Here is a 57,355-nt window from a genome sequence, read left to right on the forward strand (position 1 = left end):
AACCGCGACGACCGCGGCGGCCGCCCCTTCGAGCGCCGTGACAACGACCGTCCGACCGGCGGCCACCGCGGCAGCGACCGTCCGTTCAACCGCGACCGTCGTGACGACCGTCCCTCCGGCGGCTTCCGCTCCGGTGGCGGCGACCGACCCTTCGGCCGCCGCGACGACCACCGCGGCACCGGCTCGACCGGCGGCTCCTTCGGCCGTCGCGACGACAAGCCCCGCTGGAAGCGCAACGGCTGACCTGCCGTGAACCGCTGAACGAACCTCAGGGCCCGCCCCCGCACTTCGGTGCAGGTGCGGGCCCTGAGTCGTACCCGCGTGCGACGGGATACGCTCAGCCGGTCGACGTGGGTGGGAAGTGCCGGCCAGGGGGCCCGGCGGAGGCTTCTCCCCCCCCGATGTCCGCACATCAGGTTGCCCCGGGGAGGGACCTCTCTTTGTCTCGTTTCGCACGCGCGCGGCACTCCCGCGCGCGTCTCGCCGTCCTCGCCACCGCCCTGCTCGCGTCGGGTGCCGTGCTGCCGCCCGTCGGGGCCGCGCAGGCGTCACCGATCGTGGGGATCGACCAGCTCGACATCGCGCCGAGCTGGCGGGCCGTACCCCGGCAGGAGACCGTCACCGCGGTCGGCGCCACGGGGTACGTCCACGAGACGGAGGGCGCCGGCGGACAGCTGGAGTGGACGGACTTCACCGACCCCGCGAAGAGCGTTCCGCTGGGGTACGACAAGGGGTTCCTGCCCTTCGCCGAGTCCGGCACCGGCGGCCGCTGGGCGTACGTGCAGCACGGCCCCGGCACCCACTACCTCCGCGACCTGGCGGCCGGCACCGAGCGGCCGTTCACCGTGCCGCGCGACGCGAGCTACCGGGGACTGCTCGGCGACACGCTGCTCTTCCAGCAGTACGCCTCCGCCGAGGACTCCTCCACGACCGTCGGCTACTACCTCGTGAGCGCCACCGATCCGGACGGGGCCCGCACGCCCGTCACCGGCTGGCCCGAGGACGCCGGGCTGCACCGCGCGCGGCTCGCGGCCGGTGACGACTCCGTGGCCGTGATCCGCTTCGGCCGGTCCGCCGACCCGTACGCCTACGACTTCTCCGACCTCGGCGTCGTCGACCTGAGCACCGGGAAGATGACCGTGATCGCGGCCCCCACCCCGGAAGGGAGCGTGCTCGTCGCGCCGGTGGCCGTGAGCCCCGACCGGATCGCCTGGACCGACAGGAACCGCACCGTCCACGTGCGGCAGCGCGCCGCGCTGACCGGCGCCGAGCAGACGGTCGTCCTGCCCGAGGGCCTGAGCACCGCCCGCATCGGCCTCGTCGGCGACTGGGTCCTCGCGCTCGGCGAGGCCTCCGGCACCGACGCCTCCCTGAAGCGGCGGCTCGTCGCGCTCCACCCCGACGGGCGCAGCCGGACCCTCCTCGAGAAGGCCGAGGCCGAGCTCACCCAGGTCGCGGGCGGCGGCGTGGCCGCCGTCGGCGGTACGTCGTCCTCCGACTGGTCCCTCTTCAAGGCCGTCCCGGCGAAGGACGGCGGCGCGCCCCTCCTGGAGAAGCTGCGCCGGCTGGAGCCGCTGCCGGCCGAGGTGCGTTCGCTCGCCCTCGGCGCGGGCCGGCTCTCCACCCTGGAGACGGGCGCCGCCCAGGGCAGCGGCTTCTACGGATGGACGCCGCTGCCGGTCGGGCCGGTGCACACCGGTCACCCGCAGTCGCTGTGGGCGGGCGCGGAGGCGAAGCAGCTGGAGAGCACCACGCCGCTGCACGACAGCGGGGACGGCCGTACGGTCTACCTGGCCCGTGAGGCCTCCCAGCCGCTGGAGGTCGTCTCCCGCACCTCCGACGGCCAGGTGCGCCGGGTGTACACCGGCGAGGCGAACGGCCGGATCACCGACGCCTTCGGTCGGCGCGCGGTCTTCCAGGGCGGCTCCCGGACGCTCGTCGTCGACCTCGACGCGCAGAGCGTCGTCCGCGAGACGCCGTCCGCGCCGGCGGCCCTCTGGGGCGACACCCTGTACGCGGGTTCGACCGCGGCGGGCGAGGTGACGCGGACCGACCTGGCCACCGGCAAGGACCTCGGCAAGGTCACCACCGGCGCGGCGTGCGTCCCGACGGAGCTCCAGGCGGCCGCGGGCCGCTGGCTGTACTGGGCGTGCGCGTCGGCCCAGCAGGGCGTGGTCGACCTCAGGACGAACACGAGGCTGCAGCTGTCCACGGGAGCGGCCGGCAGCGCCCTCCTGGGCGACGGCTACGTCGTCGACCGGGACGCCGGCGAGTACCTCCGGCTCACCGACCTGACCAAGGTCACCAGCGGCAAGCCCGCGGTGCGCAGGCTCGTCGACGCCGCTCCCGTGCGCGGCGCCCGCCGCGAGTCCTGGACCGTGGACCGCTTCGGCGGGGCCGTCGCCTACAAGGACGCCGCGAACCTCGTCCACGTCGTGTGGACCAATGTCCCCACCTCCGACCTCACCGCCGCCTCGGCGAAGGTGCCCGCGACCATGCGGCTGCAGGACGGCTGGAAGCCGTCCTGGGCGCTGTCCAAGCCCTCGTCGTACTGGCAGCTGACGCTGCGTGACCTGTCCGGGAACCCGTTCCGCGTCTACGGGGGCGGCGAGACCCGCAGCCGCATCGACGTGTCGTGGGACGGCAGGACGGCGGCGGGGAAGAACGTCGCGAACGGCCGGTACACCTGGCACCTCCAGGCGAACACGGCGGACGGGCAGGGCAGCGACCTGTCCCTGAACGGCACGGTCACGGTCTCCGGCGGGCAGCCGGCCTGGCGTGACATGGCCGGGAACGACGGCCAGGGCGACCTGCTCGCGATGGACACGGCGGGCCTGGTGTCGATGTACCGCGGCGACGGGTACGGCGGCCTCTCCGCGCGGATGACGGGCACGGGCACCAAGTTCCCCACCACGTCCCTCCTCGTGCCGTTCGGCGACGTGAACGCCGACGGCTGCGCGGACGTCCTCGCCCGCGTCGGCGACCAGCTGCGGGCCTACCGGCCGGGCTGCGGCAAGGTCGTCGCGGCCTCGTCGCCGTACACGCTCCTCGGCTCCGGCTGGGGCCAGTACGACATCCTGACGTCCCCGGGCGATGTGAACGGCGACGGGTTCACCGATCTGATCGCCCGCCAGACCTCCACCGGAGACATGTACCTGTACGCCGGGACGGCCGACCACCGGATGAAGCCCAGGGTCCGCTTCGGCACCAACTGGAAGCTGTACAAGAAGGTCGTCGGCGCCGGCGACCTCAACCGCGACGGCCGCGGCGACCTGCTCGGCATCGACGCCTCCGGTGTGCTCTGGCGCTACTACGCCACCGCCACCGGCGGCTACAGCCCCCGCGTCAAGGCCGGTACCGGCTGGGGCGTCTACACCTCCGTGGTGGGCGCGGGCGACCTCTCCGGCGACGGCTGCGCGGACCTCACCGCCCGCGACTCCTCGGGCCGGCTCTACTCCTACGACGGCACCTGCACCGGCGCCTACGGCCCCCGCATGCTCATCGGCACCGGCGGCTGGAACATCTACAAGTCCCTCTTCTGATCCCCTCACACCCCGCACGCCCCCGGTCCCCGGCCACCACGGCCGGGGACCCGCCCGCCCCGCCCGCGCCACGCACGGCGCGGCCGGTGTCGGATACCCGATCGGTTCCGGGGATCTCTCCGGCTATGCTGCACGGGTGTGCTTGTCCACGGGCCGTTAGCTCAATTGGCAGAGCAGTGGACTTTTAATCCATTGGTTGTGGGTTCGAGTCCCACACGGCCTACCGAAGGCGGGGCAGGGGAGACCCTCTGACCTGCTGTGGAGCGCCCCACCCGGTTGCGATCGGGTGGGGCGCTCCGTCGTTCGGGTGAGGGGCGGCTGCCCGCCGGCTTGATGTCGGTGCCGTACAGCAGCACGATCGTGGGGATCAGCAGCTCACCGCCCGCGACGCCCGTGGTCGCGGCGACCACGCCGATACCGAACCCGGCGGCCACTCCGGCCACCACCTGAACGCCGGTCGCCGCTCCCTCGATCGCCCTGTCGTGCCAGGAACGTAGCGCCCTGCCCCTGTCCGAGGGCAAGGCGAAGTCCGCATGTTCGTCCGCACCCACGGAACCACCAGTGGTCCCGGAGTGGAGCTCGGGAGGAAGCCGCTCCGACGACAACTGCTAGGAGCGATGTGCGAGCAGGGCGGCGGCGGCCTCGGCCCTGAGTGTCGTCAGGTACTGGTTCTTGTACTCGTGTCGACCGGTGACCTCCGGGCCGAACCAGTCCGGCGGCTCGAACCTGGTGGCCTGTTCGACATCCTCGAACTCCACCTCCACGACGCGCAGCCCCGTGAGCTCTCCGTGGTAGACGTCCGCCAGGGCGGTTCCACCTGCGATCGGAACCCGGTGGCGCGTCTTCTCGAGCCGCGCGCCCTCGGTGGCCGGCCACAGTGCGTCGAACTGCTCGGCCGTCAGCCGGGTCTCCCATTCCTGGCGCACCAGTCCTGACCCGCGCTTGGACGTGAGTGTGTACGCGTCGTCCTGGCGGCGGAGTCGGGTCTCGCGGCCGTCGTCGCCGACGGCGAGGTATCCCTGCTGGAGGGCGGTGGCGACGCCTGGGGGGATCGTGCTCGCCGGGGTGACGAGGAATTTGCGCTCGATCTCGGTTCCCATGGAGGGTTCCCTTACGCGTCGACGGGCAGGGGGTCGGCATCGGCCTGGGTGCGGGACCAGGTTCGTTCGGCCAGTGCGCAGACGAAGCCTGCGAGGGCGACGACCAGGCCGAGGGCGATCCAGCCGGGCGCGCCCCAGTCGACGCACATCGCGATGACGATGATGGGGGCCACTGCCTCGATCAGGCCGTGTCCGAAGCCGTGCACGCCCTGGTACTGGCCGAGGGACTCCTTCTGGGCCAGGGCGAAGGAGAGTTCGAAGGTGCCGGCGGCCTGCCAGACCTCGGCGAGCGCGTGCAGGACCACACCGGCGGTCAGGGCCGCGACCGCGAGCCACACGCCCTGGCCGGAGGCCGCGGCGATCAGCGCCCAGGCGACCAGGAACAGGGGGCCGGAGCGCGCGAGCAGTCGCGCCGCGGAGCGCGGGTCGACGATGGAACGGGTCGCGGGGATCTGGGTGAGCGCGACGAGCGTCGATTCGAAGAAGAGGACGGCGGCCGCCATCCACCGTGGCGCCGAGGTGTGCATGACGATCCACAGGGGCAGGCCGGTGACGAGGACGAAGTACTGCAGGGAGGCGACCGACGAGGCGGCCGTGAATCCCAGGTAGCGCACGTCGCGCAGGGCCACCCACCGGTGGCCCTTCTGCTCCGCGGTCTTCGTCTCGGGATCGCCCTTCGCGGCGGAGCGCGTCGGGGGTATGTGCGGAAGCCGGGTCAGGATGCCGGCGGCGATCAGGAAGGTGACCGTGTCGGTCAGGATCATGGCCACGTACGCCTCGCGGGTGTCGACGGCCAGGACGAAGGCCGCCCCGAGTGTGCCGACCGCGAGCCCGACGTTGGTCACCGCCCGCAGGTACGTGCGCAGTTGCGCGCCCTTGCCCTCCTCGGCCAGCACGCCGATCATCGCTCCGCGCGCGCTGCCCGTTCCGGCGCGGCCGACGGCGGCCGCGGCGGCCACGATCAGCAGCGGCCACAGGCTGTGCACGAAGAGGAGTCCGATGCTGGCCGCGGCCTCCAGCAGCATGGAACCGATGACCACCTCCCGCGAGCCGCGCCGGTCGGCCTGGTCGCCGATCAGTACGCCGGCGCCGAAGCCGAGCAGCGAGCCGACGGTGAGGCCGACACCCGCTTCGATCGGACTCAGTCCGGCGGATCGGATGAGGAAGATCGTTCCTGCGGAGAGGAACATCCCCATGCCGACGGTGTTGACGACGGTCGACAACGCCAGCAGCCGCTGACGAGGATCCTGTGGACCCCGCAGTGCGGTAAGGAGCTGATTCATGTCGCTTCTTCTCTCTTTCGAACTTCGGTGCGCACAGGGGGGTTTCACCGACGTCGCCGTGCCCGCGGAGGGACCGTTGCGTGGCCCCTCCGCGAGCACGGCGACGTGCTACAGCTGTCCTGTCCGTTCAGGAAGCCGACAGGAAGGCGTCCTCGAGCCGGACGAGGTGGGCCTGGGTCCACCGGGCCATACGGAGGGCCGTGGCGGCGTCGGACTCGCCGGGGCGGGCGCCGTCGAGGATCTGCGTGACGTAGTCGTCGACCGTGATCCCGCACTGGGGGGTCTTCTCCAGGCGGCGCACCAGCCACTTCTCGCGCCGGCACAGCTCGCCGGAGAGCACGAGCGCCGCGTCCGCGATGGTGGCGGCGGCGAGGGCGGCGGAGACGCGCGCCGTCTTGTCGTCACCGGCGTCCAGCTGGCCGGCGACGTCCGTGAGGCGGTTCTCCACGTCGGCCTTCAGGCGGCGGGCCCGGGCGCGCGGGTAGGAGGAGCCGGCGATGAGCTCCTTCATGCGGCCGAAGAACTCCTCGTTCTTCAGCGGCATGGCGACGTCGAGGCGGTAGACGAAGTCCTGGAGGAAATCGCCCATGCTGCAGAACTCGACCTCGGTGGCGAGGTACGGCTCGAGGGCCGTGGTGAGCGTGGACGTCGGCCACACCTTCAGGTCGACGCGCGCGTTGTCGTAGACGCCCATCCAGTTGTGCCAGCGCACGCCGCTCGAATCGGCGCCGGGCCAGGTCTCCATGGTCTCGTCGATCGGGAGGACGAGTTCCTTGTCGGAGAACGCGTAGAGGTCGATGTCGCTGAAGGCGTTGCCCCACCCGGCCGCGATCGAGCCCGTCATGCAGACGGCCTCGGCCTCGGCCAGCCCGGGAAAGTGCTTGAGGATGGCCTCGAAGGAAATGTCCGGCGGAGTGAGGACCTTCGGCTGTGCGGCGATGACCTGGACGGTGGGGTTGAACATGGGAAACGCCTTCCGAATAGCAGAGACTACGGTTTTCTGAAGGGGCTGATCGGAAGGATTTCCGAGAAAGTCCCTATTTCGCTTCGCGGCACTGTGCGTGAATATTGCGCGTGCTACGATCCGCTTTCATGAATACTTCGCACAAATCTCAGGCGCTGATTCCGTGGAGCGCGGAAACACGGAATGGAACTGCCCTTGTGTGTATTCCGTGGGCCGGCGCCGGGGCGACTCCGTTCCGCACCTGGGGCCCGGTCGTCGGTGACGCGGCCGCCGTGTACGGCGTCCGGCTCGCCGGCCGGGAGAGCCGCCAGACCGAGCCGCCCGGCACCGTGCTCGCGGACACCGTCGCCGAGCTCGTCCGGGAGGTGACCGCGCTGGACGTCCCGCGCGTCGCGCTCTTCGGTCATTGCTCCGGCGCTCTGCTGGCCTTCGAACTCGCCCACGCGCTGCGCAACTCCGGCTCGGCGCCCGAGGTCGTCCACCTGCTCGTCGCCTCGCAGCTTCCGCCCCGCGCCGCCGCGGACGCCGCCGCCGAGCCGGACGACGACCTCACCCGCTTCGTGCCCGAGGGCCTCCGGAGCGAACCCGAACTGCTCGAGCTGCTGCTGCCGATCCTCGCCGCGGACATGCGACTGGTCTCGGGTTACGGCCGCTCGGCGGCCGCGCCGCTCGATACGCGACTCACCGTCCTGTACGGCGCGGACGACGAGCAGCTCGACCGGGCCACGGTCGACGACTGGCGCCTCGAGACCACCGGTGCGACCGAGTTCCACGAGACGGCCGGCGCCGACCACCTCTTCGGCGGCCCCACGTGGCTGGAGCTCGCCGCCCGTGTCCGTGCCGCGCTGACCTGAGCGCCCGGCGACGGCGCCCCCCTCACGCATCGTCGAGGTACTCCGCGAGCTGCGTGACGGTCGGGTGGGAGAAGACCTGGACGAGCTGAAGGTCCGGCCAGCGGACCCGCAGGACGCGGACGACCTTCACCACCGTGCTCGACGATGCGCCCAGATCGAAGAAGCCCGTGTCGGGGTCGACCTCGTCCAGGCCGAGGGCCTCGGCCCAGACCGCGGCGATGACCTCGGCCGCGGGGCCGTCCAGTTCGAGGACGGCCTCCGGCTCGCTCGACGTCTCAGTCACCGAGCACCTCCCGCAGCGTCGTGCCGACCCGCTGGAGGTGGTCCAGGTCGCTCGGGTCGAGGAGGGAGACGATCATGCCCTCGACGCCGGCCGCGCGGTACTCCTCGATCCGCTCCTGCACCTGGGCCTCGGTCCCGCACAGCGCGAGGCCGCGGGCCGCGCTCGGCGCCACGCCCAGGAGCGTGCCCAACCGCTCCAGGGATTCCTGGAGTTCGGCCTCGGAGTCGGTGACGATCGCGGTGCCCAGCCACGTCCGGCTGATCTCGGAGCCGTCGCGGCCCGCGGCCTCGCACGCCCGCTCCAGCACCTCGATCTTGTGGCGCACGGTGGCGGGCCCGCCGAAGAAGTTGCAGGCGTCGCCGTGCCGGGCCACCAGCGGGATGAGCACCTTCTCGCCGCCGCCGCCGATGAGGATCGGCGGCCCGCCGGGGCTGATCGGGGCCGGCACGTTCAGGGGCTCGTCCACGCTGTGGTGCTTACCCGAGAACCGGGGCGCGTGCTCGGTGAACATCGCCCGGCAGATCTGCACCGCCTCGTCGAGCGCCGCCAGGCGCTCCCGGGGCGTGCGGAACTCCATGCCGTACGCGTGGGTCTCCTCGGTGTGCCAGCCCGCGCCGATGCCGAGGACCGCGCGTCCCCGGCTGATGACGTCGATGGTGGTGACCATCTTCGCCAGCAGCGCCGGGTTGCGGAAGCTGTTGCACGACACGAGGACGCCGAGGCGGGCGCTCGTGGTCACCGCGGCGAGCGCGGCGAGCGTCGTGTACGCCTCCAGGATCGGCTCGTCGGCCTCGCCGACGGAGGCGATCTGGTGGACGTGGTCCATCGTCCAGAGGCTGTCGAAGCCGGACGCCTCGGCGGCGTGCGCGATGTCGACGACCTGCTGGAAGAGCTTGTTGTCCATGACTCCCGGGAAGGAGTACCCGGCGTACTGGAAGCCGACCCGGGTCAGGGGACGGCGGCTCATCCGGAGACCGTCAGCTGGGCGAAGGCCTCGGCGTCGGCCGTGGACACGATCTCTACGAGACCGAGCTCGAGCAGGCGGTCGCTGACGGCGTGCACGGGCTGCCGGATCTCCGCGACCGGCAGGCCCTGCTTCTCGGCGACGGCGTCGACGAGTTCGGCCATGCTGCGCCGCCCGTCGATCAGCAGCCAGACCACGCGCGCGTCGGCGTCGAGTACGTAGCGGCCGATCACGGTCTCGAGCAGGACACCGCCCTCGGTCCGCTCGGCCAGGTCCACGACCTGGTCGGTCCGCCGGGCGGTCACGTCCAGTCGGCGGACGAGGGTGGTGGTGTCGTTGACGGTGCTCATGAGGTCTTCTCCATAGCCAGGGCCTGTTCGACGGACGTCGTGGTGGCGGCGAGCGTGGGGGCGATGAACGGCAGGTCGACCGGGAGGTCGAGGCCGAGACCCGCGTTCAGGCGGGCGCCGATCTCCACCGCGTACAGCGAGTCGCCCCCGAGGTCGTTCACGAAATGCGCGTCGGGTGCGATGTGCTGGACGCCGAGGACGTCGCGCCACACCTTCTCGACGTAGTCGGCGATGCTCGCCGTGGCGGCGCCGCTCGACGCTTGCGGCTCGACGGCGACGGGCGCCTGAGGGGCCTCGGGCCGGTCGAGCCAGAACCGGCGGCGGGTGAACGGGTACGTGGGCAGCGGAACCCGGCTGCGCGGCTCGTCGCCGTAGTAGACGGACCAGTCGACCGCCACTCCCGCCCGCCACGCCGCGGCCGTCACCTCCGTCAGGTCGAACGCTGGGCCGACCAGGACCTGGCCCACCCGCTCACGCACGGCCCCGGCGTCTGCGCCGTCGCTGTCGCAGGCGGCGAGGGCCGCCTCCAGCGTCGCGGGGTCGGCGCCCTCGGCGAGCCACTGCGCCGCCGGACGCGCCCACTCCGGTGCGTCCACCCGGGAGAAGGTCAGACCGAGACGGCGCAGGATCCGGGCCACGCCGAGCGCGGCGAGGACGCCGGCCCTGTGCGGGGCGAGGTGCGCGAGTCCGAGCTGCCCGGAGGAGCCGGTGTCTCCAGTGAGTTCCGCGAGCGCGGGGCCGAAGAGCGGTTCGTCGGCGAGCAGCCGCTCACCCATGGCGGCGAGCTCGCCGGGCGTCCCGTGGACGGCCAGCGACCACCGCGTGGTGGGCCGGCCGGGCTCGACGGGCGCCTTCAGTCGGGCGAGGGCCTCGGCCCCGTCGGCGGCGACGGCTGCCCAGCGCCGCGTGAAGCGGCCGCGGCCCACCGCGAGGGTGTGGGCGACGTCGGCCAGCTCGGCCGGGGCGAGCGGGGGCAGCGCCGCGAGCCGCTCGGCGAGCCGCTCGCGCATCCGCTCCAGCTCCTCGTCGGTACGGGCCGACAGCGCGAGGAGCTGACGCGGGCGGGCTGCGGCCGCGACCGGTTCGGCAGCCGCCGACTCGAGGACCACATGGGCGTTGGACCCGCCGAGCCCGAACGAGCTGACACCCGCGACGCGCGGTCCCTCGGCCTGCCACGGCCGGGTCTCGGCGGTGACGGTGAAGGGGGTCGACGCGAGGCCGATCTCGGGGTTCGGGCTGCGGAAGTGCAGGGTCCCGGGCACGGTGGCCCGCTCGACCGCCAGGGTCGCCTTGATCAGCCCGGCGATGCCCGCCGCAGCGTCCGTGTGCCCGATGTTGGGCTTGACGGAGCTCAAGGTGAGGGTTCCGGCCGGCCGGCCGGGGGTGGCGAAGACGCGCCGGAGCGCCTCGAACTCCACCGGGTCGCCGATGGCGGTCCCGGTGCCGTGGGCCTCGACGTAACCGACCTGGTCGGGGGTGATGTCCGCGCGGGCGAGCGCGCTGCGGACGACCGCTTCCTGGCCGCCGATGTTCGGCACCGTGAATCCGGCGCGCGACCCGCCGTCGTTGTTGACCGCCCAGCCCCGGATCACAGCCCTGCGGCGGTCCCGGTCGGCGCGGGCGTCGGCGTCGCGCCGGAGCACGACGATCCCCGCACCCGAGCCGGGCACGGTGCCCGACGCCTCGGCGTCGAACGCACGGCAGCGGCCGTCCGCCGCCAGGATCCCGCCTTCGGTGTACGTGTAGCCGTCGAAGTCGGGCATGAGCAGGCTCACGCCGCCGGCCAGCGCGATGTCGCAGTCACCGGCGGCCAGCGCCGAGCAGGCGAGGGCCACCGCGCTGAGGGCCGTGGCGCAGCCGGTCTGCACGGTGATGGCCGGCCCGGTGAAACCGAGCTTGAAGGCGAGCCGGGGCGCGAGGAAGTCCTTCTCGTTGCCCAGGGTGATCCGCACGTCGCCCGTGCGGCCCGCGAGGGCCTCCGTCGGGGCCACGAACTCGCGGAAGTAGTGGTTCTCACCGGACCCGACGAAGACGCCGACGACCGGTTCCCGATCCCCGGCGTAGCCGGCGTCCTCCAGCGCCTCGGCCGCGACCTCCAGCAGCACGCGCTGCTGCGGGTCCATGGTGACGGCCTCCGTGGGAGGCGTACGGAAGAAGTCGGCGTCGAACCACTCGACGTCGGCGACCTTGGCCGCCGCGCGCACGTAGCGGCCGTCGCCGTCGGGCGTCACGTCGGACCCGGACCCGGCCTCGTCCGGGCGGCCGACCGACTCGACGCCCTCGACGAGGTTGGTCCAGTAGCGCTCGACGTCGTCGGCTCCCGCGAACCGCGCCGCCATGCCGATCACCGCGATGGGTGGTGAGTGAACTGGCGTTCGCTGCATATGAGGACTCCTACAAGATCAGCGTGGTCGTACGGGAGAGACGGAAGGGACGCGAGGGGCGGGAGGTGGTCCGGCCGGCCTACGGTTCGGCGGTCACCGGCGGCACGGGCTCGGGGGCACGTCCGGCGCGGACCCGCTCCACGAAGTCGGCCAGACCCGGCGCTTCGAACAGCGCGCGCATGGGAAGGTCCGTGCCGAGTTCCTTGCGGGTGCGGCCGACGACCTTGATCACCATCAGCGAGTGCCCGCCGAGCGTGAAGAAGTCGTCCGCGGGTCCCACGTCCGCGACCCCGAGTTCCTCGGCCCAGATGGCGGCCACGGCCGCTTCGAGGGAGTCGCCGTGCGGCTGCCTGGCGGCCGTGTCCGTGGTCTTCGGCATGGTGCGGGCCTCGGCGAGCAGGGCCCGGCGGTCGATCTTGCCGTTGGGGGTCAGGGGCAGGCGGTCCAGGATCCGGAACTCGCCGGGGACCATGTGGCCGGGCAGCCGCGCGGTCAGGAAGGCCCGGAGCCCGTTCCCGTCCGGGCCGCCGGGGCGGACGGTCGCCCACGCGAGCAGCTGGGCGCCCACCGACTCGCCGGTGTCGGTCGTGACGCAGGCGTCGACGACGTCCGGGTGGCTCTTGAGCGTCGCGCCGATCTCGCCCAGTTCGACGCGGTAACCGCGGACCTTGACCTGCTCGTCGCGCCGTCCCACGTAGAAGAGCCGGCCGTCGGCGTCTTCCCGCGCGAGGTCGCCGCTGCGGTAGGACCGGCGGTGGTCGCCGGGGCCCCAGGGCACCGTGCGGAAGGCGCGGGCCGTCGTGTCGTCGTCGTCGAAGTACCCACGGGCCAGGCCCGGTCCCGAGACCCAGATCTCGCCGACCTCGCCGACCGGGGTCGGCGCGCCGTCCGTGTCCCGCAGCGAGACGGCCAGGTCGGGCAGGGGAACGCCGATGGGGCTGCCCGTCCCGTCGGCCGCGTCCGCGGCCGTGATCAGCCGGTGGGTGACATGGACGGTCGTTTCCGTGATCCCGTACATGTTCACCACACGGGGATGCGCGTCGCCCCGGCGCGCGAACCATCCGCCGAGCGTCGCGGGGTCGAGCCGTTCGCCGCCGAGCACGATCAGCCGCAGGCGGTCGAGCCGGGCCCGCTGCTGCTCGTCGGCGGTGGCCAGGGCCGCCAGTGCCGACGGCGTCTGGCTCAGGACCGTGACGCCCTCGCCGTCGATCAGGTGGAGCAGCTCGTCGGGTGCGCGGGCCTTGTCGTCGTCGACGACGACGAGGCGGCCGCCGAACAGCAGCGCCCCCCACATCTCCCAGACGGAGAAGTCGAACGCGTAGGAATGGAGCATCGTCCACACGTCGTCGGGGCCGAGGTCGTAGAGGCCCGCCGTCGCGGTCATCAACCGGGTGACGTTGCGGTGCGTGATCTCCACGCCCTTGGGGGCGCCGGTCGATCCCGACGTGAACATCACGTAGGCGAGGTCGTCCGGGGCGACCTCGACGCTCACCGCGGGGGTCTCCGGGTCCGGGGCGCCGCTGACGAGCACGACCGGTCCGGTGTGCCATTGCCGTGCGCGGCCGACGAGTTCCTCGTCGGTCAGAAGCGTCCGGGCACCGACCCGTTCGGTCAGGCCCGCGAGGCGTGCGTCCGGATAGCGCGGGTCGAGCGGCACGTACGCGGCGCCCGCCATGAGGATGCCGAGGACGGCCGGCACGATCTGGCGGCGTGCGACGAGCACCGGCACCAGGTCGCCCGGGCGTACACCGGCCGCCACCAGCCGCCCGGCTGTCCTTCCGGCCAGGTCGTGGAGCTCCGCGTACGACATCGACGTCCCGCCCGCGGTGAGCGCCGTGGCTCCGGGGGTCGTGACCGCCTGGGCGGCGAACCAGTCGTGCAGCGTCTCGGGGACGGGTGCAAGCGGCGGATGATCCATGGTCGATCGACCCCCGAACATGTGACGCTCTCTTCCGATCAATGGCCAGCAGATGTAGTGATGCGCGGCGTGTTCACACGGCGCGGGCGAACGCGTCCAGCAGCGACCCGAGCCGTGCGGCGAACTCCGCCACGCGGCCGGCCGGTACCCAGGGCGGGCACTCGATCCGTCCGGCCAGCCCGAGGTCACCCTGGTCCGTGAGCAGGACGGTCCACGGCCAGCGCGCCCCCAGCGGGTCCACGGACAGGGACCGCGCCGTGCACCCGGGAACGGACAGCGCGGCGACAGGATCCCGGTCCCAGGCGATGACCAGAGGTGCGACGGACCGCGCGTCGCGCAGGCCCAGTTCGGCCATCAGCGACGGGAAGGGCACCCGCTGCAGCGCGCGGGCCTCGGCGACGACCTCGCACCCGCGGCGCAGCATCTCCTTCGGGGACGGGGCGGCGTCGCCGTCTCCGGTCCCGTCCCCGCCGCCGTCCCCGGTGCCGGGGCCGAACGGAACGGTCGTGAGGAAGTACCCCGCCGCGCCCAGGTCGACGGTCTCGTCGCGGTCGGCCACGGCGAGGGCGAACCTGCCGTCCGTGTCCGCGAGTCGGCACAGCTCGTCGAGGACGGCGGCCAGGGTGACGGCGAACGCCGTGGTGCCGTTGCTGCGCGCGCAGTCGCGTACGCGGGACCACACGTGCGGACCCACCGCCAGCGCGTGGACCTGGCAGGAGTCCTGTACCGGACCGCTCTCACCGCCGCCGCGCGGCAACCAGGCCCGTACCCGGTCGGCCGCGGCCCGCAGGGCCTGCCTGCCGTCCGCGGAATCGAGGTGGTCGCGCTGCCGGTGGGCGTAGTCGGCGTAGCCGTGTTCCTCCGGGAGGAGGGACGCACGGCCGCTCAGCGCCGCCGCGAGTTCCTCGAGTACGACGCCGGCGCTCCAGGCGTCGACCACGAGGTGGTGCCAGACCATCAGGACGCGGACCGTGTCCGGTGCGGCGAGGACCGCGGCGCGGACGAGCGGCCCCCGGGCGAGGTCGAAGGCCGGGCGCTGCAGCTCGGCCACCAGACGCTGCCAGGCGTGGTCGACGGTCTCGCCGGGTGCCGCGGAGCGCACCGCGACGGACAGCGGTTCGCTGCCGGACACGAACCTCGCGGCGAGTTCGTCGACGCGCCCGCGGAAGACGGCATGCCGGTTGAGGACGGCCGCCAGTTCCGCGGCTGTCCGGTGCGGGTCGAGCGGGCCGGACAGCTCTACTGCCACGGACTCGTGGAAGGCGCCGGGAGAGGCCCCCATGAGCTCTGCCGCCCAGATTCCCGCCTGGCCCGGCGTCAGCGGTACGGCGTCCCATCCCGGGTCGCCGGCGTTCGCCCCAGGGTCGCCTGCGTTCGGTGTGTGCCCGGCGGGCAGGGCCGGGATCCGTGCCGCCAGGTCGGCCAGCGTCGGCGCCGCGAGGATGTCGGCGACCGTGACGGCCCGGCCGGTGGCCGCGCGCAGCGCGCCCGACAGCCGGGTCGCCTGCAGAGAGTCGCCGCCCAGCTCGGCGAACCCGAGGTCGAGCAACGAGGACGGGGCGTGCGGGAGCACGGCACGGCAGGCGTCCTCGACCGCGTGCTCGTGCGCGTTCGCGGCCGGTCGGGCCGGGCGGTCGTCGGCCTGCGGAAGCGCCGAGCGGTCGAGCTTGCCGTCACTGGTCATCGGTATCCGCTCCAGCGCGAAGAAGCGCCGGGGGACGGCCTGTGCGGGGAGTTCCTCGGCCAGGCGGGCTCTGATCCCGCTCCACGGATCGCCGTCGGCCGCAGTGGCCCCGGCCGCCTCGTCCGCGTCGTCCGCCTCGTCCGAGAGCACCACGAAGGCCGTCAGCACGGGCGGGCCGCCGGGGCTCGCGGGCCGGGCGAGCACGGCGACGTCCGCTATCGAGTCGAGCCGTCGGAGTGCGGCCTCCGTCTCCGCCGGTTCGATCCGGACGCCGTCGATCTTCAGCTGGTCGTCGATCCTGCCGAGGAAGGTCAGCGTCCCCTCGGAGTCGGCGAGCACGAGGTCGCCGGTCCGGTACATCAGGCCTTCGCCGTCGGCAGCCGGCACGAAGCGTTCGGCGGTCCGCTGCGGATCGTGCAGGTAACCGAGGGCCAGGCCGCGGCCGGCGACGCACAGCTCACCGGGCTGTCCCGGCGCGACGGTCGTGAGCCCCTCGTCGACCACGAAGCCGCGGTTGCCCTCGAACACGGCGCCGATCGGCGCCCGCCGCTGCCGGTCGGCACATCGGTCGGGGACCGTGTACAAGGTGGCGCACACGGTGGTCTCGGTGGGGCCGTAGCCGTTGATGACGGTCAGGCCGGGCAGGTGCGACCGCAGATCGACCAGCAGCCCGAGGGGAATCGGTTCGACACCGCTCAGCAGCCGCCGCAGCGGAGCGACGACGCCGCCGTTCACGATCCGGTTGCGCAGCGTCGGGAGGAACTGCGGTGGCAGGTACGCGGAGCCGATGCGCTGGTGTGCCAGGTGGTCGAGCGTCGCGTCGATGTCACGCCGGTACGCGTCCGGCACCGGCACGACGGTCCCACCGCTCAGCAGCGCACTCCACATCTCGTACACGGAGACGTCGAATCCGGGTGACGTCCACCAGCTGTACCGCGCCCCGGGGCCGAGCGGCGCCCGGCGCCGGAATGCCTCCAGCAGGTTGTGGACACCGCGCGCCGGCACCACCACGCCCTTGGGCCGGCCGGTCGATCCGGAGGTGTAGATGACGTAGGCCGGATCGTCCTCGCCGGTGGCGGGGTCATGCCGTTCCGGGGCCGGAGCCGCGGGGAGGTTCGGCACCTCCAGCAGTGACGCGGCCGCGAGCAGGGCGTCGTCGCCGGTCCGGAGCACGACCGAGGGCCGGGCGTCCGCCACGATCTGCTCGCGTCGCTTCGCGGGGCCCGACACGTCGAGCGGAAGGTACGCCGCGCCGACCGCCAGCGCGCCCAGCGCGCCGACGACGAAGTGCGGTCCGACCGGTACCTCGACGGCCACGAGATCGCCCGTGCGGACCCCGCGCGCCGCGAGCCGGTCCGCCACCGCGGCGGCGGCGGCGGCCAGGCGCCGGTAGTCGACGGCCCCGTCCGGACCGGCGAACGCCTCGACGTCGGGGTGGGCCCGGGCGACGCGGAGGAACGCCTGCCACAAGTTGCCGTGCGTCACGGAGAAACCCTCTCGTCCGTCGGCGCGGAGCATGCCTCCGCCACCAACTCGGCGGTCCGCTCGGGATGTTCCAGCCAGAAGAAGTGACCTGCGGGCAGCACCGTGCGGCGGGCTCCGGGGATCTCGGCGGTCAGCCGTTCGGCCGTCTCGACAGGGACGAGGCGGTCGGCGTCGCCGTGCACGACGTGCGTCGGCACCCCGATCCGGTGCAGTCGCCCGGCGGTGCTGTGCCGGCTGACGGCGCCGATCTGCAGGGCGGTCGTGCGCGGGTGCACCGGCATCGCCGAGGCGGCGTCGCGGTACTCCTCCCAGGCGCCCGGCCGTACGCGCTCCGGGTCCTTCACCCCGGCGCGGAAGACGTTGCGGAGCGTCGCCGACGTGTCGCCGTGGACGATGGCGGAGGCCAGCGCGTCCGGAACGGCGGGTGCTGTTCCGGCGCCGCCGGTGTGGGTGCAGCCGAGCAGCAGGCTCGCCACCCGGTCCGGGTGGCGAAGGGCCAGCTCCTGGGCGACGAGGCCGCCCATCGAAACTCCCACGACGTGCGCGCGCGGCCAGCCGAGGCGGGCGAGCAGGCCGGCTGCGTCGTCGGCGAGATCGGCCACGGTGAAGGGCTCCACCGCGGGCGTCGAGCGCCCGACGCCGCGATGGTCGTAGGCCACCACGTCGAACGACGCTTCGAGCAGCGACAGCAGTCGCTCACCCCAGTGGAGTGAGGTCGCGGCCGTGCCCTGCACGAGCAGCAACGGCGCTCCGGCGCCGCGCCGGCCGTAGGCGAGCCGGATTCCCGCGCGGTCGGTCGGCGGCGTCACCACGGTCTCGTCGATGTTGTTGTCCCGCTCGCGCGAGGTGCCCATGTTTCGCCCCCAATCTCCGTGTTGCCGGCCGGAGTTTCCGGTTTTCCCGGTTCTCCGGCTTCGCGAATTGCTTTGCGAGGTGAAGAAGCAAGGGATGCCGAACGTTATCTGGTCAATTCGTCCGGCGTCGCGGTCGATCCCCGTGTGATGCATCGCCATGAATTCCCCGCGATGCCGCTCACTCATTCCGTCGAACGGCGGTTTATTGCAGGGTCCTTGACGGGAAGTCGCTTCGGTTCGGGAAGCTAGCAGGCCCCATCATTCGAGGTCAACCGTGGTCAACGGCCTTGCCGTGCAGTGGGATTAACTCCACTCCGCATTCTGTTTAATACAGTTAACGACGCGGGTAGATGTCCGATTTCGATCCTCTTAAGCGAGACCTCCACGGGAACTGCTGGGAAACGACTTGCAATGACGGCGAGTCAATGTAGTACGGTCGATTGGTCTCGGCGTGGGGATGGGGGAGTGCGAACACCGTCAGCGTTCGGCGTGCTTTCCCTGAGCGTATTCGACGTTCTGACCAAGAGTCGGTCCGCATCCTCACTGACGGCCGAATCCGACGTCACCGCGGCAGCAATACGACCGTCGGCTGCGGAGTCGCCGGCGCTTCGGAGTGTCTCCACGGACCCCCGGACGATCTCTGACTGCCCCACTGGGAAGTGAACGAGCATGACCACTGGAAATCGGCGTGACCAACGGCCCGACTGGGTCCTGGATCCGAACATCCTGAAGGAGAGCGAGCAGAACATCCGGACTGCTCCGACCATCGACTTCGCGGAGCCTTTCTACCCCGGCAAGCTCATCGTGTTCGAGGGCGTGGACGGCAGCGGCAAGTCGACCAGTCTGCGCAACGCCGCCGATTACCTGGAAAACCGGGGGATCCCGGTCGAGGTCCTCGACCTGCTGTCGCCGAGCTGCCGTCAGCTCCCCTATTTCCGGACGTACGCGGACGACCCGACGACGGCGCTCCGAGGGGAGATCGACCAGGCGTCGCTCGGCATCGTCTGCCTCGGCGACCGCCTCATGAGGTTCCGGACGCACTACAACAAGCGTCTCCGGGAGGGCACGTGGCTGCTCTGCGACCGGTACGTCTTCACGCCCATCGCGGAGACGATGGCGCTGGGCACCCAGGATGACGACGTGGCCACCATGATCTCGCTGGCCGGCCGGTTCCCCCGTCCTGACCTGGGGTTCGGCCCCCGCGTGGAGCCGGACATCGCGATCGAGCGCATCCGGCAGCGCCCGAAGGACCAGGGCAAGGTCCTCGACCCCGGCTTCTACCGGCGGGCGATCTCCTCGTTCCACAGCCTGCTCGGCCACCACGGCTTCGTGGACCTCGACACCCGCCTCGGCGTCGACGCCGCGCTGGAGACCATGCGCGCCCACCTCGACCCGCTGGTCGACTCCTATCTCGCCGAGCGCGAGAAGGCTCTCGCCCCGCGCGACCTGTCCGCTTGACCAGAAGGATGTGACCCGGCATGGAATTCGGTACCTCGACCAGGACCCGGTTCGCCCCGCGCGAGCGCGACGCCGACCCTTTGGTGATCGAGACGCAGCGCAAGGCGGCTGAACTTCTCGACGACCACAAGGTCATGATTCCGGACTTTCCGCTGCAGGGAGTCCGCTATCTCGACTTCTACCGCACATTCGATCGGAATCCGGCAGTCCGGGCGGCGGCCCTCGACTGCCTGGAAGCCCGTTACGCCGACCACGACATCGACGCGATCGCCGGCGTCGGCGGCGGTGGATTCGGGCTCGGCGCCTGCCTGGCACACGCGCTGGGAATCCCCTTCCACCCGATCCGCAAGGCGAGCGACACCGTCTACGACGCCCTGTCGACCTCGGTCGGCATGGTGTACGCGGAGCGCCAGCTGACGCTCGCCTCGGACATCGTGACCGAGAACGAGAAGGTCGTCCTCGTCGACGACACCGTCGCCACCGGAGGGACGTCGCTGGGCGCCCTGGATCTGCTGCGGCGCGCCGGCGCGGACGTGGTCGAAGTCGCCACTCTCTTCGAGACGACGTCGAAGGACGGCAGGAACGCCCTCGCGCCCACACCGCTGTTCGCGATCCTCAGCCGGGCCCACTTCTAGCCGAAGCCAGGCCCGCTTCCTGCCGAAGCCGGGCCCACTTCCAGTCGCAAAGGAACGCAGACAGTGAATGCGAGCAGTGTCCCGGAGCCGGGGGCCGCGACCGCGGACGTCGCCATCATCATGGGGAGCACGTCCGACTGGCCGACGATGAAGCATGCGGCGGACAGCCTGGACTCCCTGGGCGTGCCCTACGTCGTGCGGATCGTCTCGGCCCACCGGACGCCGGACCGGTTGTTCTCCTTCGCCCGGGGCGCCCGCGCGGCCGGAATCAAGGTCATCATCGCCGGCACCTCCGGCGCCGCACACCTGCCGGGCATGGCGGCGTCCCTGACCGAGCTGCCGGTGATCGGCGTGCCGGTCGAGTCGAAGTCCCTCAAGGGGCTGGACTCCCTGCTGGCGATCGCGCAGATGCCGGGCGGCATCCCGGTGGGCACGACCGCCATCGGCGACGCCGGCGCGCGCAACGCCGGCCTGCTGGCGGCGCAGATCCTCGCGCTGTCGGACGACGACCTCGCCGTCCGCGTCCGCGAGGGCAGGGCCAAGCTGGCGGCCGACGTCCCCGAGACGATCTAGCCGCCGTTCCCGGCACCTCCGACGCACTCCCCTCCTGCCCGTGTCTCCGGCCCCACAGAATCGACGAAGCGCATGGAATTGCAGCTGTCCATCGGCGACACCGTTCGCCCAGATTTTTGCCTGCCCTCCACGGCGGTCGGGGTCGACCGCTACCTGATGCGGTCGTTCGACGGGCGAGAGGTCCGCTGGGACAGCTACACCCTCGCATCGGACTCGCCGGCCCCGTACGACCGCTGGTGGCTGGTGAACACCCCGGGCCGCGGAGCGCACGTCTTCACCGCCGCGGACGAGGTGCCGGCCGACGCAGGGTTCCGCAAGGAACTGAGCGGTCTGGTGGCGCTGAACAGTGAAGGGGACGCCGCCCTCTCCGGAGACGTCGGCGCACTGGCCATGTACGCCGACGCATCCGATGTCCTGTACGCCGAGGAGGTCTTCGGCGACGCCGACCGACTGGTCTTCGTGGGACGGCCCTTCGCGGCGGCAGATCGCAAGACGGAGCACTGAGGCCGCATGCGCCAGCCGAAGAATTTGGGATACGAGGACTTCAAGGCCCTCCTGACGGATTTCGGTGCGGCCCACATCGACAGCTATGTCAACGCGCCGCTCTACTACCTGCTGACCGGGCGGCGGGGCGCCTGGGTCTACCGAAGCCGGGACGCCTGCGTGGTGACCTGCTGCCATCCTCACCTCGACGACTGCATCATGGTGTTCCCGGAGGTCGGCGCCGACCCCGACCACCGGCTGACCGCCTCGGTGCTGCGCCAACTCGGCGCGTCGGAAACCGATGTGCGGCTGGTCCGCTACACGGCGGAGGACCTGGAGAAGCTGACCGCCCGACTGGCGGCCGACGGCGAGCCGATCACCGTCGAGGTGGTCCCCGAGGACGTCATGGACTGGCGCTACCCGGTCCGGGTGCTCGACACCGCACGGGTGTCGGCCCTGGAAGGCTCGACCTTCGTCAAGATCCGCAACAAGTACAAGCGGGCGGCGGACGGCCTGACCGTGACTCCGCTGCGCGACATCGACACCCTGCGTGCGCTGCGGGCGGCCCTCCGCTTCTGGGAAGGCACCATGATCCTGGAGCGCAAGGACACCATCGGCATGTCGGAGTTCTACGACGAGCTCTTCAAGGTCATCGAGATGCAACCCGACTGCGTCGACGGGCTCTTCTTCCAGCAGGGCCGGCGCCCGGTCGGCTTCTCCGTGTGGGAGGCGCTGGACGGCAAGACCGCGAACCTGTACGTGAACCTCTGCGACAGCACCGTGATCGGACTGTCCGACTTCCAGCTGGTGAACTCCTGCAGACACCTGGCCGAGAACGGATACTCCCTGCTGAACATGGGCGGCTCGGAGCTGGAGAGCCTGGACTCCTTCAAATCCAAGTACGGTCCCGCCCAGAGCATCGACCTGCTCTCGGCGAAGGTGACGTACTCCCTGTCGAGAACGTCGTCGGACATGGAGATCCACACCGTCATCGAACCCACGGTGGGCGTACGCCACCACACCTTCCCTGCAAGCCTGTAGAGCCGGCCGCGGAGGGTCCGGTCGGCCGTGCCCGGGCCGGCCCGTACGCGGCCCGCGCGCGGCCGGCCCGCACAGTGAGCAGCTCGGCTATCTTGCCCGACACCAGATCGGCGGCCACGCCGCCTACCACGGAGGTTGCGATGACGAGGGTTACGGCGCGAGGCGCGGACGGGGCGGCCAGGTTAGGGCGGTCCCGCTCGGCCTGCTCGCACGAGGGACACGAGCCGCTCCGAAACCGAGCGGTGCTGCTGACCGACCCGATCGACGCGGAACCGCTCTGGAGACGACGATGCCGTCCGCCCAACAGTCCCTGACCAGGCGGCCGTCGAAGGGTCAGGACTCGTTCGCCCGAGCACTTCGCGCCGCCATCGAAACCAGCGAGCTGGGACTCAGCCAGCTCCAACTGCGCCTCGAAGAACACGGGGTCAGGATCAGCCTTGCAACACTGAGCTACTGGCAGACCGGCCGCAGCCGCCCCGAGCGCCCCGGATCGTTCCTCGCCGTCGACCAGATCGAGCAGATCCTCGACCTCCAACCGGACAGTCTGCGCGGCCTGCTCGGCCCCCGCCGCCCGCGCGGCAGGTGCACCGACCGCGAGCGGTCCGCACTTCCCGTCGGCGCCTTGTGGCCGGAACGCGATGCGGTCGAGGCCGCCGTACGCGACCTCGACCTCCGCTGGGACGACGCGCTGGAACGCATCAGCCTTCACGACCGCCTCATCATCGGACCCGACCGCCGCGAGGAGTCGTTCCGGACACGGCAGGTCCTGCGCGCCCGGCGCAGCGGCCCCGACCGCTGCGTGCACATCTACCGTCTCGACGAACCGCACCTCCCGCCGCCGGAGATACGCCCCCTGCGCGGCTGCCGGCCGGGCCGAGTGGCCGCCCACCCGGGGACCGGACTCCTCACAGCCGAACTGCTCTTCGACCAGCCCCTGGCCCTGGGCGAGACCGTCATCGTCGAATTCGAACTGCGCCATCGCGAACGCCGCCCGCTCGCGACCCACTGGGAGCGCAAGATCCGTGTCCCGGTCCGCCAGTACGACCTGGAGATCGAGTTCGCCCCACCGGCGCTCCCCGCGGCCTTCGAGCACTACGTCGCCCCGGGCACGAACGGATCCGAGCGGTCCTGCCCCCCAGTGGCCCTGGACGCCGCCCACCGCGTACACGCCGTCGCCCTGGACCTCGATCCCTGCCGCTACGGCATGCGGTGGTCCTGGACGTAGCCCAAGCGTCCCATGGCCCGGCCCCGCACTGCTCCGCACCCCTCAGGCGCCGTGTGGTCGGGCTCCACACGCTGGATTCACCCGATGGGGTGCCGCGCGGGATCGACGTCGACGGTGGGCCGTAGCGCCGTCGCGTGCGTGAGCGATGCATGAGCGGACGTTCCGGCACGGCCTGGTTTCGGCCGGATCGCTCGGCACCGCTCACCCCGTCCGACCGGGCATCCCCGGACGGAGCAGCACCGCCCGGCATCACCCGCCCCGCTGCGGAGCGCCCCGACCGGTTTCGACCGGTCGGGGCGCTCTGCCGTTGTGCCGAACTGATGCTCCGTACGGGAGCCGAGCCGTTGAATATGCGCCTTGTGCGGCCTTTGTCCAGCCTCGAAGTTCACGATCCTGCGGCTGTACGAGCCGCTGGAGCCGTGGTTCGACCGGACCTGGCGCCCCGGCGAGTTCGAGCCCGTCGACGCCGGCTGATCATTCGGGTCACTCGGGCCCGGTCACTCGGGCCGGTTCACTCGGGGCGGCGGTAGGTGCAGACGTTGACGCCGAGGGGGCTGGTGACGGTGGAGACCAGTTCGAGGGTGCGGAGGGTGCCGTCCGCGGGGAAGATCGACTTGCCGCCGCCGACGAGCACCGGCATGACGATGAGCCGGAGTTCGTCGGCGAGGTCCTCGGCGAGGAGGGTGCGGACGAGGGCGGCGCTGCCCATGACGAGGAGGTCGCCGCCGGGGGCGCCGTGGAGTTCGCGGAGGCGGGCGAGGGCCTTGTCGCCGGGGACGAGGGTGGTGTTGTTCCAGCTGAGGTCGGCCTCGCCGAGGGTGCCGGAGACGACGTACTTCGGGATCGAGTTCATCCGGTCGGCGAAGGGGTCCCCGGCCCGCGCCGGCCAGGCGGCCGCCATCGTCTGCCAGGTGCGGCGGCCGAAGAGCAGGGCCTCGGCCCGCTCGGCGGCCTCGGCGAAGGTGCCGCCGACGACCTCCGGGTCGAAGAAGGGTCCGGTCCAGCCGCCGTTGGCGAATCCGCCGTCGGTGTCCTCCTTGCGGCCGCCGGGGCCCTGGACGACGCCGTCGAGGCTCATGAACTCGGTGATGACGATGCGCATGGGACCTGCTCCTGTGGTTCGTCGGGCTGCTGTGCCGGGGTGTGCGTTCCGTGTGTACGTCCGGGGTACGCGTTCAGGGCGTACGTAAGGGGAGACGGCGGCGCCCTCCGGAAATCATCGCTCCCGCGAAGATCTTTTTCCTGCGAACGGCTCCTCCCGGGGCGCGCGGTGAGGCAGCGTGGGTGAGTCTGGACGGTGGAGCGCCGGGCGCGGAGCGTGGAGGTGGGCCGGTGACGGCGACGGAGAACGGGGCAGGGGACCCGAAGGGGTCACACGGGCATGGAGGCACAGAGGATCCGATGGCCCGGGCCCGGCTGATGGCCCGGTGCGCGCTGCTGGCCGCGGTGGCCGGCGTCGTCCTGCTGCTCACGGGACTCGGCGCCGGAGGCCTGCTGGTCCTCGTCATCGGGCTCGCGGGGATGGTCGGCGCGGCCGTGGGCGTCTGGTGGTTCCTCGCCCACCGCGGACCGCTGCGGCTGCTCGGCGCGGTGGTCGCCGTCGGCGCGCCCGTCGCGGTCCTGATCCTGTACATCGCCTTCGGCCTGTGGCTGACGGTGCTCCTCGCCTCCGCCCTGTGGGGGGTGGCGCTGGTCTGCGCGCGGACGGCCCTGCACCGCTCCGAGGACGGGACCGGGACCGGCACGCAGACGGTCCGGGTGCGGGGCGAGCGGAGGCCGAGCCCCCGCCGGCCCGTCCTGATCATGAACCCGAAGTCCGGGGGCGGGAAGGTCGGCCGCTTCGGGCTCGTGGAGCGGGCGGAGAAGCTGGGCGCCCGGGTCGTCCTGATCGACCCGTCCGTCGAGACGGACGTCGCCGCGCTCGCCCGCGAGGCCGTCGCCGACGGCGCCGACCTGCTGGGGGTGGCCGGCGGTGACGGCACCCAGGCGCTGGTCGCGGCGGTGGCCGCCGAGCACGACCTGCCGTTCCTCGTCATCTCGGCCGGCACCCGCAACCACTTCGCCCTCGATCTGGGGCTCGACCGCGAGGACCCGTCGACCTGCCTCGACGCCCTCGTCGACGGCGAGGAACTCCGGGTCGACCTCGGCTCGGTCTCCGGCCGGGCCTTCGTCAACACGGTCTCCTTCGGGGTGTACGCGGACGTCGTCCAGCGCCCCGAGTACCGCGACGCGAAGGCCGGCACCGCCCTCGACGCCCTGCCCGACCTGCTCCAGGGCGGTCAGGGGTCCGGCCTCGACGCGGTCGCCGACGACCACCGGCTGCTCGCCCAGCAGGCGATCCTGATCAGCAACAACCCGTACGCCGCCCCCGATCCGTTCGGCGCGGCCGCCGCCACCAGACCGCGGCTCGACGGGGGTGAGCTCGGCGTGATCGGCGTCCGCGTGACCGGCGCCGCGGAGGCCGCCGGCCTCGCGGTGCGGGGGGCGCAGGCGACCGCCCTGAACGTCCTGACGGCCCATAGGGTCGAGGTCACGGGCACCATCGGGAAGCCCGGCAACGGCAACGGGACGGGCAACGGCCATGACGGCGGCAACGGGACCGGGACCGGCTGGGTCGTCGGCGGCACCATCCCCGTCGCGGTCGACGGCGAGGCGCTCAACCTGCCCACCCCGGTCGTCTGCACCCTCCGGCCCCGCGCCCTGCGGGTCCTGGTGCCCCGCGACCGGCCGGGGTCCGTCCCGCCCCCGCCGCGCCTGGACTGGCGGCGGATCACCGAGCTCGCGTTCCACAGTTCACCCGGCACCACCCGAAGGAACAGCACATGATCACGACGACGAAGAACGGTCCGTTCAAGGACGTCCTCGGAGACCTCCGCGCGGTCGACGGCGCCGTGTACGCCGCCGTGGCCGCGACGCCCACGCCGACGCTCGACATGCGGCTGCGGCTGCTCTCCAGGACGGCCGACCACTCGAAGATCTCGTTCATGGTGGCGGCCGGGCTCGCCCTCGTGCCGGGCCGTCCGCGCCGGGCGGCGCTCGCCGGCCTCGGGGCGATCGGGCTGGCCTCGGCCTCGGCCAACCTGCTGGGCAAGCGGCTGGTCCGCCGGGCGCGGCCGGACCGCGAGGCGGCCCGGGTGGAGGTGAGCCGGCACGTCCCGATGCCCGACTCGGCCTCGTTCCCGTCCGGGCACACCGCGTCGGCCGTCGCCTTCGCCACCGCCGTCGGGGTGGTGCTGCCGGTCGCTGCGGCGCCCCTCGGGATCCTCGCGGGGGCGGTGGGCTACTCCCGGGTGCACACCGGGGTCCACTACCCGGGCGACGTCGTCGCGGGCGCGGTCCTCGGCGTCGTGAGCGCCGCCGTCGCCCTGACGGTCGAAGTGTCCTGGACGGCGGCCATCGCCAAGGCGAACGCAGCCAAGGCGAAGTGAGCATCCGGCGGCGGTCGAGGCGTCCCGGACGGCGGCCGTCGCCAGGCGAAGTGAGCACCCGACAGGAGGGCCCGCCCGCCCGGTGACCCTCCTGAGGGCGGGCGGGCGCCGTGCGGCGGCCGCCCCCACCGGCGGGGGAACCCCCGTACGCCCGGTTGGGAACCCCCGTACACCCCCGTGCACCCCGTACGGCGTGGCGCGGTGGGTTCCCTCCCGTGGGGCGGCCGGTCTCAGTGGGCGGCGAGGGCCAGTTCCTCGGCGGTGAGGCCGAGGGCGGCCAGGCGCTCCGGGTCCGCGAGGACTTCGAGGCCGACGATGCGGTCCCCGGCGATCGTGAACGACATGAGTGCGGCCGGCCGTCCGTCGACGACGGAGAGGAAGGCCGGCGAGCCGTTGACGACGACCGGCAGCGACGCCTTCCGGAACTTGGCGTACATGAGGGCCTGTGCGATGACGGCCTCGGCGCCGCGCACCAGCTTGGAGGCGCCCGCGAGGATGCGGCCGCCGTCCGCGCGCAGGACGACGTCCGGGTCGAGGACGGCGAGGAGGCCCTCGAAGTCGCCGCCGTTCGCGGCGGCGATGAAGGCGTCGGCGATCTCCCGCTGGCGCCGGGCGTCCGGGCCGGGGCCGGGGGTGGCGTCCTGGACCCGGCGGCGGGCGCGGCTGGCGAGCTGCCGGGTCGCGGCCGGCGTGCGGTCCACGATCTGCGCGATCTCGTCGAAGGAGACGGCGAACATGTCGTGGAGGACGAACGCGAGGCGTTCGGCCGGCGACAGGGTCTCCAGGACGACGAGGAGTGCGAGGCCGACGGACTCGGTGAGTTCGGCGGCGTGCTCCGGGTCGGTGGCGTCGGCGATCCGGACCACCGGGTCGGGGAGGTAGTACTCCAGCGGGTCCTCGCGGCGCGAGCCGCGGGAGCGCAGCATGTCCAGGCAGACGCGGCCGACGACCGTGGTCAGCCAGCCGCTGAGGTTCTCCACCGCGCTGACGTCGGCGCGGCTCAGCTTGAACCAGGCCTCCTGGACGGCGTCCTCGGCCTCGCTCAGCGACCCCAGCATCCGGTAGGCCACCGCCCGCAGGTGGTTCCGGTCGGCCTCGAAGCGCCGGGCCAGGAGTTCCTTGTCGGCCGCTCCGACCGCGAACTCCCCGCCGGCACGTTCCTTCTCGGCGTCCACTCGTCGATCTCCCCCTTCGTGTTCCGCCATGCCTTCATGACGGATGAAACCCTGCCTATGTGACACGAGCCGAGGGGGTCCGGGTGGGATCTGTCGTTCCGGCACGTGAGATCCCCGCCGCCTCGTGGTGAACGCCGGGGATTCCCCGGTCGAAGCTCGCGAGCGCCGGGAATCCCCACTTCAGCCCGATGGTCGCCGTCCGTAGATTGATCATCATGACGACGACATCGACGCAGGCCAACCCCGTTCTCCGCACCCCGCCGGCCTCTCCGGCCGCCGCTGCCGCGTACTTCTCCGCGAGTCTCGCGTTCCACGCCGACGTCTCCGACGTGGCCTCCGTGCTGGCGACGGCGGCTGCCGACGGCACCGACCCCGGCTTCGTGGTGGTCGACTCGCGCTCGACGGCCTCCTGGGACCAGGGGCACGTCCCGGGTGCGGTCCACCTGCCGACCGCGCTGATCCCCGAGCAGGCCGAGCAGCTGCTCGACCGGTCCGTGCCGGTCGTCACGTACTGCTGGGGCCCCGGCTGCAACGGCGCCACCCGCGCCGCGCTGGCCCTCGCCGAGCTGGGCTTCCAGGTCAAGGAGATGCTCGGCGGCTTCGAGTACTGGGTGCGTGAGGGCTTCGCGTACGAGACCTGGGAAGGGCCCGCGGAGAAGGCCGCGGACCCCCTGACGGCGCCGGTCGACTCCGACGACTGCGGGTGCTGACGCAAACCGATTTCGTGATCGCCCCGGTCATGCCGTAGAGTCATGTTTACCGACGCGGGGTGGAGCAGCTCGGTAGCTCGCTGGGCTCATAACCCAGAGGTCGCAGGTTCAAATCCTGTCCCCGCTACTCAGTAGCAACGAAGGCCCGGATCCATTCACTGGATCCGGGCCTTCGTCGTTCCCCGGTTCTCCCCGGTGGTTCTCCTCGGTTCTCTCCGCTTGGGCGCTTGACCTTTACGCGACGTCAAGATTTAGCGTTTTCGGCATGGAGTGGTCGATCCAAGAGGTCGCCAAGAAGGCCGGCACCACCAGCCGCACCCTCCGCCACTACGGGGAGCGCGGACTGCTGGAGCCGAGCCGGATCGGCGCGAACGGTTACCGGTACTACGACCAGCGGGCGCTGGTGCGGCTCCAGCGCATCCTGCTGCTGCGCGAGCTGGGGCTCTCCCTGCCCGCGATCGCCGAGGTCCTCGAAGGGCAGCGGGACACGTCCGCGGCCCTGCGGACGCATCTCGCGCTCCTGGAGCAGGAGCGCGAGCGCATCGGACGCCAGATCGCGTCGGTGCGGACCACTCTCCACAAGACCGAGAACGGAGAAGAACTCATGGCCGACGAAGTGTTCGACGGCTTCGACCACACGGTGTACGAGCAGGAGGTCACCGAGCGCTGGGGCCGCGACGCGTACGCGCGGGGCGACCGCTGGTGGCGCTCGCTCGACGCCACGCAGAAGAAGGCCTTCATGGACGAACAGGCCGCCATCGCCCGCGACTTCGGGCAGGCGGCCCGCGACGGCCTGGCGGCCGACAGCGACGAGGTGCAGGCCGTCACGCGGCGCCAGATCACCTGGCTGTCCGCCACCACGACACCGAGCAGGGAGTACGTGATCGGCCTCGGCCGGATGTACGTCGACGACCCCCGCTTCACCGCCCACTACGACCGGCACGGCGAGGGCACCGCGCTCCTCGTCCGGGACGCGATGAGGATCTACGCGGAGCGGAACCTCTAGGGCGCGCCGTTCGGCGGGAGTGAGCGGAAGTGGACGGAGGTGAGCGGAAGTAAACGGTGGCCGAAACCGCGCCCGCCTCTTTGCGGGCGCACGGTGCCCCACCGTAATGTCGCGCGCACCATGAGTGACCGGTGTGTGGGCGATGCGAGCGGAGTGAGCCGGCGGGCGCCCGCCGTGCTCGTGCTCCTCGCGCTCCTCGCCCTCCTCGGGAGCGTCTGCCACGGCTCCCAGGGCCATCTGCTGCCGACCGCCGGCACGACGACCGTCTCCGCGCCCGGCCTCCCGCACGGGTGCGAGCGGCCCGGGGAAGCGTGGTCCTTCGACGCACACCTCCCCGCGCAGGCCGCGTCCTCGCAGCTCGCCGCGCCCGATGCCGGCGGAGCCGTACCCCTGTCGTACGAAGCGGACCTCCGCACCGATCCCCGCGCGCGCTGCGTCCGGGGCCGGGCGGGGCCGGGGCCCGAGCCGGGCCGTCTGCTGATCGCCCTCGGAGTGGACCGGAACTGAGCCGGGTCCCGCCCTCGCGTGACCAGGTTCCCTTCCGCGTACCCACTTCAAGGACGTACTCCCATGAGCGCACCACTGACGACCCTGTCCGTCCAGGGGCAGACCGTCGGCAACACCCCCGTCCTCCGGACGGACGACGGCTACTGGGCCAAGCTCGAAGGCTTCAACTTCGGCGGCATCAAGGACCGGGCCGCCCTCTACATGGTCGAGCAGGCCCGCCGCCGCGGCGAGCTGCGGCCCGGCGCCCCGATCGTCGAGTCGACCTCGGGGACCCTCGGTCTCGGCCTGGCGCTCGCCGGCGTGCTCCACGGGCATCCGGTGCACGTGGTCACCGATCCCGGCCTCGAACCGATCGTCGAGCGGATGCTCGTCGCCCACGGCGCCCAGGTGCACGTCGTGCGCGAGCCGAGCCCGCACGGCGGCTGGCAGCAGGCCCGGATGGACCGGGTCGCCGAACTCCTCACGAGCCTGGACGGGGCCTGGTGGCCCAACCAGTACGGGAACCCCGACAACCCCGACGCGTACGCCGGGCTCGCCGCCGAACTGTCCGGGCAGCTCGACCGGATCGACGTCCTCGTGTGCGCGGTCGGCACCGGCGGCCACTCGGCCGGGATCTCCCGGGCCCTGCGCGCCGGCGGCAGCCCCGCCCTCGAACTGGTCGGCGTGGACTCCGTCGACTCCACCGTCTTCGGCCTGCCGGCCGGGAACCGGCTGATGCGGGGCCTCGGCTCCTCGATCCACCCGGGGAACGTGGACCACGGCGCCTTCGACGAGGTCCACTGGGTGGGCCCGGCGGAGGCGGTGCGGGCGGCCCGCCGCCTGGCCTCGCGCCAGTTCGCGACGGGCGGCTGGAGCGTCGGCGCGGTCGCGCTGGTCGCCGGCTGGCTGGCCCGCACCCGGCCGCGCGGGACCCGGATCGCGGCGGTCTTCCCCGACGGGCCGCAGCGGTACTTCGACACCGTCTTCAACGACGAGTTCTGCGCCGCGCACGGCCTCCTCGACGGCCCGGTGCGCGAGGACCCGGCCGCGTACGAGGCGGGGGTGCGGGTGGACGGCTGGACCCGCAAGGTCCTGGAGCGCGTCCGTTGACCACCGCGAACACGGCCGCGCCGGCCAAGGCCAAGGGGGGTGTCTGGCGGCAGAGCCGCACCTTCGACCCGGCCGTACGGCTCCTCTTCCTCAACCAGCTCACCATCAACCTCGGCTTCTACATGCTGATGCCGTACCTGGCCGCGCACCTCGCGGACGGGCTCGGGATGGCGGCCTGGGCGGTCGGGCTCGTCCTGGGCGCCCGGAACCTCTCCCAGCAGGGCATGTTCCTGGTCGGCGGGGCGCTCGCCGACCGGCTCGGCTTCAAGCCGCTCATCGTGGCCGGCTGCGCGCTGCGGACGGCCGGTTTCGGGGCGCTCGCCTTCGCCCAGTCGCTGCCGATGCTGATCGCCGCCTCCCTCGCGACCGGGCTGGCGGGGGCGCTGTTCAACCCCGCCGTACGGGCCTGCCTCGCGGCGGAGGCGGGGGAGGAGCGGCGCGTGGAGGCCTTCGCGCTCTTCAACGTGTACTACCAGGCGGGCATCCTGCTCGGGCCGCTCGTCGGGGTGGCCCTGACGGGGGTGTCGTTCCGGCTGACGTGCGGGGTGGCGGCGGTGCTGTTCGCCGGCCTGACCCTCGTACAGCTCCGGCACCTTCCCGCACGGGCGTCCCGCGCGCCCCGGGGGGAGGGGGAGCGGGGGCAGTTCCGGACGGTCCTCTCGCACCGGACCTTCTGGTTCTTCTCGCTGGCCATGACCGGCTCGTACGTGCTGTCCTTCCAGGTCTACCTGGCGCTGCCGCTCGCCGCGGACGGCACGGGGCTCACGACGGCGCTGTTCGTCGTCTCGGCGCTGGTCGCCCTCGTCGGGCAGCTGCGGATCACGGCCTGGTGTCGGCGCCGGCTGAGCCGTGAGCGGTGCCTCGTCCTCGGACTCGCCCTGATGGGCGGGGCGTTCCTCGCCCCGGCGGCGCTCGGCCGGGGCGCGGTCGGGCTGCTGCTGTGCGCCGCGGTCCTCGCCGTCGCGAACGCGGTGCTCTACCCCTACGAGATGGACACGGTCGTCGCCCTGTCCCGGGGGCGCTGGGTCGCCACCCACTACGGGCTCTACAACACCGTGTGCGGGGTCGGCATCACCCTCGGGAACCTGGGCACGGGCGCCCTCCTCGACGTCACCGGCTGGTCGGCGGCGCCGTGGCTCGGCCTGTGCGCGGTGGGACTGCTGTGCGCGGCGGCGATGGCCCTGCTGGCCCGCGGTGGCCGACTCGCCGAGGCGGCGACCGGGGGCTGAGGGGTGGCGACCGGGGCTGACCGGGGGCTGACGGGCCGCCGGTTCGGTGACGGGCCCGCGGGCCCGTGGGGTCGGGGAGCCAAGGGGGCCAAGGGCCGGGGCAGGGGGCCGGGTGGGCTACGCCACTCGGCCCCCCGGGAGTCGCCGCTCACGGGTGCGGCGGCCACCCTGGGAGGGCGCGGTGCGGACCGCGGCCGGGCGGACCGGGCAGGAGAGCACAGGTGGGGCACCCCGAGAGAGTGACGGGCGGCGGGCGTCGGCGCGGCGGGGGCCGCCCCGCGTACGGCGGCGCCCGGCGCTTCATCCGGGCGCTGCCCCCGCTGATCATCATGGGCGGCGTCCTCTTCGACGTGGAGACACCGCCCGCGTACACGGCGGCGCCGCTCTTCTCCGCCGCCCCGCTGATCGCCGCGCCCTTCTTCTCCCTGCTCACCACCCTGGTCACCGGGATCAGCGCCGTCGTCGCCTCCGTGGGGCTGCACGTCTACAACGGCACCGCCGACGAGGTCCCGGCCCTCACCGAGACGCTGACCGTGGTCACCGTCTCCGCGCTCGCCCTCCTCATCAACAAGGTCGTGCGCCGCAGCGGCGAGCGGCTCGCCTCGGCGCGGGTCATCGCGGAGGCCGCGCAGAAGGCGGTGCTGCCGATGCCCGCCGAGCGGATCGGCGGGCTCCAGTGCGCGGCGCGGTACGAGGCGGCGCAGGCGGACGCGTTCATCGGCGGCGACCTGTTCGCCGTCCAGGACACCCCGCACGGGGTGCGGCTGGTGGTCGGGGACGTCCGGGGCAAGGGGATGGACGCGGTCGAGGCCGTCGCCGTCGTCATCGGGGCCTTCCGGGAGGCGGCCGAACAGGAGCGGACCCTGGAGGGCGTGGCGCAGCGCCTCGAACGGGCGCTGGCCCGCGAAGGCACCCGCCGGCACGGTCTCGACGCCTTCGAGGGGTTCACCACCGCGGTCCTCGCCGAGATCCCGCGCGCCGACGGCAGCGGCACGTTCGGCGGGTTCGTGCGGGTCGTGAACCGCGGGCACCCGCCCCCGCTGATGCTGTACGCGGACGGGCGGCTCGACCTCATGGAGCCGGCCGAGGCGGCGCTGCCGCTCGGCATGGGGGACCTGGCGGTCTGGCCGGACCGTGCCGAGGCGCGGCCGTATCCGCCGGGCGCGACCCTCCTCTTCTACACCGACGGCCTCTCGGAGGCGCGGAACGCGGAGGGCGTCTTCTACGACCCGGCCGAGCGGCTCGCCGGCCGGATCTTCCCGGGGCCCGAGGAGCTGCTCGACGCGCTCGTGGACGACGTGCGCCTCCACACGGGCGGCGGTTCGACGGACGACATGGCGCTGCTCGCGGTGGGCCGGCCGGCGGCGGGGCAGCCGGAGCGGCGGCGGACGATGCCGGTGGTCCCGCCGGGCGGGACGGGATGACCGGAGGGGGCGAGCGGACGGGCGGCGGGACGCGGTGATCAGGCGCCGGTGACCGGGTGTAGTCGAGAGGTGTCACTGCGATAACAATTGACATAACGTCAGATCGATGGTCTCCGGCGATCCTGTTCTGAAGGGGGGTCAACTCGGGCGTTTCCCTCTCATTTCAATGAATGATCAAGGGGAACAGCTTGGAATCGGGACCCCCTGTCTATTAACGTTCGATAACGCAGCGCGGTCGTTTCAGCCGTCGCAAGAGGCGGCACCGTGCGCACGCGCCGAATCCTGAAAAGGAACCGGGGAACCACCACTTGGGGTGAATCGGGCCTTTCGCACCTGTGCGACCGTGCCCGTAGGAGACCTTCCTGCTCCGAACCCGTCAGCTAACCCGGTAGGCGAGAAGGAAGGAAAGGAGCGCGCCTCCGTGGCGTCCAACACCCCCGCACCCGAAGCCCCCTTCGATGCCTTCGGTGGTGGTGCGGGTCCCGCCGCCCCGGACACCGAGTGGAATCCCACCGAGGACTCCCTCCGCGCGCAGAGCCGCGCCGGCGGCCGCCACCGGGTCGTCAAGCAGCGCTCCAACTTCGCCCGCTCCTCCACCGTCCTCGGCGTCGGCGTGATCGCCGCCGTCGGCGCGGGCGGCCTCGCCACCGCGAAGGAGAAGCCGCCGGTCGCGATCTCGCTCCCCGACCTCGACCTCCCGGACGCCCACGACCTCCCCGGCGTCGGCGACCTCCTCCCCGGCGAGGACAGCGAGCCCGTCAGCGCGGCCCGCGCCAACCCGAACCCGCTCACCGCCGCCACCTACACCACGACGGTCGACGAGCGGACCGAGACGACCGACCGGACCGCGACCGGCGCCGACGCGGGCGAGGCCCTGCGCGCCCGCATCCTCCAGCAGGCCGAACAGCAGCAGGCCTCCGCCGACGCCGCCGACAAGGCCGCCGCGGAGAAGCTGGCCGCCGAGAAGGCCGCCGCCGAGGCCGCGGCCAAGGAGGCCGCCGCGGAGAAGGCGGCCGCCGATGCCAAGGCGAAGGCCGAGGCGGAGGCGAAGGCCAAGGCCGAGGCGGAAGCCGCCGCGAAGGCGGAGGCCGAGCGCCTCGCCAAGCTCGCCGCGAGCTACTCGCTGCCCCTCTCCTCGTACACCCTCAGCGCCTCCTACATGCAGTCCGGCTCGATGTGGTCCTCCGGCTACCACACCGGCCTCGACTTCGCCGCGCCCACGGGCACCCCGCTCAAGGCGGTCCACGGCGCCACCGTGAAGTCCGCGGGCTGGTCCGGCTCCTACGGCTACCGCATCGTCCTGGAGCTCGCCGACGGCACCGAGGTCTGGTACTGCCACCTCTCGTCCATGACGGTCTCCGTCGGCCAGACCGTGGGCACCGGCGAGACCATCGGCCGCGTCGGCGCCACCGGCAACGTCACCGGCGCCCACCTCCACATGGAGGTCCACACCGCCGGCGGCGACGGCATCGACCCGGCGCAGTGGCTCCGCTCCAAGGGCCTGAGCCTCTGAGACCGTCCTCCCGGGGCGCTCGCACGGAATAGGCCCGGCGGCGGGCGGGGTTGACCACCCCATGACCTCCCTCCGCCCGCTGGGCAGTTCCGATCTGCACGTCTTCCCGTTCGCCCTGGGCGGCAACGTCTTCGGCTGGACCGCCGACGAGGCCCGGTCCTTCGCCGTCCTCGACGCCTACGCCGCCGCAGGCGGCAACTTCGTCGACACCGCGGACATGTACTCCGCGTGGGTCGAGGGCAACGAGGGCGGCGAGTCCGAGACGGTCATCGGCCGCTGGCTCGCCTCCCGCGGCAACCGCGACGACATCGTCGTCGCCACCAAGGTCGGCGCCCACCCCCACTTCAAGGGACTCTCCGCGCCCACCATCAAGGGCGCCGCGGAGGAGTCGCTGCGCCGCCTCGGCACCGACCGCATCGACCTCTACTACACGCACTTCGACGACGAGACCGTCCCCGTCGAGGAGATCGTCACCGCCCTCGACCAGCTGGTGAAGGACGGCAAGGTGCGCGCCGTCGCCGCCTCCAACATCTCCCCGGAGCGGCTGCGGGCCTCCCTCGACTTCGCCGAGGCCGAGGGACTCACCCGGTACGTGGCCCTCCAGCCGCAGTACAACCTGGTGTCCCGGGCGACCTACGAGGGCCCGCTCCTGGCGACCGCCGAACAGGGCGGCCTCGCCGCCGTCCCGTACTACGGCCTCGCCTCCGGCTTCCTCACCGGCAAGTACCGCCCCGGCGCCACCGTCGACAGCGTCCGCGCCGCAGGCGCCGGCCGGCACCTCGACACCGACCGCGGTCGGGCCGTCCTCGCCGCGCTCGACACCGTCGCCGAGGCGCACGAGGCGGAGGTCGCCACCGTCGCCCTCGCCTGGCTCGCCTCCCGGCCCACCGTCGTCGCGCCGATCGCCTCGGCCCGTACGGTCGAGCAGCTCCCGGCCCTGGTCGCCTCCGCCGACCTGACGCTCACCGAGGCCGAACTCACCCTGCTCACGGAGGCGTCCGCCGCCTGACCGCGCCCGGCTCCGGCCGACTCGGAGGGACGTCGTCGGACTCCTGCTCGGTCCGGTGTCCGGTCGGCGCGGGCCGCTCCGGCAGGCCCCCGGCTAGCTCCGGTACGGGTTGTAGCCGCCGTAGTCCAGGTACTGCGGCGGCGCCCACACCCGGCCCGTCGCCCGCGCCGCGTACGTCAGCGACGGCGAGGCGACCGCGCGGCGCTGCCACAGGTGGTGCAGAAGCTCCTGCTCGCGGGCCGGGAAGTCGGGTCCGGCCGTGCCGCGCCTGGCCCGGTCCCGGAGGAACGCGAGGGTCGTCGCGAAGGACTCGTACTCGCCGACGGCCCGTGCGGCCTCCGGGCCGTACGTCCGCCCGGCGAAGGAGCGGGCCAGCCGGCGGGCGCGCATCGAGGAGAGCGCGAGCGGCTCGGCGGGGGAGAGCCAGCCGGCCGCCGCGTACGCCGGGAGCACGCCGGATATCGTGCGCAGCTCGCGCTGCCGGCTCCACACCGCGAGCCAGGTCAGCAGGCCGAAGGCGGGGACCATGAGCGCCAGGTACACCGCGTAGAAGGCCCACGGGCCGCCGAAGGTGGCCGAGCCGTTCCAGGCGGCGTGCAGGCCCATGGCGAGCAGCAGCCCGGTGAGCGGCAGCAGCACCTGCCGGAGGCGCTTCCCGCGCGGGGCGAGGGCGGCGAAGCCGAAGCCGATGCCGGTCAGCACGGTGAAGAGCGGGTGGGCGAACGGCGACATGACGACCCGGACGAAGAACGTGCCCGCGGTGACCATGCCGATGCCGGTGGCGCCGACCTCCTGGTCCTCGCCGAAGGCGTTCCCCAGGTAGAGGATGTTCTCGGTGAAGGCGAAGCCGGTCGCGGTGAAGCCGGCGAAGACGACCCCGTCGACCAGGCCGCCGAAGTGCCGTCGGCGGAACAGGAAGAGCAGCAGGATCGCGGCGGCCTTCGCGCTCTCCTCCACCACCGGCGCGATGACGGTGGCCCCGAGGTTGTCGGCCGAGTCCGGGTCGGCCGTGGCCGTGGCGATCCAGCGGACCGCGAACGAGTTCGCCAGGATCGCGACGAGCGCGGCGGCGAAGGCGCCCCAGGCGAAGGCGAAGAGCAGGTTCTTCCAGGGGCCCGGCTCCACCCGGTCGAGCCAGCGGAACGCGGCCATCAGCAGCGGTACGGGCAGCACGGCGAGGCCCAGGCCTACGAGGAAGCCCTGGGTGCCGGTCTGCTCGCGGACCAACGCCAGGATCACCAGCGCGCACAGCGCGAGCAGCACCACGACGGCGACGGCCCGGACCAGCCGGCTGCGCCAGAAGTCGCGGCGCGGCCGGTAGCGCCACTGGGACCGGTCGGCGGCGGCCGGGAACGCCGGCTCGTCCGTGTCCCGGTGCGGGACGGGCGCGGTGTCCTCGGGAATTCGGTCGGTGGCAGCGGGATTCGACACGTGAGCGACCCTAACCACCCCCACCGACACGGGGCGACGGGGTTACGCGCCAGGGACCGGCGTCACACACCCGGGACCGGCGTACTCGTGTCCGTGCCCGGGACCGGCCGTCCGTACGGGCCCGGGACCGGCGTGTCCGTACGGGCCCGGGACCGGCGTGTCCGTACGGGCCCGGGACCGGCCGTCCGTACGGGCCCGGGACCGGCCTCACGCGCGCGGGACCGGCCTACGCGCGTGGGACCCGGCTCACGCGCGCGGGACCCGCCGGAAGAGCAGGTCGTGCACGACGTGGCCCTTGTCGAGGCCCTGGCCCTCGAAGCGCGTGACGGGCCGGAAGTCGGGACGGGGCGCGAAGCCGCCGTCCTCACGGGTGTTCTCGAAGTCGGGGTGCGCGGAGAGCACCTCCAGCATCTGCTCGGCGTACGACTCCCAGTCGGTGGCGCAGTGCAGCACGCCGCCGGGCTTGAGCCGGGTCGCGAGGAGGCTGAGGAACTCGGGCTGGATCAGCCGCCGCTTGTGGTGCCGGGCCTTCGGCCACGGGTCCGGGAAGTAGACCCGGCAGCCGTCGAGGGAGTCCGTGGCGAGCATCTCGCGGAGCAGGATGATCGCGTCGCCGTTGGCGACCCGCACGTTCGTCAGGCCGTTGCGGTCCGCGAGCCCGAGCAGATTGCCCTGGCCGGGCGTGTGCACGTCCACGGCCAGGATGCCCGTGCCGGGGTCGGCCGCCGCCATCTGCGCGGTCGCCTCGCCCATGCCGAAGCCGATCTCCAGGACCACGGGAAGGCCCTCGAACATCTCGCCCAGGTCGAGGACGCTCTTGCCGTCGATGTCGAGGCCCCAGTCCGGCCACCTCTTCAGCATCGCCTCCGCCTGGCCGTACGTGACCCGGCTGCGGCGCGGCTGGAAACTCCGGATCCGCCGCTCGTGATGCGCCCCGGCCGGATCGGGCATCGGCCCCTCACCGGGGGCGAACATCCGACTGCCCCGCCGTGCGACGGGCTGGACGGGGTCGGCGACGGGCCGCGAGACGTTCTCAGGAAGCTCAGACACAATGCCCCGATTCTACGGCCGGGCCCGCGCTCCCCGCTTTACAGCTGTGCCAGCACCCGCCCCGCGACCTCCCGCCCGATCGGCAGGGACGCCGTCGCCGCGGGCGAGGGCGCGTTCAGGACGTGGACCGTCCGCGCCTCCTCCCGGAAGAGGAAGTCGTCGACGAGGGTGCCGTCCCGCAGCACCGCCTGCGCCCGCACGCCCGGCGCCGCCCGCCGCAGGTCGGACTCCTCGACGACCGGCAGCAGCCGTCGCACCGCCTGGGTGAAGGCCCGCTTCGAGACCGAGCGGTGCAGTTCGCCGGCGCCGTACCGCCAGTGGGCGCGGGCGATGGACCAGGAGCCCGGCCAGGCGAGGGTGCCGGCCAGTTCGCGGGGCCGGACGACGGACCAGCCGTATCCCTCGCGGGCGAGCGCCGGCACCGCGTTCGGCCCGATGTGGACGCCGCCGTCGATGCCCCGGGTGAGGTGGACGCCGAGGAAGGGGAACGCGGGGTCGGGGACGGGGTAGACCAGGCCCCGCACGAGCGAGGGGTCGGCGAGCTCGTAGTACTCCCCGCGGAAGGGGACGATCCGCATGCCGGGGTCGTCGCCCGCGAGGCGCGCGATCCGGTCGCAGTGGAGCCCGGCGCAGTTGACGAGGACCCGCGCCCGCACGATCCGGCCGTCCGCCGTGCGGACGGCGACGCCCCAGGGGCGCCGGTCGATCGCGACGACCTCGGCGCCGTGGACGATCCGGGCTTCGGAGGCCTCGGCGAGGCGGGCCGACACCGCGCCGTAGTCGCAGATGCCGGTCGTGCCGACGTGGATCGCGGCGAGGCCCCTGACCCGGGGCTCGTACTCGCTGATCTGGGTCGGGCCGAGCTCGCGGACGGGGATGCCGTTCTCCCGGCCGCGCTGCACGAGCGCGTGCAGCCGGGGCAGCTCGTCGCGCGTGGTGGCGACGATCAGCTTCCCCGTCACCTCGTGCGGAATGCCCCACTCTGCACAGAACTTGACCATCTCGGCGGCGCCCGAGACCGCGAAGCGGGCCTTCAGCGAGCCGGGCCGGTAGTAGATCCCGCTGTGGATCACCCCGCTGTTGCGCCCGGTCTGGTGGCGCGCGAGGCCGTGCTCCTTCTCCAGGACCGTGACCCGGGTGCCGGGAGCGGCACGCGTCAGCGCGTACGCCGTCGACAGACCGACGATCCCTCCGCCGATCACCAGTACGTCACAGTCAAACACCAGCGCCACCTCCCACCCCCGATAGTGCACTGGCCCACTGACAACGCCGCTAAACGCCCACCTCGTGGGACGCTCGTCACGCCGGGGAGGCGAGGAGGGGCCTGGCCCGCTCCCGCAGTTCCACGACGCGCGGCTCGTTCCCGTACGGTTCGAGCCGGTGCAGCAGGTCACGAACGTACTCCGTGGTCCGCGCCGACGAGATCCGCCCCGCCACCTCCACCGCGAGCGTGCCCGCCGCGCAGGCCGCGTCGAGGTTGCCCGACTCCAGCTCGGCGACGGCGGAGACGACGAGCCGCAGCCCGTGCGAGCGGACGAACTCCTCGGTGGGCCGGGACAGCGCCTGCTCGGTGAAGCGGCGCACCTCGCGGGGCGCCTTCAGGTCCCGGTAGCACTCGGCCGCGTCGGCACAGAACCGGTCGTACGAGTAGAAGCCGAGCCAGGTCGGGTCGGCGTCGCCCGTCCGGGACCGCTCCAGCCACCCCTCGGCCGACTTGAGCGCGCCCGCGGCGGCGACCCCGTCGCCGGCCTTGGCGTGCGCGCGTGCCTCGACGAGCCGGAAGAAGGACATGGTGCGGGCGGTGGCGAGGCCCCGGTTGCGTTCGAGGGCGGCCTGCGCGAGGTCGACGCCCTCGTCGGCGAAGCCCCGGTAGGTGGCCTGGAGGGACATGGAGGCGAGGACGTACCCGCCGAGGGGCACGTCCGCGGCGGCGCGGGCGAGCCGCAGCGCCTGGATGTAGTAGCGCTGGGCGGCCTCCTGCTGCCCGGTGTCGAAGGCCATCCAGCCGGCCAGGCGGGTCAGCTCGGCGGTCGCGCCGAACAGGGCCCGGCCGACCTCGTCCGAGTACGAGCCGAGCAGCAGCGGCGCCGCGTCCACCCGTAAGCACTCGGGGACCATGGAGGAACGCCAGTCCCCGCCGCCGTACTTGGAGTCCCAGCGGCGCGCGTCCTCGGCGGCCTCGCGGAGTTTCGCGACGTCGCTGTGGCCCACGCGCGCGTGCTCCGGCGCCGCCGCGGCGCCGGCCGCCGGGCGCGGGGCCTCCCGCTCGACCGACGGGTCGGCGGGGGTGATCAGCCACCGGGAGGTCGGGGTCGCGTACGCGCTGACCGCGAACGACCCGGCGAGCGACTGCCAGATGCCGCCGCCGGCCCGCCGCCCGGCCAGGTCGAGCCGGTACAGGTCGGTGGCGGAGCGGACCGCCTCGCCCACGTCGCGCGGGAAGGCCAGCCCGACCTCGGGCGCCGGGTCCGCGTCCGCGAGCCCGATCTCGTGCAGCGGCACGGGCCTGCCGAGCTTCTGCCCGATCGCGGCGGCGATCAGGTGCGGGGCGGCGCCCTGCGGCACCATGCCCTTCGACACCCACCGGGCGACCGAGGTCTTGTCGTAACGAAGCGTCAGTCCCCGCTGCGCACCGAGGTCGTTGACGCGCCGGGCGAGCCCGGCGTTGCTGATTCCCGCGAGGGCGAGAACCGTGCCGAGCTTTTCGTTCGGCCCGCGTTGCTCCCTGGACATGACGCCACCCCTCGACCACCCAGACGGCCGCCACGACGCCGGGCATAGGCGTGCGGCATTCGTAAACACAGCGTAGTTCGCCGCATCCCTACCGTTAAGGGGCGGTGTTCCGTATGGCGAGATTGTTGTGTGACCGGTCGCCGGCGGGGCCGCGGGGCCGGCTCGTGCTCCCGCCGTGTGGCCGTGCGCCCGGCCGTGCGCTCTCGTCCGGCCGACGGGCGGCCGCTTCCATGAGTAGCGCGTGGGTCGGCCCGCTCGGCCGGGAACGGTGTCCCGGACCAGTGGGCTGGGGGACACCGCCGCCCCATTCCCCGCGGGCGGCGGACGGCACCGGGAGGCGGGAGCGCCTCCCGGGCTGCCGGACGCCCGGGGGACGAGAGACCGCCCGGTCGCGTTCCAAACCCACCGGGCACGGTCGATATTTGGCCGAATGACGCCGGTGTGCCGTCGGCGCCCAACCGGCCCATGCCAGGGGCGCATTCGGCTTTCGTACGCGTGCACCCGGACCCCGCCCCGTGCGCCGTTGTCGTGGCAGCATGTCTCCCACCGAAACGGATGTGGAGGCGCCGATGCGATGGCTGGTGGGCTGGAGCAGTGTCGCGGCGAACCTCGCAACGACCGCCGGAGCACGCTCGGGAGCGGCGAACGGCGGATACGACGCCGACTTCCCCTCCTCCTCCGGCTACGGCTCCGACCGGGCGGCCGAGGCACGCGCGGTGCAGCCGGTGGGCGCACAACTCCTGTGGAGCGGACCCGATCCGCTGTGGGCGGTCGGCGACTGGCGGCCCGACGAGGTGCGCGTCGTGGCCGTCGACGACCACACCCGCCTCGCCGTCCTCGGCTGCTGCGCCGCGAGCGACGAGGAACTGCGGATCGGCCTGCTCACCGCGCGCGGGGGCGCACTGCGGCACCTCACCGCATGGCCCGGCAGCTACACGGCCGTCGTCAGGGCCGGCCGCCGCGTCACCGTCACCGGCGACCTCGCGGGCGCCCGGCCCGTCTTCCACACCCCGTGGGCCGGCGGCACCGCGTTCGCCACCGCCGCCCTGCCGCTCGCCGACCTCGTCGAGGCCCAGCTCGACATCGGCCACCTGGCCGCCCTCCTCGCCTGCCCCGAGACCCCGGAGGCGCTGCGCGACTCCACCCCCTACGAAGGCGTCCGGCGGGTCCCGCCCGGCCACGCGCTGATCCTGCGGGAGGGCTCGCGGGAGATCGTCGGCTACGAGCAGGTCGCCTCGCTCGCGGTCGCGGCGCCCGAGGCCGACGCCCGGCAGGCCGTCGAAGGGGTGCGGGACGCCCTCGTCGAAGCCGTACGCGCCCGGCTCACCGCGCCCCGGCACGCCCCCGAGGTCCCGCTGCCCGACCCCGGACCGGTCCCCGGCATGGGGCCCGCCGACCGGCGCGCGGCCCGGGGCGCGGGGCCCGCCCCCGGCATCGGCGCCGACCTGTCCGGCGGCAGCGCCTCCGGCACCCTCGCGCTCCTCGCGGCCGGGCTCCCCGGCGTGCCCGGCACGATCGTCGGGCAGGGCACGGGCGCGGGGGAGCGGCTGCTCGCCGTCACCTTCAACGACCTGGCCACGCGCGCGGGTGCGAGCCGCGAGGCCGAGCTGAAACGGGCGCGGGAGCTCGCGGCCGACCCGCGCCTGCACCACGTCGTCGTCGCGGCGGGCGAGGAGGCGCTGCCGTACGCCGCCCTGGACGGGCCGCTCACCGACGAGCCGGGGCCCGCGCTCGTCACGGCCGAACGGCACCGGCGGCGGCTCGCGGGCGGCAGCGCCGACCACTTCACGGGCATGGGCGCCAAGCAGGTCCTGGACGCGCACCCGGCCCGCCTCGCCGACCTCCTGATGGACCGCAGGCGCCGCTCCCTGGTGCGTCCCGTGACGGCGCTCGCCAAGGCATCGGGCCCGTCCGCCGGGTCGTTCCTGGTGCCGCTGACCGTCTACCGGGCGGCGCGGAAGCTGGCCCGCACCCCGTACCGGACGGGTCTGGAGACGGCGGCCCGGTGCGTCCTGGAGGCGAACCGCACGGCCCCGGACGGCTTCGGCCCCCTGGAGGCCTCGCTGTCCGCGCTCGCCTGGTCGCGGCCGGGGCCCGCGGCCCGCTGGCTGACGGGGGAGGCGCTGGCGGAGGTATCGGTTCGCCTGAACCGCGCGGCGACGCTCCCCGCCGCCGTCCAGCGCCCGGGCGAGGCACGCGCGCGTGCCGCCCTCGTCCGCGCCGCGGCCGACCACCGCGTCCTGGAGCAGGCCGCGGAGATCCGCGGCCAGCGACTGCACGCCCCCTTCCTCGACAACCAGGTCGTCCGCGCCTGCCGTGCGCTCCCCGAATCGCTCCGGGTCCAACCGGACGCCCGCGCCGGCGTCCTGCGCACCGTCCTGTCCGGCGCCGGCGTCCACGACCTGCCCCCGGGCTGGGGCGCCCCGCACCCCGGCGTCCCCGCGGCCGCCGCCCGCGCGGGCCTGCGCGTCGCGCTGCCCCAGCTCCTCGCCCTCTTCGACGCCCCGCTGCTCGCCGACGCCGGCCTCGTCGACGCCCGTACCGTCCGCGAGGCCCTCCGTGCCGCCGCCGACGGCGCCCCCGTCCCCCTCGACGGCCTCGCCGACCTCGTCTCCACCGAGCTCTGGCTCCGCCGCCTCCTCTCCCGCCGCGGCTCCTGCTGGACCAACGCCGGCGAGCCCCGCGCCCACCGCGCGGTCCAGGGCCCCCTGATCCCGGCGTCGCGGTCGCTTCCGGCGTGAGCCCCAGCGGGCAGGTGAAACGTCCCAGCACGCTCGTTCGAGTGAACGCGTTCCGGACCCGGTCGGGCTCCCCGTCCTAGGCTGAGAACGTCGCATCGAGCGAAGGAGGCCCAGCATGGCGATGCCCGTGCCGGTTCCGGACGACGTGTCCCCCCAGGGCATGCCCGACCGTGAGGGTGCGAGTCCCGAGGAGACCTTCGAGCTGTTCAGCGCCATCGCCCCCAAGGGCTGGTGCGTGGAGCTGATCGAAGGGGAGATCTACGTGGTGCCTCCGGCCAACGGCGAGCACGAGGAGATCGTCTCGGAGCTGAACGGGCAGGTCCGAGACCATGACAAGAGGGTGGGCCGCTACACCGGGATCGGTCTCGGCCTGCCCGGCGCCACCGCCGACACCGTCCGGGTCATCCCCGACCTCGTCATCGCCCCCAAGGGCAGCTTCGACGACCAGCAGGAGTGGCACTCCCCCGACGCCGTCCTCCTCGTCGCCGAGGTGACCTCCGCCTCCACCGCGAGCCGCGACCGCGTCCAGAAGATCCGGGCCTACGCACGCGCGGCCATCCCCCTGTACCTCCTCATCGACCGCGAGGCCGGCGAGGCCGTCGTCTGCTCCGAGCCCGTCGGCGACGACTACGCCCACAAGTCCATCCACAAGCTGGGGGCAAGCGTCCCGCTTCCCCACCCGCTCGGCTTCGACCTGGACACCAGCGCCTTCTGAGTGCCACGCCCGGGCAAACCCCGAGGCGCACCCCCCCTCCACCGGCCACAATGAGCCGGTGCGGTATCTCATCCTCGGCACCACCGAGGCCCTCCGGCCCGACGGCACCCCCCTCCCCCTGGGCGGCGCCCGCCTGCGCGCGCTCCTCGCGGCGCTGGCGCTGCGCGGCGGCCGGGCCGCGTCCGCCACCGAGCTCGCCGACGACGTGTACGGCGACGACCCGCCGCTCGACACCCTTGCCGCCCTCCAGGCCCTCGTCGGCCGCCTCCGCCGGGTCATCGGCAGGGAGGCCGTCGCCTCGACCCCCGGCCCCGGCTACCGGCTCGTCGCCGCCCCCGCCGACATCGACCTGTACGTCTTCGAGGACCGGGTCAGGGACGCGGGCGCGCACCTCGACGCCGGCGACCCCGAGGCCGCCGCGGCCCTCCTCCGGGAGGCCCTCGGGCTCTTCCGGGGTCCCGCCCTCGCCGACCTCCCCGACCCGGCGGGCGTCCGCCCCGAGGCCCAGCGGCTCGCGGCCCTGCGCCGGCGCGTCGAGGCCGACCTGCGCCGGGGCGCCACCGACGGGCTCGTACCGGAACTGTCCGAGCTGACCACCACGTACCCGTACGACGAGACCTTCCACGCCCACCTCGTCCGCGCCCTGCGGGCCGAGGGCCGCCACGCCGACGCCCTCACCGCGTACGAGTCGGCCCGCCGCACCCTCGCCGACGGCCTCGGCACCGACCCCGGCCCCGAACTCGCCGCGCTCCACCGGGAACTCCTCACCGGAGCCCCTCCGGCCGGAGCGCCCACGCCCGCCCCGCCGACCGCCACCGCGGCGGACACGCCCGGGGCGCCCCACGCCACCGCGCCCGCTCCGCCGCGGGCCGCCGCAACCGCCCCACCCCACGCCATCACCCCACCCCACGCCATCACCCCGCAGCAGGCCACTACCCCGCAGCAGGCCACCACCCCGCAGCGGACCGACACTCCGCCGCAGGCCACCACCCCGCCTCAGGCCGCCGCCGACCCCGCGCGCGGCAACATCCGCCCCCGGCTCACCTCCTTCGTCGGCCGCGAGCCCGAACTCGCCGCCCTCGACGCGGACCTGGGCCGCTCCCGGCTCGTCACGCTCACCGGCCCCGGCGGCTCGGGCAAGACGCGGCTCGCCGAGGAGGCCGCGCTGCGGGCCGTCGGACCGGAGGCCTGGATCGCCGAGCTGGCCCCGCTGGACGACCCGGAGGCCCTGCCCGGCGCGGTCCTCTCCGCGCTCCGGCTCCGGGAGGTCAACCTGATCACCCGCGACGGAGCGCCGCTCCAGGACGACCCGGCCGCCCACCTCGTCGAGCACCTGGCCCGCCGCCCCTTCCTCCTCGTCCTCGACAACTGCGAGCACGTGATCGACGCGGCCGCCGCCCTCGCCGAGACCCTGCTCACGCACTGCCCGCAGCTCCGGATCCTCGCCACCAGCCGCGAACCCCTCGGCGTCCCCGGCGAGTCGGTCCGCCCCGTCGAGCCGCTGCCGCCCGACCCGGCCCACCGGCTGTTCGCCGAACGCGCCCGGGCCGTGCGCCCGTCCTTCGACCCCACCGGGGACGGCGGCGCGGTCGACGAGATCTGCCGCCGCCTCGACGGCCTGCCGCTCGCCATCGAACTGGCCGCCGCCCGCCTCCGGCTGCTCACCCCGCGCCAGATCGCCGACCGCCTCGACGACCGGTTCCGCCTCCTCACCTCCGGCTCCCGCACGGTCCTGCCCCGCCAGCAGACCCTGCGGGCCGTCGTCGACTGGTCCTGGGACCTGCTCGACCCGGACGAGCGCACCCTGCTCCGCCAGGTCTCGGTCTTCGCCGGCGGCTGGGACCTGGCCGCCGCCGAGGCACTCTCCCCGCGCGCCGCCGACGCGCTGGGCGCCCTGGTCGACAAGTCCCTCGTGGTCGCCACCCCCGTCGACGGCGGCGAGATGCGCTACCGCCTCCTGGAGACCATCCACGAGTACGCCTCCGAACGCGCCGCCGAGACCCCCGGCCTCCGCGCCGCGGCCGAGGCCGTCCACACCGCCCACTTCACGGCGCTCGCCGAGACCGCCGAACCCCGGCTGCGCTCCGGGGAGCAGCTGCCGTGGATCGAGCGGATCGAGCGCGACCTCGACAACATCCGCGCCGCCCTGCACCGCACCCTCCTCACGGCCCCGGACGAGGCCGCCGCGCACCGGCTGGTCTTCGCCATGGGCTGGTTCTGGTGGCTGCGCAACTACCGCCCCGAGGGGCTGGCCTGGGCCGAGCGCGCGCTCGCGCTGGGCGAGGACCCGGAGGATCCGGCCGATCCCCGGTACTGGCCGCGCATGCACCTGCGGATGCTGTACTTCTTCCTCGCCGTCGAGAACCACGTCGCCAGCGAGTTCCGCGACGACCCCGAGCTCTCGGACGTGGTGCGGCGGGTGCGTGCCGCGTTCGGCGCGAACCCGGGCCCCGAAGCCGCCCGCTTCCCCGGTCTGCTCTGGCCGTTCACCGCGTACCTCACCGAGGAACCGGCCACGATCCGCGCCCTGCTGGACGCCGCCGTCGACAACTGCCGCCGCCACGGCGGCGACTGGGAGATCGGCGTCACCCTGATGTTCCGTACGCACATGGTCGTCGACATGCCCGGCGACCTGCCCGGCGTCGACGACGACCTGGCCGAGCTCCGCGTCCTGGCGCGCCGGGTCGGCGACCGGTGGATGGGGGCGCAGACCGCGAGCGCGGCGGCCGAGGCCCACATGATGCGCGGCCGGCACGAGGAGGCCGGAGCGGCGTACGAGGAGGCCCTCGGGCTCGCCCGCGAGGTCGGCGCCCACGCCGAGAGCCCCTTCCTCCTCGCCCGCCTCGCCGAGCTCTTCTACCACCAGGGCGACATGGAGGCCGCGAAGAAGGGCCTCGCGGAGGCCGAGGCGGAGGCCGAGCGCTACCACGTGCACGACACCCGGACGTTCGTCGGCTTCCTGCGCGCCGCCATCGCGCTCCACGAGGGCGACGTCCCGACGGCCCGCGTCCTCCTGGAGGAAGCCGGCCGGCTGGTGGCCGCGGGGACCCCGCCGCCGCACTTCTCGGCCGCGGTCACGGGCCTCACCGCCCTGGTCGAGGCGCGCGAGGGCAGGAGCGCCGAGGCCGTGGCCCACGCCGTGTCCGCGCTGCGCGCCGCCCGGGACGGCCAGTGCGCGAACCTCGTGTACGCGGCGCTCGGCGAGGGGCTCGCGCTCATCCTGGCCGAGGTGGGCGAACCGGCCCTCGCCGCGACCGTCCTGGCCGCCGTCGACGTCTGGCGCCTGGACATACCCCGCTCGGTGCCCCAGGCCCGGGACGCCGAGACGGTGGCCGCGAAGGGCCTTGCCGCGCTCGGCGAGTCCGGCCTCGCCGCCGCCCGCGCGGTCGGCGAGGGTCTCGACGTCGACGCGGTCCTGGACCTCGTCGGTACCCGTACGGGCCCGGGGGCCGCCCGACCCGACGGGCTCAGGAGCAGCTGATCCGGGAATCCGCCCAGTCGGCGACGGCGGCCCGCCCGAACGGCGTGTGCTCCTCGACGACGAGTCGGATCGTGCTGCGGCCGCTGATATCGACGTGCACCGGAAGCGGCGGGTCGCCGGCCCGCACGACGTCGGAGCGCCAGAGCCGCTCGTCGTCGCCGTAGACGGAGAAGCGGACGCCGCCGACGCCGAGCTGAGCGCTCAGGTCGTCGATGCCGACGACCGCGTCGTAGCTCGTGCACCGCCGGTTGAGGGTGACGAGCAGCGAGGACGGCGCGTGGACGCTGACCCCGTGCGCGTACGGGGTGCCCCCGATGAAGAGGCTGCGCCGCTGCCACATCCAGCTGCTGTCCGATAGGGACACCTCGGGCTCGGTGCCGTCGCCGAAGATCCCGTACTGCAGCTCGTCGACCCGGTAGACGGCCGGCGCCGCGGGCGGCGCCGGCTTGGGCTCGGGCTTCGGTGCGGGCTTCGCGGGCGGCGGGGTCGGCTTCGCCTTCGGGCTGGGCGTCGGCTTCGGCTTCGGCGCGGGCTTCGGCGGCGGCGTCGGCTCGGGGGAGGGCTCCGCGGGCGTCGGCTTCGGCGCCGGCGGCTCGGACCGTACGGGCGGGGGCGGCGGTACGGGCTCGGGCGTCGGCTTCGGCGGCGGCGCGGGCTGCGGCGGCACGATCGGCGTGACGACCGACGGCGCGGGCTGGGGCGCGGCCACCGGCTGCGGGTCCCCGGCCATCGCCCAGACGAGGCCGGCGGCCGCGGCGACCGCTACGGCCGCGGCGATGCCGGCCTTCGCGGGCGCGCCGAGGCCCTCGGCGGCGGCCCCGCCGGAGGCCGCGCCGCCCGAGGAGCCGGAGGCGGCGGCCGCCGCGCCCGCTCCCGCGGCGGCGGTGCCACCGGCGACGATCCCGGCCGCCTTGAGGGAGTACCCGGCGGCGAACCAGCCGATGACGGCGACCGGGAGCAGCGCGGGGATCCCGGCGTTGACGTGCGCGAGTTCACCGGCGGCGAGCCGGCACTTGGCGCACTCCTCCAGGTGCTTGCGCAGGCCCCGCTCGGCCCGCATCCGCAGCCCGCCGCGGGCGTAGGCGCCGAGCCGGTCCGCGTAGCGGGCGCAGTCGCCGCCCGCGGTCAGCGACTGGCTGACGTGGGCCTGGAGGTAGGCCTGCTTGAGGCCCTCGCGGGCCCGGCTGGCGAGGACGGCCGTGGCGTTGGCGGTGAGCCCGAAGAGCGGGGCGACGTCGCTCGGCGACTCCTCCTCGACGGTGGTGTGCCACAGCACGGCCTGCCAGCGCTCGGGCAGCGACCGGAAGGCCTGCATGGCGAGCGACTGCTCTGCCTCGTGCATGGCGCGGACGTCGGCGCCGAGGTCCATCGTGTCCTGGTCGGAGACCTCGGAGGAGCGGGCGGCCTCGGCCGCGAAGACGGCGAAGTCCTCGACGAGGTGCTCGCGTTTCTGGGTCCTCGCCCAGTTCGCCGCGACCCGGCGGACGGTGGTCATGAGGTAGGCGCGCACGGCCTGTTCGGGCCCGGCCCCGCCCCGCACGGCCTGCAGGGTGCGGGCGAACACCTCGGCCGTCAGGTCGTCGGCGGTGTGCGCGTCCCGGCAGCAGGTCCTCGCGTACCGCCGCACGGCGTCGGAGTGGCGGCGGAACAGCTCCTCGTACGCGGAGCCGTCGCCGTCCCGCATGAGCTGGACGAGCTCGGAGTCGGACGGCGGCAGCGGGAGCGGCGGCGGCAGCACGCCCTCGGAGTCGCCCTCGCCCTCGGCACCGGGAGCGGCGTCGTCGGACGGGTCGGGAAAGGTGTCGGCAGACGTGCCGGGAGCGGCGTCGGGCGCGTCGGGACAGGTGTCGTGAAACCCGTCGGGAGCGGCGTCGGGCGCGTCGGGTGAGGTCCCGGACGCGTCGCGGTACCCGGCTCCGGCCGCTGCCGCCGCCGCGCGGTCGGCGAATCCGCCGGCCACCACGCCCGCCGCACCGGAGGACTTGCCCTCCCGCTGCTGCGGCACGCTCGGGTCGAGCTGCTCGTGAGGTCCCGGCGGGGCCGTCTCACCGCCCTGACCCGGCACGCTCGGAGCGCCGGCCGTGGTGGATCCGCCTGTGCCGGATCCGCCCGTCGTGCCGGCCGCTCCGGAGAGACCTCCGGGTCCGCCCTGGCTCGGCACCTGCCGCGGGAGCGGCCCCCCGGGCTCCGTGCCACCGCCGTCGCCCAGCGGTTCGTCCCGACCGTCACCGCTCATCGCGGAAGCCCCCGTACGCACGCCCAGACCCGAATACCGGCCAAGACTGCCACAGCGCGCGGGCACGCCGAAGCGCCGCGTCCACTTACCACTCGTCCGGGCAGACTTCCGGGATCCGGGCGTAACCGCTCACACGTTCGTGTCATGCTCGTTGGTCCGCCCGGACCACGGAACAGCCGTCCGCCCGACGGCCGTAGGAGAGGACCGCGGGACCTACCGGGACCGGAGGCCCTCCAGCAGGATGTCGAGGAGCCGCGCCGAGGCCGCCGCCTGCTGGACCGCGTCCGGCAGGGCCGGGGCGGCCGTCGCTATCACGAGGAGGACGTCCGCCACGGTCACGTCCGTCCGCAGCTCACCCGCCTCACGGGCCCGGTCGACGAGCCGGCCGACGACCTCGAGCAGCTCTGCCGCCCCCGCGTCGTCCCGCTCCTCCGCCGGCACGGCACGCGGCGCGACCACGCGGGCGTCGGCCTGCTCGGCGAGACCCCGCTGGTACGGCACCCGGGCCGCGTCGCCACCGTCGTCCGCGACGGGCAGCACCGTGGGCTCGTCCACGCCGACCCGCAGCACCTGCGGCGGCAGGAGACGGCCCGCGCCCGAGGCGACCGAGGTCCGCAGGAACCGGGAGAGCGCCGACCACGGCTCCTCCTCCTGGCCCAGCGCGGCCCGCGCCTGCTCGGTCAGCCGGGAGGTCTCCTCCTCGGCTATCCGCCGCACCAGCACGTCCTTGCTGGGGAAGCGGCGGTAGACCGTGCCGACCCCGACCCGGGCGCGGCGTGCCACGTCCTCCATCGGAGCGCCGTAGCCGAGCTCGCCGAACACCTCGCGCGCGGCGCGCAGGACGTGCTCCAGATTGCGCTGGGCGTCCACCCGCAGCGGCGCGGACCTGCCGCCGGGCACCATCGTTCCGTTGCGCGGCTCGGGGGCAGCGCCCCCCGCACCGTGGCCGTCCTCGACGATCGCCGTCCCGGCGCCCGTCGGCCATCGCGAATCCTGAATCTGCATAAGCGTTCCCCCGCTCATGATGTCTCCCCCCGGAGACTCCCCGCCCTGAAACGGGGCTACCGGTCGATCAGCGCTCAGGTCCACGCGCTCCGATCCGACACCCCGACGAAGTACGAACATAGTTGAGTCGGGGTCAATTCAGAAGGGGAAGTTCCGTACGGTGCGCCCCCCGATCGGAGCAAGGCCCGGAAGACTCCCGATTCCGACCCCCTTTCCGCCCTTCTCCACCTGCCGTGACCTGCGCCGATACCTCCGCACTCCCGTCACGCGCCACCCCGCGCCTCCGTACCCCTCCGGTCACACAATTTGCCGAGCCTGTGGACAAACCACGGACGGGGGTGCGTCATGGGACAGTGACCGAACCTGCGCGCATTCTCGTGGTCGGCGGTGGCTACGTCGGCATGTACACCGCGCTGCGCCTTCAGCGGCAGCTCAGGGCGGAGCTCAGAGCCGGCGCCGCCGAGATCGTGGTGGTCACCCCCGAGCCGTACATGACGTACCAGCCGTTCCTGCCCGAGGCGGCCGCCGGCTCCATCTCCCCGCGCCACGTCGTCGTGCCGCTCCGCCGGGTCCTCGACCGCTGCCGGATCGTCATCGGCGAGGTCAGGGCCGTCGACCACGCCAAGCGGACCGCGACCCTCGCCACCCTCGCCACCGAGGAGGAGGGCACCGGCGCGACCGAGCTCGCCTACGACGAGCTGGTCATCGCGCCCGGCTCCGTCTCCCGCACCCTCCCGGTCCCCGGCCTCGCCGACCACGGCATCGGCTTCAAGACCGTCGAGGAGGCCATCGGCCTGCGCAACCACGTCATCGAGCAGATGGACATCGCCTCCTCCACCCGCGACCCCGCGATCCGCGACGCCGCCCTCACCTTCGTCTTCGTCGGCGGCGGCTACGCGGGCGTGGAGGCGCTCGCCGAGCTGGAGGACATGGCCCGCTACACCGCGCGGTACTACCACAACCTGAAGCCGGAGGACCTGCGCTGGGTCCTCGTCGAGGCCTCGGACCGGATCCTCCCCGAGGTCGGCGAGGAGATGGGCCGGTACGCCGTCCGCGAGCTGCGCGGCCGCAACATCGACGTACGCCTGCAGACCCGCCTCGACTCCTGCGAGGACCGGGTCGCCGTCCTCAGCGACGGCACCCGGCTGCCCACCCGCACCGTCGTCTGGACGGCCGGCGTGAAGCCCGCGCCGGTCCTCGCCGCCACCGACCTGCCGCTGAACGAACGCGGCCGGCTCCGCTGCACCGCCGAACTCGCCGTCGACGGCGTCGCCCACGCCTGGGCCGCCGGCGACGCCGCGGCCGTCCCCGACGTGACCTCACCGGAACCCGGCAAGGAATGCGCGCCCAACGCCCAGCACGCCGTCCGCCAGGCCAGGGTCCTCGCCGAGAACATCGCCGCCTCCCTGCGCGGGCAGCCGCTCAAGCGGTACGCGCACGCGTACGTCGGCTCCGTCGCCTCGCTCGGCCTCCACCAGGGGGTCGCGCACGTGTACGGACGCAAGCTCAAGGGATATCCGGCCTGGTTCATGCACCGCGCCTACCACCTCAGCCGGGTGCCCACCTTCAACCGCAAGGCCCGGGTCCTCGCCGAATGGACCCTGTCCGGCCTGTTCAAACGGGAGATCGTCTCCCTCGGCTCGCTCGAACACCCTCGCGCCGAATTCGAAATCGCCGCCTCCCCACCCCCCGACCCCGGCGACAAGCCGTCGTCCTGACATCACTGTCAGTGCACTCGTCCACACTGGACGTGTGACCATAGGTGGGCTCACACCTGCACAGCGTGACTCTGCACGGCACCGACACCACGAGGCATACAGATCCGTGAACTTCACCCGTTGGAGCGCCCGGCTCCCCGGTACACAGCGCCGCGCGGCGCGGGGGACCGAAGGCTCCGTGCCCGCAGCCCGCGGTGAGTACGGGCAGCAGCTGGAGCAGCTCGCCGGCACCCCCGAGGCCGCCGACGTCCCCGCCCTCGAGGACTTCTCCGTACGGGAACTCCTCGGCCGACTCCCCGGCCTGGTCGCACTCGCGTACGGCCCGGAGCACCGCATCGCGTACGTGAACGACGCCTACGCCGCCGCGTTCGGCCCGCGCCCCGCCGGCGCGACCGTCGCCGACACCTGCCCCGAGGCCGAGGAACTCGGCCTGCTCCCGCTCATGGACCAGGTACTGCGCAGCGGCAAGCCCCGCACGGTCAAGTCGCGCCGCACCCACGACGGCGGGTCCTACACGGTCACCTGCCTGCCCGTGGACAGCCCCCGCGTCGACGGCGGCGGCGTCCTCGTCCACGCCGCCGACGTCACCGACCACGCCGAGGCCGCCGAGCGGCTCCGGGCCAGCGAGCGCCGCCACCGGGAGACCGCCGTCACCCTCCAGCGCTCCCTGCTCCCCCAGGAACTGGAACAGCCCGACGACCTGCGCATCGCCGCCACCTACCAGCCCGGCGGCACCGACGCGGCCGTCGGCGGCGACTGGTACGACGTGATCACCCTCGGAGCCGGCCGCACCGCACTCGTCATCGGCGACGTCATGGGCCGCGGCGTCCGCGCCGCCGCCGTCATGGGCCAGCTCCGCACCGCCGTCCGGGCCTACGCGCGCCTGGACCTGCCCCCGCACGAGGTGCTCCAGCTCCTCGACGGCCTCGCCGCCGAGATCGACGCCAGCCAGATCGCCACCTGCGTCTACGCGATCCACGACCCCAGCGAGGGCAAGCTCGTCTACGCCTCCGCCGGCCACCTCCCGATCCTCGTCCGCGACGAGGACGGCACCGTCCGCCGCGCCGAGGACCCCACCGGACCGCCGCTCGGCACCGGCGGCTGGCTGCACGCCTCCGGCTCCATCGCCCTGCCGCCCGGCTCCACCGCCGTCCTCTACACCGACGGCCTCGTCGAGCGCCGCCGCGAGGACATCGACGAGGGCGTCGCCGCCCTGGCCCGCGCCCTCTCCGGCGCCAGCGGCAGCCCGCAGGTCGTCTGCGACCGGCTCCTGCGCTCCCTCGGCGTCACCGCCGACCACGACGACGACGTGGCCGTCCTCGTCGTCCAGCACCCCTCCCGCGCCGGAGCGGACGCCGAGCTCTTCCACAACGCGGCCCTGGAACTCCTCGGCGGCGTGGAGGCCGCGCCCCGCGCGCGTGCCTTCGCCTCCGGCGTCCTGTCGAGCTGGCGCTTCCCGGTCGAACTCCGCGACCTGGGCGTCCTCGCCACCAGCGAGCTCGTCGCGAACTCCCTCCAGCACGGCACCCCGCCCATGCGGCTGCGGCTGCGCCGCACCGACCGCCGCCTGATCATCGAGGTCACCGACGGCGACGACCACCTCCCGCGCCGCCGCAGGGCGGAAACGGAGGACGAGGCGGGTCGCGGGATCTCCATCATCGCGACGATCGCCTCGTCCTGGGGAAGCCGCCGCACACCGGGCGGCGGCAAAGCGGTCTGGTGCGAGTTCGCCCTCCCCGACCGCGTGGCCGGGGAGAACGCGCTCTGACCTCTGACTAAGCGGCCGCCTCGACCTTGCGCTCCGGCTGGTGCCGCGCCACGACCTTCGACGGCCTGCCGGCGAGCGACGGCTGGTTCTGCTCGGGCGTCAGCTGCCGACCGAGCCGTACCGCCAGGAACGTGATGCCCAGCGAGAAGAGCACGAACGTCACGATGTACGGCCCGTGCAGCGCGGCCCCCATGGGCCCGCCCACGGCCGGACCCACGGCCAGCGCCAGCTGCTTGACCAGCGCGAACGCCGAGTTGTACTGCCCGACCATCGACTCCGGCGCCAGATCGGCCACCAGCGGCGCCACGGTCGGCGACAGCATCGCCTCACCGAGCCCGAACAGCGCGTACGTCGAGACGAACGCCGCCGTCGCCATCGCCTGGCTGCCGTTCCCGAGACCCGCGTACCCGGCGATCAGCCACGCCACGGTCCAGATCAGACCGACGGCCGCGATCACCCGGGTCCGCTTCCGGCGCTCCACGAACTTCAGCACCAGGAACTGCGCGACCACGATCACCGCCGTGTTCGCGGCCAGTGCCAACCCGAGCGCCGACGGCTGGATGCCGGCGGCCTCCGTGCCGTACGCGGCGAGACCCGACTCGAACTGCCCGTAGCAGGCGAAGAAGAGGACGAAGCCGAGGACGCACAGCTGCACCATCGCCTTGTGCCCGAGCAGCGCCCGCACACCGCCGCCCTTGCCGCCCTCGGAAGGACGCGCGTCCCGCATCGCGGGCGAACCGGGCATGCGCACGGTCCCCACGACCGCCGCCAGGACCAGGAACATCGCCGCCTCGATCGAGAACAGCAGGATGAAGCTGCCGGGGCGGCTCGTGTCGACCAGCAGACCGCCGATCAGACCACCGACACCGAGCCCCAGGTTCTGCAGGAAGAACTGCATGGCGAAGGCCCGGGTCCGGCCGACCGGCGTCGAGCACCAGACGATCATCGTCGCGAGGGCCGGCTGCAGCACCGCCGTACCGGCGCCGAGCAGCGCCGCCGCGCCCACGGCCGCCGGCACGCTCGACGCGAAACCCATCGCCACCGCACCCACGGCAGCGACCACCGAGGCCACCAGGAGCACCGGCACCGGCCCGCGCCGGTCGATGGCCCGCCCACTGAAGGGCAGCACCACCAGTGCGGCCATGGCGAAGACCGCCAGGACGATGCCCGCCGTCGCCGCGCCCAGATCCCGCACCTGAGCGACGTACACATAGAGGTACGGCACCGTGAAGCCGAGTCCGAACGCGCTCAGCGCGCTGCCTGCCTGAATCCGGCGCATCGCCGCGCCCCTCGCCTTGGTCACACTCACCCACTTCGGTCGCAGGTTCAGAGGTGTAGCCCTGAACCTTGAAGACTTCAACACTAAAGTTAACATCTCAACAGTACACAATGAAGGACTTCAACGCCAACGAGGCCCGTGGGATACTCGCCGCATGTCCGACACCACCGAGCGGTCCGGTCAGCAGGCCCCCCAGGAGCCGAGCCTCGACGAGCAGATCGCCGCCTATCAGCGCGAGTTCCGCGACCTCGACCCCCAGGTCGAGAAGGTCGTCTCCGCCCTCGGCCGCCTGAACCGCCGCATGAACGTGGCGTACGGCCGCCAGCTCTCGGACCTCGGCATCAGCAACGCCGAGTGGGAGGTCCTCAAGACCCTGGTCCTCGCCGGCGAGCCCTACCGGCTCGGCCCCGGCGAGCTCGCCAAGCGCCTCGGCCTCACCCCGGCCGCGATGACCCACCGCATCGACCGCATGGCGGGAGAAGGACTGGTCACCCGCGACCGCGACGAGAACAACCGCGTCCGCGTGATCGTCGAGCTCACCGACGAGGGCCGTACGAAGTGGCTGGAGGCCATGCGCATGGCCACCGCCTTCGAGGAGGACCTCCTCCAGGACCTCACCACCGAGGAGCGGGGCGTCCTCGGCGAGGTCCTCATCCGCCTCCTCCGCCGCGTGGAGCTCACCCAGCCCGACGCCGGCGGCCGCCTGAAGGACCTCGACTGACCCTCCAGGCAGGGATTGACACGCCCCTACCGGATGCGTAGTGTTCTCCGAGTTGTCACCGAGCCGGAACGGTTCTTCGACAACCACTCCCGCCGCAGATGCGGCACCTCTTACTCCGCACGATCTCCCCACCGGGATGAATTTCGGCGTGCCGAAATTCATTTCGAATAGCTCGATTATGAGCCGTCGGGGAAATCCGCTAGAGTTTGAGACGTCGGAACGGCCCAACAGCCGGAAAGACAAACCCCGCTGACTGGGAATCAGACGCCGAAAGGATCTGATAGAGTCGGAACCGCCGGAAGGGCCC

The 57,355-nt window shown here is 73.3% G+C and carries 43 protein-coding genes, 2 tRNA genes, 1 pseudogene and 1 riboswitch; of the genes and pseudogenes, 27 read left to right on the top strand and 19 right to left on the bottom strand.

Going from position 1 to position 57,355, the window contains the following annotated elements; translation table 11 throughout:
• The 3 genes and pseudogenes from ACIQFX_RS03310 to ACIQFX_RS03320 form a co-directional block, all read left to right on the top strand.
• Positions 1-243 (top strand): annotated as a pseudogene (locus ACIQFX_RS03310) (RNA helicase); the annotation flags it as partial.
• A 197-nt stretch (positions 244-440) separates the two neighbouring features.
• A complete protein-coding gene (locus ACIQFX_RS03315) occupies positions 441-3,542 on the top strand; it encodes an FG-GAP-like repeat-containing protein (RefSeq protein ID WP_402458416.1) in 3,102 nt (1,033 codons plus the stop codon).
• A 150-nt stretch (positions 3,543-3,692) separates the two neighbouring features.
• Positions 3,693-3,765: transfer RNA gene (locus ACIQFX_RS03320), tRNA-Lys, on the top strand.
• Between the two features lie 385 nt (positions 3,766-4,150).
• Here ACIQFX_RS03320 and ACIQFX_RS03325 read toward each other — a convergent pair.
• From ACIQFX_RS03325 to ACIQFX_RS03335, 3 genes are all read right to left on the bottom strand, one after another.
• Positions 4,151-4,642, bottom strand: coding sequence for an adenylate cyclase (locus ACIQFX_RS03325; protein WP_402458419.1), 492 nt, complete (start codon positions 4,640-4,642; stop codon positions 4,151-4,153).
• An 11-nt stretch (positions 4,643-4,653) separates the two neighbouring features.
• Entirely contained in the window at positions 4,654-5,925 is a 1,272-nt protein-coding gene (locus tag ACIQFX_RS03330) for an MFS transporter (protein WP_402458421.1), read from the bottom strand.
• Between the two features lie 127 nt (positions 5,926-6,052).
• Positions 6,053-6,889, bottom strand: coding sequence for a hypothetical protein (locus ACIQFX_RS03335; protein ID WP_033205199.1), 837 nt, complete (start codon positions 6,887-6,889; stop codon positions 6,053-6,055).
• Between the two features lie 197 nt (positions 6,890-7,086).
• On the opposite strand from ACIQFX_RS03335, the gene ACIQFX_RS03340 reads away from it, so the two are divergent.
• Positions 7,087-7,743, top strand: a complete 657-nt coding sequence (locus ACIQFX_RS03340; protein WP_402458425.1) for a thioesterase II family protein — start codon at positions 7,087-7,089, stop codon at positions 7,741-7,743.
• A gap of 22 nt (positions 7,744-7,765) precedes the next feature.
• Here the strand turns inward: ACIQFX_RS03340 and ACIQFX_RS03345 are convergent, their stop codons facing one another.
• From ACIQFX_RS03345 to ACIQFX_RS03375, 7 genes are all read right to left on the bottom strand, one after another.
• A complete protein-coding gene (locus ACIQFX_RS03345) occupies positions 7,766-8,026 on the bottom strand; it encodes a phosphopantetheine-binding protein (RefSeq protein ID WP_402458428.1) in 261 nt (86 codons plus the stop codon).
• Positions 8,019-8,993 (bottom strand): TIGR03560 family F420-dependent LLM class oxidoreductase, encoded by a 975-nt coding sequence (locus ACIQFX_RS03350; RefSeq protein WP_402458430.1) that lies wholly within the window; start codon positions 8,991-8,993, stop codon positions 8,019-8,021. The genes ACIQFX_RS03345 and ACIQFX_RS03350 overlap by 8 nt, the downstream gene beginning before the upstream one ends.
• Positions 8,990-9,340, bottom strand: a complete 351-nt coding sequence (locus ACIQFX_RS03355; protein WP_402458433.1) for a PqqD family protein — start codon at positions 9,338-9,340, stop codon at positions 8,990-8,992. Before ACIQFX_RS03355 ends, ACIQFX_RS03350 begins: the two co-directional genes overlap by 4 nt.
• Positions 9,337-11,724 carry a beta-ketoacyl synthase N-terminal-like domain-containing protein gene (locus tag ACIQFX_RS03360; RefSeq protein WP_402458435.1) on the bottom strand — a complete coding sequence of 796 codons (2,388 nt, stop codon included), beginning with the start codon at positions 11,722-11,724 and terminating at the stop codon, positions 9,337-9,339. Before ACIQFX_RS03360 ends, ACIQFX_RS03355 begins: the two co-directional genes overlap by 4 nt.
• A gap of 79 nt (positions 11,725-11,803) precedes the next feature.
• A complete protein-coding gene (locus tag ACIQFX_RS03365) occupies positions 11,804-13,642 on the bottom strand; it encodes an amino acid adenylation domain-containing protein (protein ID WP_402458437.1) in 1,839 nt (612 codons plus the stop codon).
• A gap of 73 nt (positions 13,643-13,715) precedes the next feature.
• Complete coding sequence (locus ACIQFX_RS03370; RefSeq protein ID WP_402458440.1) at positions 13,716-16,811, bottom strand: amino acid adenylation domain-containing protein; 3,096 nt, start codon at positions 16,809-16,811, stop codon at positions 13,716-13,718.
• A complete protein-coding gene (locus tag ACIQFX_RS03375) occupies positions 16,808-17,665 on the bottom strand; it encodes an alpha/beta fold hydrolase (protein WP_402458442.1) in 858 nt (285 codons plus the stop codon). Before ACIQFX_RS03375 ends, ACIQFX_RS03370 begins: the two co-directional genes overlap by 4 nt.
• A gap of 669 nt (positions 17,666-18,334) precedes the next feature.
• On the opposite strand from ACIQFX_RS03375, the gene ACIQFX_RS03380 reads away from it, so the two are divergent.
• The 6 genes from ACIQFX_RS03380 (at position 18,335) to ACIQFX_RS03405 (ending at position 23,080) form a co-directional block, all read left to right on the top strand.
• Positions 18,335-19,123 carry a hypothetical protein gene (locus tag ACIQFX_RS03380; protein ID WP_402458445.1) on the top strand — a complete coding sequence of 263 codons (789 nt, stop codon included), beginning with the start codon at positions 18,335-18,337 and terminating at the stop codon, positions 19,121-19,123.
• Positions 19,124-19,143: 20 nt separating this feature from the next.
• A complete protein-coding gene (locus ACIQFX_RS03385; protein ID WP_402458448.1) occupies positions 19,144-19,758 on the top strand; it encodes a phosphoribosyltransferase family protein in 615 nt (204 codons plus the stop codon).
• Positions 19,759-19,878: 120 nt separating this feature from the next.
• Positions 19,879-20,331, top strand: a complete 453-nt coding sequence (gene purE, locus ACIQFX_RS03390) for a 5-(carboxyamino)imidazole ribonucleotide mutase (protein ID WP_402458592.1) — start codon at positions 19,879-19,881, stop codon at positions 20,329-20,331.
• Positions 20,332-20,403: 72 nt separating this feature from the next.
• Complete coding sequence (locus ACIQFX_RS03395; protein WP_402458451.1) at positions 20,404-20,835, top strand: hypothetical protein; 432 nt, start codon at positions 20,404-20,406, stop codon at positions 20,833-20,835.
• A 6-nt stretch (positions 20,836-20,841) separates the two neighbouring features.
• Positions 20,842-21,855: a phosphatidylglycerol lysyltransferase domain-containing protein gene (locus ACIQFX_RS03400; RefSeq protein ID WP_402458454.1), complete on the top strand. Its 1,014-nt coding sequence runs from the start codon at positions 20,842-20,844 to the stop codon at positions 21,853-21,855.
• 289 nt (positions 21,856-22,144) lie between these two features.
• Positions 22,145-23,080, top strand: a complete 936-nt coding sequence (locus ACIQFX_RS03405) for a hypothetical protein (protein ID WP_402458457.1) — start codon at positions 22,145-22,147, stop codon at positions 23,078-23,080.
• A 511-nt stretch (positions 23,081-23,591) separates the two neighbouring features.
• On the opposite strand, the gene ACIQFX_RS03410 is transcribed toward ACIQFX_RS03405, so the two are convergent.
• The gene (locus ACIQFX_RS03410) at positions 23,592-24,182 is read right to left on the bottom strand and encodes a dihydrofolate reductase family protein (protein WP_402458458.1); all 591 of its coding nucleotides are present in this window, start codon (positions 24,180-24,182) and stop codon (positions 23,592-23,594) included.
• Between the two features lie 299 nt (positions 24,183-24,481).
• Between ACIQFX_RS03410 and ACIQFX_RS03415 the strand changes: the two genes are divergently transcribed.
• Together ACIQFX_RS03415 and ACIQFX_RS03420 are read left to right on the top strand one after the other, a co-directional pair.
• A complete protein-coding gene (locus ACIQFX_RS03415; protein WP_402458461.1) occupies positions 24,482-25,906 on the top strand; it encodes a diacylglycerol/lipid kinase family protein in 1,425 nt (474 codons plus the stop codon).
• Entirely contained in the window at positions 25,903-26,508 is a 606-nt protein-coding gene (locus ACIQFX_RS03420) for a phosphatase PAP2 family protein (RefSeq protein ID WP_402458464.1), read from the top strand. The genes ACIQFX_RS03415 and ACIQFX_RS03420 overlap by 4 nt, the downstream gene beginning before the upstream one ends.
• Before the next feature lie 230 nt (positions 26,509-26,738).
• Here ACIQFX_RS03420 and sigJ read toward each other — a convergent pair whose 3' ends face one another.
• Positions 26,739-27,713 (bottom strand): RNA polymerase sigma factor SigJ, encoded by a 975-nt coding sequence (gene sigJ, locus ACIQFX_RS03425; protein WP_402458467.1) that lies wholly within the window; start codon positions 27,711-27,713, stop codon positions 26,739-26,741.
• A gap of 179 nt (positions 27,714-27,892) precedes the next feature.
• On the opposite strand from sigJ, the gene ACIQFX_RS03430 reads away from it, so the two are divergent.
• The 9 genes from ACIQFX_RS03430 (at position 27,893) to ACIQFX_RS03470 (ending at position 36,170) form a co-directional block, all read left to right on the top strand.
• Positions 27,893-28,393, top strand: coding sequence for a rhodanese-like domain-containing protein (locus ACIQFX_RS03430; protein ID WP_402458593.1), 501 nt, complete (start codon positions 27,893-27,895; stop codon positions 28,391-28,393).
• Between the two features lie 53 nt (positions 28,394-28,446).
• Positions 28,447-28,520: transfer RNA gene (locus ACIQFX_RS03435), tRNA-Met, on the top strand.
• 138 nt (positions 28,521-28,658) lie between these two features.
• Positions 28,659-29,399: a MerR family transcriptional regulator gene (locus ACIQFX_RS03440; RefSeq protein ID WP_402458470.1), complete on the top strand. Its 741-nt coding sequence runs from the start codon at positions 28,659-28,661 to the stop codon at positions 29,397-29,399.
• 120 nt (positions 29,400-29,519) lie between these two features.
• A complete protein-coding gene (locus tag ACIQFX_RS03445) occupies positions 29,520-29,906 on the top strand; it encodes a hypothetical protein (protein ID WP_402458473.1) in 387 nt (128 codons plus the stop codon).
• A 63-nt stretch (positions 29,907-29,969) separates the two neighbouring features.
• Complete coding sequence (locus tag ACIQFX_RS03450; RefSeq protein WP_402458476.1) at positions 29,970-30,995, top strand: PLP-dependent cysteine synthase family protein; 1,026 nt, start codon at positions 29,970-29,972, stop codon at positions 30,993-30,995.
• Positions 30,992-32,224 (top strand): MFS transporter, encoded by a 1,233-nt coding sequence (locus ACIQFX_RS03455; RefSeq protein WP_402458479.1) that lies wholly within the window; start codon positions 30,992-30,994, stop codon positions 32,222-32,224. Before ACIQFX_RS03450 ends, ACIQFX_RS03455 begins: the two co-directional genes overlap by 4 nt.
• A gap of 221 nt (positions 32,225-32,445) precedes the next feature.
• Entirely contained in the window at positions 32,446-33,648 is a 1,203-nt protein-coding gene (locus ACIQFX_RS03460; protein ID WP_402458482.1) for a PP2C family protein-serine/threonine phosphatase, read from the top strand.
• A 263-nt stretch (positions 33,649-33,911) separates the two neighbouring features.
• Positions 33,912-34,058: riboswitch (cyclic di-AMP (ydaO/yuaA leader) on the top strand.
• An 11-nt stretch (positions 34,059-34,069) separates the two neighbouring features.
• Positions 34,070-35,161, top strand: coding sequence for a M23 family metallopeptidase (locus ACIQFX_RS03465; protein ID WP_402458485.1), 1,092 nt, complete (start codon positions 34,070-34,072; stop codon positions 35,159-35,161).
• Between the two features lie 61 nt (positions 35,162-35,222).
• Positions 35,223-36,170, top strand: a complete 948-nt coding sequence (locus ACIQFX_RS03470; protein WP_402458487.1) for an aldo/keto reductase — start codon at positions 35,223-35,225, stop codon at positions 36,168-36,170.
• 93 nt (positions 36,171-36,263) lie between these two features.
• Here the strand turns inward: ACIQFX_RS03470 and ACIQFX_RS03475 are convergent, their stop codons facing one another.
• From ACIQFX_RS03475 to ACIQFX_RS03490, 4 genes are all read right to left on the bottom strand, one after another.
• Entirely contained in the window at positions 36,264-37,574 is a 1,311-nt protein-coding gene (locus tag ACIQFX_RS03475; protein ID WP_402458595.1) for a PrsW family intramembrane metalloprotease, read from the bottom strand.
• A gap of 273 nt (positions 37,575-37,847) precedes the next feature.
• On the bottom strand, positions 37,848-38,576 hold the full coding sequence (gene trmB, locus ACIQFX_RS03480; RefSeq protein WP_402458596.1) for a tRNA (guanosine(46)-N7)-methyltransferase TrmB: 729 nt from the start codon (positions 38,574-38,576) through the stop codon (positions 37,848-37,850).
• Between the two features lie 113 nt (positions 38,577-38,689).
• Entirely contained in the window at positions 38,690-39,874 is a 1,185-nt protein-coding gene (gene lhgO / locus ACIQFX_RS03485) for an L-2-hydroxyglutarate oxidase (protein WP_402458490.1), read from the bottom strand.
• A gap of 76 nt (positions 39,875-39,950) precedes the next feature.
• Entirely contained in the window at positions 39,951-41,384 is a 1,434-nt protein-coding gene (locus ACIQFX_RS03490) for an MFS transporter (protein WP_402458493.1), read from the bottom strand.
• Positions 41,385-41,953: 569 nt separating this feature from the next.
• Between ACIQFX_RS03490 and ACIQFX_RS03495 the strand changes: the two genes are divergently transcribed.
• The 3 genes from ACIQFX_RS03495 (at position 41,954) to ACIQFX_RS03505 (ending at position 48,321) form a co-directional block, all read left to right on the top strand.
• Complete coding sequence (locus ACIQFX_RS03495) at positions 41,954-44,125, top strand: asparagine synthase-related protein (protein WP_402458598.1); 2,172 nt, start codon at positions 41,954-41,956, stop codon at positions 44,123-44,125.
• A 121-nt stretch (positions 44,126-44,246) separates the two neighbouring features.
• Positions 44,247-44,840 (top strand): Uma2 family endonuclease, encoded by a 594-nt coding sequence (locus tag ACIQFX_RS03500; protein ID WP_402458599.1) that lies wholly within the window; start codon positions 44,247-44,249, stop codon positions 44,838-44,840.
• A 58-nt stretch (positions 44,841-44,898) separates the two neighbouring features.
• Positions 44,899-48,321: an AfsR/SARP family transcriptional regulator gene (locus ACIQFX_RS03505; protein ID WP_402458496.1), complete on the top strand. Its 3,423-nt coding sequence runs from the start codon at positions 44,899-44,901 to the stop codon at positions 48,319-48,321.
• Here the strand turns inward: ACIQFX_RS03505 and ACIQFX_RS03510 are convergent.
• Together ACIQFX_RS03510 and ACIQFX_RS03515 are read right to left on the bottom strand one after the other, a co-directional pair.
• On the bottom strand, positions 48,308-50,557 hold the full coding sequence (locus ACIQFX_RS03510; RefSeq protein ID WP_402458499.1) for a sigma-70 family RNA polymerase sigma factor: 2,250 nt from the start codon (positions 50,555-50,557) through the stop codon (positions 48,308-48,310). The two genes, ACIQFX_RS03505 and ACIQFX_RS03510, sit on opposite strands and share 14 nt — an antisense overlap.
• 213 nt (positions 50,558-50,770) lie before the next feature.
• Entirely contained in the window at positions 50,771-51,562 is a 792-nt protein-coding gene (locus ACIQFX_RS03515; protein ID WP_402458502.1) for a TetR/AcrR family transcriptional regulator, read from the bottom strand.
• 353 nt (positions 51,563-51,915) lie between these two features.
• Between ACIQFX_RS03515 and ACIQFX_RS03520 the strand changes: the two genes are divergently transcribed.
• Together ACIQFX_RS03520 and ACIQFX_RS03525 are read left to right on the top strand one after the other, a co-directional pair.
• On the top strand, positions 51,916-53,280 hold the full coding sequence (locus tag ACIQFX_RS03520; RefSeq protein WP_402458504.1) for an NAD(P)/FAD-dependent oxidoreductase: 1,365 nt from the start codon (positions 51,916-51,918) through the stop codon (positions 53,278-53,280).
• A 106-nt stretch (positions 53,281-53,386) separates the two neighbouring features.
• Positions 53,387-55,048, top strand: a complete 1,662-nt coding sequence (locus ACIQFX_RS03525; protein ID WP_402458507.1) for a SpoIIE family protein phosphatase — start codon at positions 53,387-53,389, stop codon at positions 55,046-55,048.
• 7 nt (positions 55,049-55,055) lie between these two features.
• On the opposite strand, the gene ACIQFX_RS03530 is transcribed toward ACIQFX_RS03525, so the two are convergent.
• The gene (locus ACIQFX_RS03530) at positions 55,056-56,327 is read right to left on the bottom strand and encodes an MFS transporter (protein WP_402458510.1); all 1,272 of its coding nucleotides are present in this window, start codon (positions 56,325-56,327) and stop codon (positions 55,056-55,058) included.
• Positions 56,328-56,481: 154 nt separating this feature from the next.
• On the opposite strand from ACIQFX_RS03530, the gene ACIQFX_RS03535 reads away from it, so the two are divergent.
• On the top strand, positions 56,482-57,048 hold the full coding sequence (locus ACIQFX_RS03535) for a MarR family winged helix-turn-helix transcriptional regulator (RefSeq protein WP_376491083.1): 567 nt from the start codon (positions 56,482-56,484) through the stop codon (positions 57,046-57,048).
• Positions 57,049-57,355 lie beyond the last annotated feature (307 nt).

This window comes from Streptomyces sp. NPDC093089, assembly GCF_044754405.1.
Classification (GTDB): domain Bacteria; phylum Actinomycetota; class Actinomycetes; order Streptomycetales; family Streptomycetaceae; genus Streptomyces.

Excerpts from the sequence above, each read along its gene's own strand:
- ACIQFX_RS03325 (WP_402458419.1), bottom strand. The coding sequence starts at position 4,642 with ATGGGAACCGAGATCGAGCGCAAATTCCTCGTCACCCCGGCGAGCACG.
- ACIQFX_RS03330 (WP_402458421.1), bottom strand. The coding sequence starts at position 5,925 with ATGAATCAGCTCCTTACCGCACTGCGGGGTCCACAGGATCCTCGTCAG.
- ACIQFX_RS03335 (WP_033205199.1), bottom strand. The coding sequence starts at position 6,889 with ATGTTCAACCCCACCGTCCAGGTCATCGCCGCACAGCCGAAGGTCCTC.
- ACIQFX_RS03350 (WP_402458430.1), bottom strand. The coding sequence starts at position 8,993 with ATGAGCCGCCGTCCCCTGACCCGGGTCGGCTTCCAGTACGCCGGGTAC.
- ACIQFX_RS03355 (WP_402458433.1), bottom strand. The coding sequence starts at position 9,340 with ATGAGCACCGTCAACGACACCACCACCCTCGTCCGCCGACTGGACGTG.
- ACIQFX_RS03360 (WP_402458435.1), bottom strand. The coding sequence starts at position 11,724 with ATGCAGCGAACGCCAGTTCACTCACCACCCATCGCGGTGATCGGCATG.
- ACIQFX_RS03365 (WP_402458437.1), bottom strand. The coding sequence starts at position 13,642 with ATGGATCATCCGCCGCTTGCACCCGTCCCCGAGACGCTGCACGACTGG.
- ACIQFX_RS03375 (WP_402458442.1), bottom strand. The coding sequence starts at position 17,665 with ATGGGCACCTCGCGCGAGCGGGACAACAACATCGACGAGACCGTGGTG.
- ACIQFX_RS03380 (WP_402458445.1), top strand. The coding sequence starts at position 18,335 with ATGACCACTGGAAATCGGCGTGACCAACGGCCCGACTGGGTCCTGGAT.
- ACIQFX_RS03385 (WP_402458448.1), top strand. The coding sequence starts at position 19,144 with ATGGAATTCGGTACCTCGACCAGGACCCGGTTCGCCCCGCGCGAGCGC.
- purE (WP_402458592.1), top strand. The coding sequence starts at position 19,879 with ATGGGGAGCACGTCCGACTGGCCGACGATGAAGCATGCGGCGGACAGC.
- ACIQFX_RS03395 (WP_402458451.1), top strand. The coding sequence starts at position 20,404 with ATGGAATTGCAGCTGTCCATCGGCGACACCGTTCGCCCAGATTTTTGC.
- ACIQFX_RS03400 (WP_402458454.1), top strand. The coding sequence starts at position 20,842 with ATGCGCCAGCCGAAGAATTTGGGATACGAGGACTTCAAGGCCCTCCTG.
- ACIQFX_RS03405 (WP_402458457.1), top strand. The coding sequence starts at position 22,145 with ATGCCGTCCGCCCAACAGTCCCTGACCAGGCGGCCGTCGAAGGGTCAG.
- ACIQFX_RS03410 (WP_402458458.1), bottom strand. The coding sequence starts at position 24,182 with ATGCGCATCGTCATCACCGAGTTCATGAGCCTCGACGGCGTCGTCCAG.
- ACIQFX_RS03415 (WP_402458461.1), top strand. The coding sequence starts at position 24,482 with ATGGCCCGGGCCCGGCTGATGGCCCGGTGCGCGCTGCTGGCCGCGGTG.
- ACIQFX_RS03420 (WP_402458464.1), top strand. The coding sequence starts at position 25,903 with ATGATCACGACGACGAAGAACGGTCCGTTCAAGGACGTCCTCGGAGAC.
- sigJ (WP_402458467.1), bottom strand. The coding sequence starts at position 27,713 with ATGGCGGAACACGAAGGGGGAGATCGACGAGTGGACGCCGAGAAGGAA.
- ACIQFX_RS03440 (WP_402458470.1), top strand. The coding sequence starts at position 28,659 with ATGGAGTGGTCGATCCAAGAGGTCGCCAAGAAGGCCGGCACCACCAGC.
- ACIQFX_RS03445 (WP_402458473.1), top strand. The coding sequence starts at position 29,520 with ATGAGTGACCGGTGTGTGGGCGATGCGAGCGGAGTGAGCCGGCGGGCG.
- ACIQFX_RS03450 (WP_402458476.1), top strand. The coding sequence starts at position 29,970 with ATGAGCGCACCACTGACGACCCTGTCCGTCCAGGGGCAGACCGTCGGC.
- ACIQFX_RS03470 (WP_402458487.1), top strand. The coding sequence starts at position 35,223 with ATGACCTCCCTCCGCCCGCTGGGCAGTTCCGATCTGCACGTCTTCCCG.
- trmB (WP_402458596.1), bottom strand. The coding sequence starts at position 38,576 with ATGTTCGCCCCCGGTGAGGGGCCGATGCCCGATCCGGCCGGGGCGCAT.
- ACIQFX_RS03490 (WP_402458493.1), bottom strand. The coding sequence starts at position 41,384 with ATGTCCAGGGAGCAACGCGGGCCGAACGAAAAGCTCGGCACGGTTCTC.
- ACIQFX_RS03495 (WP_402458598.1), top strand. The coding sequence starts at position 41,954 with ATGCGATGGCTGGTGGGCTGGAGCAGTGTCGCGGCGAACCTCGCAACG.
- ACIQFX_RS03500 (WP_402458599.1), top strand. The coding sequence starts at position 44,247 with ATGCCCGTGCCGGTTCCGGACGACGTGTCCCCCCAGGGCATGCCCGAC.
- ACIQFX_RS03510 (WP_402458499.1), bottom strand. The coding sequence starts at position 50,557 with ATGAGCGGTGACGGTCGGGACGAACCGCTGGGCGACGGCGGTGGCACG.
- ACIQFX_RS03515 (WP_402458502.1), bottom strand. The coding sequence starts at position 51,562 with ATGCAGATTCAGGATTCGCGATGGCCGACGGGCGCCGGGACGGCGATC.
- ACIQFX_RS03530 (WP_402458510.1), bottom strand. The coding sequence starts at position 56,327 with ATGCGCCGGATTCAGGCAGGCAGCGCGCTGAGCGCGTTCGGACTCGGC.
- ACIQFX_RS03535 (WP_376491083.1), top strand. The coding sequence starts at position 56,482 with ATGTCCGACACCACCGAGCGGTCCGGTCAGCAGGCCCCCCAGGAGCCG.